59 protein-coding genes and 1 tRNA gene (1 of these 60 running past the window's edge) are annotated in these 55,896 nt (G+C 60.0%); 36 read left to right on the top strand and 24 right to left on the bottom strand.

Features of this window, described 5'->3' with window-relative positions:
- The 13 genes from ACI77D_RS21210 to ACI77D_RS21150 all read left to right on the top strand — a co-directional run.
- Window positions 1-490 carry the 3' portion of a LysR family transcriptional regulator gene (locus ACI77D_RS21210; protein WP_064452832.1) on the top strand. It extends 449 nt beyond the left edge of the window, so only the last 490 of its 939 coding nucleotides appear in the window; the start codon falls outside the window, past its left edge; the stop codon is at window positions 488-490.
- 412 nt (window positions 491-902) lie between these two features.
- Window positions 903-2,768 carry a 3-dehydroquinate synthase gene (locus tag ACI77D_RS21205; protein WP_407017417.1) on the top strand — a complete coding sequence of 622 codons (1,866 nt, stop codon included), beginning with the start codon at window positions 903-905 and terminating at the stop codon, window positions 2,766-2,768.
- A gap of 5 nt (window positions 2,769-2,773) precedes the next feature.
- The gene (locus tag ACI77D_RS21200) at window positions 2,774-3,643 is read left to right on the top strand and encodes a UbiA family prenyltransferase (RefSeq protein ID WP_064452834.1); all 870 of its coding nucleotides are present in this window, start codon (window positions 2,774-2,776) and stop codon (window positions 3,641-3,643) included.
- Window positions 3,640-4,323, top strand: coding sequence for an EboA domain-containing protein (locus ACI77D_RS21195; RefSeq protein ID WP_064452835.1), 684 nt, complete (start codon window positions 3,640-3,642; stop codon window positions 4,321-4,323). The genes ACI77D_RS21200 and ACI77D_RS21195 overlap by 4 nt, the downstream gene beginning before the upstream one ends.
- 32 nt (window positions 4,324-4,355) lie before the next feature.
- Window positions 4,356-5,240, top strand: a complete 885-nt coding sequence (locus ACI77D_RS21190; RefSeq protein ID WP_259762391.1) for a TatD family hydrolase — start codon at window positions 4,356-4,358, stop codon at window positions 5,238-5,240.
- Window positions 5,237-6,457: a metabolite traffic protein EboE gene (gene eboE, locus ACI77D_RS21185; RefSeq protein ID WP_407017416.1), complete on the top strand. Its 1,221-nt coding sequence runs from the start codon at window positions 5,237-5,239 to the stop codon at window positions 6,455-6,457. Before ACI77D_RS21190 ends, eboE begins: the two co-directional genes overlap by 4 nt.
- The gene (locus ACI77D_RS21180; RefSeq protein WP_407017415.1) at window positions 6,447-7,883 is read left to right on the top strand and encodes an alkaline phosphatase family protein; all 1,437 of its coding nucleotides are present in this window, start codon (window positions 6,447-6,449) and stop codon (window positions 7,881-7,883) included. The genes eboE and ACI77D_RS21180 overlap by 11 nt, the downstream gene beginning before the upstream one ends.
- Window positions 7,862-9,001, top strand: a complete 1,140-nt coding sequence (locus ACI77D_RS21175; protein ID WP_064452839.1) for a hypothetical protein — start codon at window positions 7,862-7,864, stop codon at window positions 8,999-9,001. Before ACI77D_RS21180 ends, ACI77D_RS21175 begins: the two co-directional genes overlap by 22 nt.
- A 10-nt stretch (window positions 9,002-9,011) precedes the next feature.
- Window positions 9,012-11,375 (top strand): hypothetical protein, encoded by a 2,364-nt coding sequence (locus ACI77D_RS21170; RefSeq protein WP_407017414.1) that lies wholly within the window; start codon window positions 9,012-9,014, stop codon window positions 11,373-11,375.
- A gap of 59 nt (window positions 11,376-11,434) precedes the next feature.
- Window positions 11,435-12,358 (top strand): hypothetical protein, encoded by a 924-nt coding sequence (locus ACI77D_RS21165; RefSeq protein ID WP_407017413.1) that lies wholly within the window; start codon window positions 11,435-11,437, stop codon window positions 12,356-12,358.
- A gap of 19 nt (window positions 12,359-12,377) precedes the next feature.
- The gene (locus ACI77D_RS21160; protein WP_128588033.1) at window positions 12,378-13,664 is read left to right on the top strand and encodes a hypothetical protein; all 1,287 of its coding nucleotides are present in this window, start codon (window positions 12,378-12,380) and stop codon (window positions 13,662-13,664) included.
- Window positions 13,665-13,667: 3 nt separating this feature from the next.
- Entirely contained in the window at window positions 13,668-15,476 is a 1,809-nt protein-coding gene (locus ACI77D_RS21155; protein ID WP_064452843.1) for a hypothetical protein, read from the top strand.
- 11 nt (window positions 15,477-15,487) lie between these two features.
- Entirely contained in the window at window positions 15,488-16,537 is a 1,050-nt protein-coding gene (locus tag ACI77D_RS21150; protein ID WP_064452844.1) for a hypothetical protein, read from the top strand.
- Between the two features lie 8 nt (window positions 16,538-16,545).
- On the opposite strand, the gene ACI77D_RS21145 is transcribed toward ACI77D_RS21150, so the two are convergent.
- Window positions 16,546-16,851: a putative quinol monooxygenase gene (locus ACI77D_RS21145; RefSeq protein ID WP_082895910.1), complete on the bottom strand. Its 306-nt coding sequence runs from the start codon at window positions 16,849-16,851 to the stop codon at window positions 16,546-16,548.
- A 990-nt stretch (window positions 16,852-17,841) separates the two neighbouring features.
- On the opposite strand from ACI77D_RS21145, the gene ACI77D_RS21140 reads away from it, so the two are divergent.
- Window positions 17,842-18,366, top strand: a complete 525-nt coding sequence (locus ACI77D_RS21140; RefSeq protein WP_407017412.1) for an N-acetyltransferase family protein — start codon at window positions 17,842-17,844, stop codon at window positions 18,364-18,366.
- A 190-nt stretch (window positions 18,367-18,556) separates the two neighbouring features.
- Entirely contained in the window at window positions 18,557-19,117 is a 561-nt protein-coding gene (locus tag ACI77D_RS21135) for a fasciclin domain-containing protein (protein WP_064452847.1), read from the top strand.
- A 158-nt stretch (window positions 19,118-19,275) separates the two neighbouring features.
- On the opposite strand, the gene ACI77D_RS21130 is transcribed toward ACI77D_RS21135, so the two are convergent.
- Window positions 19,276-19,734, bottom strand: a complete 459-nt coding sequence (locus ACI77D_RS21130; RefSeq protein WP_064452848.1) for an Hsp20 family protein — start codon at window positions 19,732-19,734, stop codon at window positions 19,276-19,278.
- A gap of 156 nt (window positions 19,735-19,890) precedes the next feature.
- On the opposite strand from ACI77D_RS21130, the gene ACI77D_RS21125 reads away from it, so the two are divergent.
- From ACI77D_RS21125 to ACI77D_RS21115, 3 genes are all read left to right on the top strand, one after another.
- Entirely contained in the window at window positions 19,891-20,280 is a 390-nt protein-coding gene (locus ACI77D_RS21125) for a hypothetical protein (RefSeq protein ID WP_407017411.1), read from the top strand.
- Between the two features lie 148 nt (window positions 20,281-20,428).
- Window positions 20,429-21,421: a hypothetical protein gene (locus ACI77D_RS21120; RefSeq protein ID WP_407017410.1), complete on the top strand. Its 993-nt coding sequence runs from the start codon at window positions 20,429-20,431 to the stop codon at window positions 21,419-21,421.
- Between the two features lie 110 nt (window positions 21,422-21,531).
- Complete coding sequence (locus ACI77D_RS21115) at window positions 21,532-21,798, top strand: hypothetical protein (RefSeq protein WP_407017409.1); 267 nt, start codon at window positions 21,532-21,534, stop codon at window positions 21,796-21,798.
- 52 nt (window positions 21,799-21,850) lie between these two features.
- On the opposite strand, the gene ACI77D_RS21110 is transcribed toward ACI77D_RS21115, so the two are convergent.
- Both ACI77D_RS21110 and ACI77D_RS21105 read right to left on the bottom strand, forming a co-directional pair.
- On the bottom strand, window positions 21,851-22,105 hold the full coding sequence (locus ACI77D_RS21110) for a hypothetical protein (RefSeq protein ID WP_407017408.1): 255 nt from the start codon (window positions 22,103-22,105) through the stop codon (window positions 21,851-21,853).
- A gap of 400 nt (window positions 22,106-22,505) precedes the next feature.
- A protein-coding gene (locus ACI77D_RS21105) for an IS3 family transposase (RefSeq protein ID WP_407017407.1) occupies window positions 22,506-23,668 on the bottom strand; the annotation gives its coding sequence in 2 pieces (ribosomal slippage) (window positions 22,506-23,413 and window positions 23,413-23,668; 1,164 coding nt in all).
- A gap of 353 nt (window positions 23,669-24,021) precedes the next feature.
- On the opposite strand from ACI77D_RS21105, the gene ACI77D_RS21100 reads away from it, so the two are divergent.
- On the top strand, window positions 24,022-25,017 hold the full coding sequence (locus ACI77D_RS21100; RefSeq protein WP_407017424.1) for a tyrosine-type recombinase/integrase: 996 nt from the start codon (window positions 24,022-24,024) through the stop codon (window positions 25,015-25,017).
- A gap of 94 nt (window positions 25,018-25,111) precedes the next feature.
- Here the strand turns inward: ACI77D_RS21100 and ACI77D_RS21095 are convergent.
- Window positions 25,112-25,202, bottom strand: a tRNA-Ser gene (locus tag ACI77D_RS21095).
- Between the two features lie 152 nt (window positions 25,203-25,354).
- Between ACI77D_RS21095 and ACI77D_RS21090 the strand changes: the two genes are divergently transcribed.
- Window positions 25,355-26,026: a Bax inhibitor-1/YccA family protein gene (locus ACI77D_RS21090; protein WP_064452861.1), complete on the top strand. Its 672-nt coding sequence runs from the start codon at window positions 25,355-25,357 to the stop codon at window positions 26,024-26,026.
- Window positions 26,027-26,089: 63 nt separating this feature from the next.
- Here the strand turns inward: ACI77D_RS21090 and murB are convergent, their stop codons facing one another.
- The 8 genes from murB to ACI77D_RS21050 all read right to left on the bottom strand — a co-directional run bounded on the left by murB (window position 26,090) and on the right by ACI77D_RS21050 (window position 32,945).
- On the bottom strand, window positions 26,090-27,109 hold the full coding sequence (murB, locus tag ACI77D_RS21085) for a UDP-N-acetylmuramate dehydrogenase (protein ID WP_407017406.1): 1,020 nt from the start codon (window positions 27,107-27,109) through the stop codon (window positions 26,090-26,092).
- Entirely contained in the window at window positions 27,106-27,570 is a 465-nt protein-coding gene (locus tag ACI77D_RS21080) for a low molecular weight protein-tyrosine-phosphatase (protein ID WP_407017405.1), read from the bottom strand. Before ACI77D_RS21080 ends, murB begins: the two co-directional genes overlap by 4 nt.
- A complete protein-coding gene (gene kdsB, locus ACI77D_RS21075) occupies window positions 27,570-28,334 on the bottom strand; it encodes a 3-deoxy-manno-octulosonate cytidylyltransferase (RefSeq protein ID WP_407017404.1) in 765 nt (254 codons plus the stop codon). The genes ACI77D_RS21080 and kdsB overlap by 1 nt, the downstream gene beginning before the upstream one ends.
- Window positions 28,331-28,516: a Trm112 family protein gene (locus ACI77D_RS21070; protein ID WP_003174668.1), complete on the bottom strand. Its 186-nt coding sequence runs from the start codon at window positions 28,514-28,516 to the stop codon at window positions 28,331-28,333. Before ACI77D_RS21070 ends, kdsB begins: the two co-directional genes overlap by 4 nt.
- A 23-nt stretch (window positions 28,517-28,539) precedes the next feature.
- Window positions 28,540-29,550 (bottom strand): tetraacyldisaccharide 4'-kinase, encoded by a 1,011-nt coding sequence (gene lpxK / locus ACI77D_RS21065; RefSeq protein ID WP_407017403.1) that lies wholly within the window; start codon window positions 29,548-29,550, stop codon window positions 28,540-28,542.
- Window positions 29,550-29,978: a biopolymer transporter ExbD gene (locus ACI77D_RS21060; protein WP_064452866.1), complete on the bottom strand. Its 429-nt coding sequence runs from the start codon at window positions 29,976-29,978 to the stop codon at window positions 29,550-29,552. The genes lpxK and ACI77D_RS21060 overlap by 1 nt, the downstream gene beginning before the upstream one ends.
- A complete protein-coding gene (locus tag ACI77D_RS21055; RefSeq protein ID WP_064452867.1) occupies window positions 29,975-30,610 on the bottom strand; it encodes a MotA/TolQ/ExbB proton channel family protein in 636 nt (211 codons plus the stop codon). The genes ACI77D_RS21060 and ACI77D_RS21055 overlap by 4 nt, the downstream gene beginning before the upstream one ends.
- Before the next feature lie 109 nt (window positions 30,611-30,719).
- A complete protein-coding gene (locus ACI77D_RS21050) occupies window positions 30,720-32,945 on the bottom strand; it encodes a DNA internalization-related competence protein ComEC/Rec2 (RefSeq protein WP_407017402.1) in 2,226 nt (741 codons plus the stop codon).
- Between the two features lie 135 nt (window positions 32,946-33,080).
- On the opposite strand from ACI77D_RS21050, the gene ACI77D_RS21045 reads away from it, so the two are divergent.
- Window positions 33,081-33,602 carry a DUF2062 domain-containing protein gene (locus tag ACI77D_RS21045; protein ID WP_053256801.1) on the top strand — a complete coding sequence of 174 codons (522 nt, stop codon included), beginning with the start codon at window positions 33,081-33,083 and terminating at the stop codon, window positions 33,600-33,602.
- Here the strand turns inward: ACI77D_RS21045 and ACI77D_RS21040 are convergent.
- Together ACI77D_RS21040 and ACI77D_RS21035 are read right to left on the bottom strand one after the other, a co-directional pair.
- A complete protein-coding gene (locus ACI77D_RS21040; protein ID WP_407017423.1) occupies window positions 33,599-34,957 on the bottom strand; it encodes a histidine kinase sensor domain-containing protein in 1,359 nt (452 codons plus the stop codon). The genes ACI77D_RS21045 and ACI77D_RS21040 overlap by 4 nt on opposite strands.
- Window positions 34,944-35,672, bottom strand: a complete 729-nt coding sequence (locus ACI77D_RS21035) for a response regulator transcription factor (protein ID WP_407017422.1) — start codon at window positions 35,670-35,672, stop codon at window positions 34,944-34,946. Before ACI77D_RS21035 ends, ACI77D_RS21040 begins: the two co-directional genes overlap by 14 nt.
- Window positions 35,673-35,877: 205 nt before the next feature.
- Here ACI77D_RS21035 and ACI77D_RS21030 point away from each other — a divergent pair, with 205 nt between their 5' ends.
- The 4 genes from ACI77D_RS21030 to ACI77D_RS21015 all read left to right on the top strand — a co-directional run bounded on the left by ACI77D_RS21030 (window position 35,878) and on the right by ACI77D_RS21015 (window position 40,585).
- Window positions 35,878-38,631 carry a response regulator gene (locus ACI77D_RS21030; protein ID WP_064454958.1) on the top strand — a complete coding sequence of 918 codons (2,754 nt, stop codon included), beginning with the start codon at window positions 35,878-35,880 and terminating at the stop codon, window positions 38,629-38,631.
- A 51-nt stretch (window positions 38,632-38,682) separates the two neighbouring features.
- Complete coding sequence (locus ACI77D_RS21025) at window positions 38,683-39,672, top strand: 2-hydroxyacid dehydrogenase (RefSeq protein WP_407017401.1); 990 nt, start codon at window positions 38,683-38,685, stop codon at window positions 39,670-39,672.
- Between the two features lie 71 nt (window positions 39,673-39,743).
- A complete protein-coding gene (locus ACI77D_RS21020; RefSeq protein WP_064452872.1) occupies window positions 39,744-40,184 on the top strand; it encodes a hypothetical protein in 441 nt (146 codons plus the stop codon).
- Window positions 40,181-40,585, top strand: coding sequence for an META domain-containing protein (locus tag ACI77D_RS21015; RefSeq protein WP_064452873.1), 405 nt, complete (start codon window positions 40,181-40,183; stop codon window positions 40,583-40,585). The genes ACI77D_RS21020 and ACI77D_RS21015 overlap by 4 nt, the downstream gene beginning before the upstream one ends.
- Before the next feature lie 140 nt (window positions 40,586-40,725).
- Here the strand turns inward: ACI77D_RS21015 and ACI77D_RS21010 are convergent, their stop codons facing one another.
- Entirely contained in the window at window positions 40,726-41,187 is a 462-nt protein-coding gene (locus tag ACI77D_RS21010) for a TlpA disulfide reductase family protein (RefSeq protein WP_053256807.1), read from the bottom strand.
- A gap of 115 nt (window positions 41,188-41,302) precedes the next feature.
- On the opposite strand from ACI77D_RS21010, the gene arsC reads away from it, so the two are divergent.
- The 3 genes from arsC to ACI77D_RS20995 are packed head-to-tail and all read left to right on the top strand — an operon-like array spanning window position 41,303 to window position 42,667.
- Window positions 41,303-41,656 (top strand): arsenate reductase (glutaredoxin), encoded by a 354-nt coding sequence (arsC, locus tag ACI77D_RS21005; RefSeq protein ID WP_064452874.1) that lies wholly within the window; start codon window positions 41,303-41,305, stop codon window positions 41,654-41,656.
- Window positions 41,653-42,267, top strand: coding sequence for an NAD(P)H:quinone oxidoreductase (wrbA, locus tag ACI77D_RS21000; RefSeq protein ID WP_064452875.1), 615 nt, complete (start codon window positions 41,653-41,655; stop codon window positions 42,265-42,267). The genes arsC and wrbA overlap by 4 nt, the downstream gene beginning before the upstream one ends.
- Window positions 42,251-42,667, top strand: coding sequence for a DUF2069 domain-containing protein (locus ACI77D_RS20995; RefSeq protein WP_407017400.1), 417 nt, complete (start codon window positions 42,251-42,253; stop codon window positions 42,665-42,667). Before wrbA ends, ACI77D_RS20995 begins: the two co-directional genes overlap by 17 nt.
- A gap of 89 nt (window positions 42,668-42,756) precedes the next feature.
- Here the strand turns inward: ACI77D_RS20995 and ACI77D_RS20990 are convergent, their stop codons facing one another.
- The gene (locus ACI77D_RS20990; RefSeq protein ID WP_064452877.1) at window positions 42,757-43,428 is read right to left on the bottom strand and encodes a DNA-3-methyladenine glycosylase I; all 672 of its coding nucleotides are present in this window, start codon (window positions 43,426-43,428) and stop codon (window positions 42,757-42,759) included.
- Between the two features lie 67 nt (window positions 43,429-43,495).
- Complete coding sequence (gene ttcA / locus ACI77D_RS20985; protein ID WP_407017399.1) at window positions 43,496-44,320, bottom strand: tRNA 2-thiocytidine(32) synthetase TtcA; 825 nt, start codon at window positions 44,318-44,320, stop codon at window positions 43,496-43,498.
- A 274-nt stretch (window positions 44,321-44,594) separates the two neighbouring features.
- On the opposite strand from ttcA, the gene ACI77D_RS20980 reads away from it, so the two are divergent.
- Together ACI77D_RS20980 and ACI77D_RS20975 are read left to right on the top strand one after the other, a co-directional pair.
- Window positions 44,595-45,197 carry a Yip1 family protein gene (locus tag ACI77D_RS20980; RefSeq protein ID WP_064452879.1) on the top strand — a complete coding sequence of 201 codons (603 nt, stop codon included), beginning with the start codon at window positions 44,595-44,597 and terminating at the stop codon, window positions 45,195-45,197.
- Window positions 45,198-45,325: 128 nt separating this feature from the next.
- Window positions 45,326-45,820, top strand: a complete 495-nt coding sequence (locus ACI77D_RS20975; RefSeq protein ID WP_221295067.1) for a SprT family zinc-dependent metalloprotease — start codon at window positions 45,326-45,328, stop codon at window positions 45,818-45,820.
- A 110-nt stretch (window positions 45,821-45,930) separates the two neighbouring features.
- On the opposite strand, the gene ACI77D_RS20970 is transcribed toward ACI77D_RS20975, so the two are convergent.
- Window positions 45,931-47,112 carry a CaiB/BaiF CoA transferase family protein gene (locus ACI77D_RS20970; protein ID WP_407017398.1) on the bottom strand — a complete coding sequence of 394 codons (1,182 nt, stop codon included), beginning with the start codon at window positions 47,110-47,112 and terminating at the stop codon, window positions 45,931-45,933.
- Window positions 47,113-47,270: 158 nt separating this feature from the next.
- On the opposite strand from ACI77D_RS20970, the gene tusD reads away from it, so the two are divergent.
- The 6 genes from tusD to ACI77D_RS20940 all read left to right on the top strand — a co-directional run bounded on the left by tusD (window position 47,271) and on the right by ACI77D_RS20940 (window position 50,707).
- On the top strand, window positions 47,271-47,663 hold the full coding sequence (gene tusD, locus ACI77D_RS20965) for a sulfurtransferase complex subunit TusD (protein WP_407017397.1): 393 nt from the start codon (window positions 47,271-47,273) through the stop codon (window positions 47,661-47,663).
- Window position 47,664: 1 nt separating this feature from the next.
- Complete coding sequence (gene tusC, locus ACI77D_RS20960) at window positions 47,665-48,015, top strand: sulfurtransferase complex subunit TusC (RefSeq protein WP_064452881.1); 351 nt, start codon at window positions 47,665-47,667, stop codon at window positions 48,013-48,015.
- Window positions 48,015-48,293, top strand: coding sequence for a sulfurtransferase complex subunit TusB (gene tusB / locus ACI77D_RS20955; protein WP_407017396.1), 279 nt, complete (start codon window positions 48,015-48,017; stop codon window positions 48,291-48,293). Before tusC ends, tusB begins: the two co-directional genes overlap by 1 nt.
- Window positions 48,290-48,625, top strand: a complete 336-nt coding sequence (locus tag ACI77D_RS20950) for a TusE/DsrC/DsvC family sulfur relay protein (protein ID WP_262665149.1) — start codon at window positions 48,290-48,292, stop codon at window positions 48,623-48,625. The genes tusB and ACI77D_RS20950 overlap by 4 nt, the downstream gene beginning before the upstream one ends.
- The gene (locus ACI77D_RS20945) at window positions 48,622-49,623 is read left to right on the top strand and encodes a glycosyl transferase family protein (protein WP_407017395.1); all 1,002 of its coding nucleotides are present in this window, start codon (window positions 48,622-48,624) and stop codon (window positions 49,621-49,623) included. The genes ACI77D_RS20950 and ACI77D_RS20945 overlap by 4 nt, the downstream gene beginning before the upstream one ends.
- 88 nt (window positions 49,624-49,711) lie before the next feature.
- Window positions 49,712-50,707 (top strand): glutathione S-transferase family protein, encoded by a 996-nt coding sequence (locus ACI77D_RS20940; protein ID WP_407017394.1) that lies wholly within the window; start codon window positions 49,712-49,714, stop codon window positions 50,705-50,707.
- 113 nt (window positions 50,708-50,820) lie between these two features.
- On the opposite strand, the gene cysG is transcribed toward ACI77D_RS20940, so the two are convergent.
- From cysG to lolA, 5 genes are read right to left on the bottom strand one after another with little or no spacing between them, the layout of a single operon-like run.
- On the bottom strand, window positions 50,821-52,215 hold the full coding sequence (gene cysG, locus ACI77D_RS20935; protein ID WP_064452886.1) for a siroheme synthase CysG: 1,395 nt from the start codon (window positions 52,213-52,215) through the stop codon (window positions 50,821-50,823).
- Window positions 52,216-53,496, bottom strand: a complete 1,281-nt coding sequence (gene serS / locus ACI77D_RS20930) for a serine--tRNA ligase (protein ID WP_064452887.1) — start codon at window positions 53,494-53,496, stop codon at window positions 52,216-52,218.
- A 16-nt stretch (window positions 53,497-53,512) separates the two neighbouring features.
- On the bottom strand, window positions 53,513-53,887 hold the full coding sequence (crcB, locus tag ACI77D_RS20925; protein WP_024076158.1) for a fluoride efflux transporter CrcB: 375 nt from the start codon (window positions 53,885-53,887) through the stop codon (window positions 53,513-53,515).
- Window positions 53,887-55,209 (bottom strand): replication-associated recombination protein A, encoded by a 1,323-nt coding sequence (locus ACI77D_RS20920; RefSeq protein ID WP_064452888.1) that lies wholly within the window; start codon window positions 55,207-55,209, stop codon window positions 53,887-53,889. Before ACI77D_RS20920 ends, crcB begins: the two co-directional genes overlap by 1 nt.
- A gap of 27 nt (window positions 55,210-55,236) precedes the next feature.
- Window positions 55,237-55,860, bottom strand: a complete 624-nt coding sequence (lolA, locus tag ACI77D_RS20915; RefSeq protein ID WP_064452889.1) for an outer membrane lipoprotein chaperone LolA — start codon at window positions 55,858-55,860, stop codon at window positions 55,237-55,239.
- Window positions 55,861-55,896: the final 36 nt, after the last annotated feature.

Genomic DNA, 55,896 nt, shown 5'->3' with positions numbered 1-55,896 from the left:
GCACGGCTTCCAGGTGCCGGAAACCCATGTGGCATGGAAGTTGTGCGACACCACGTCGGTGTTGGTCGCCACACAGGATTACCTGCAACACCACGGAGAACCGCGCGAGCCCGGCGATCTCACCGCGCACAACTGCCTCTATTACCCACGGGGCGCCGACCAACCCGCGTGGACGTTCGAACGCGGCGGCAAAAAGGTCGAACGCGTCACCGTGCCGATCTCCGGCAGCTTTTCCACTAACAACAGCGAAGCCTTGCGTGATTCGGCGCTCAACCACCTGGGCATCGCCCTGCTCCCGGATTTCAGCGCCCATGCCGCGCTCACCAGCGGCAAACTGGTACAGGTGCTCAAGGGGTGGACACTCAAAGGCGCATTTGCCGATGAGATTTACCTGATCCGCCCCTACTCGCCTCATGTACCCAAGTCGGTCAGTACGTTAGTGAGCTATCTAAAGGATAAGTTGTCCGGCGGCTTCAGGTTGACGGGGTAAGTCTTAACCTTATTCATACGGGTTAAGTGGAGTCATTCTCGACAACCTAAAATCAATACAATACTTATAGCCAGCGGCAATAACGCACATAACGAACACACAGGATTTGTCATCAACTTGATACGTATGCGAAGCGCCGCCAACGCGTTCTTGACGCCTCGCAAAAAGCCATACAACTAATTGTAAAATTTGCATAAATTGCGTTACGCCACCCTCGTTAAAGCCCCCGTTTAAAACTCCTTCATTCGCAAACTTGCAAAAAAACCACAACCGGCTAAGTTCATGAATACCGTGAAAGCCATCAGCCATTACGCATAAAACCAGCCCACCAGGCGAGGGATTTTATTGCTCTAAAAACAGCCCCGGACACTGACACGGAACTTAAGTCTTAACACTCAAAAGGGATGCTTTGATGAAGCGCAGCCGGTGGTATCGTGCGTTTTCGAAAAAGGGGCCAGCCGAACATTTTTGGCTGTCATTGTTGTGCTTTTCTGTACTGGTGATTGCCAGCTTTCTGTTGTTTGAACAACAAATCCAGGACTTCCTGATTCATCTGAACCTGTACCAGCCTTCCACGCCGGCCCAGGCCCTCAACCTTGCACTGCTGCTGATCGCCCTGCTCGCCCTCGACGTGGTGCTACCGGTGCCCTCCAGCATGGTTGCCTTGCTGGCAGTGGCCATGCTCGGCAGCCTCGGTGGTTACCTGGTGATTTTTATCGGCCTGTGCCTGGGCGCCGGGTTGGGGTATGCGTTGGGCGCCGGTTATTTTCGGCTGTTATCCGGCCGACTGGGCTTGCATCAACGTTCGCCTGGGCAGTTGGGGTATCGGCTGGGCACGCTGTCGTTGATCTGCCTGCGCGGCGTGCCGGTGTTGGCGGAAACCTCGGTGGTGGCCGCCGGGATGCAACGCTATCCGCTGCGGGCTTTTTTGCTGATTACCACATTGGCCAATGCCGGTCTCGCGCTGGCCTACACGGCCATCGGCACGTTCCTGATCGAGCAGAACGCGCTGTTGGTGACCATCCTCGCCAGTATGGTATTGCCGGTCGCATTTGTTGCCGGCTACAGCCTGCTCAAGCGCAAGCCCCGTGTGGAGCCGCCTCTGCGCGGGCGGTTCGAGGTCAGTTACGACTACCCGGTGATCTTCACCGACCACCTGTTCGACCCGCTCAACCCTTGCCTGCACCGCGCGCTTACCGCGCAGCACCACACCCCCGTGACGGTGATGGTGTTCGCCGATGAGCAACTGCTGCACAGCGCGCCCCAGTTGCGCGAACAGATCGACGCCTATTTCGCCGCCCATGCCGACCTGCATTTGCAAACCGCCCCCCTCGCAGTACCGGCCGGTGAACTGAGCAAAACCTCACAGGTATTGGAGCAACTTTACACCGACATGCTGCAACACGGCCTGGACCGGCATTGCTACGTGCTGGCCCTGGGCGGCGGTGCGGTGCTGGATGCGGTGGGCTACGCCTGCGCCACCTTCCACCGGGGCATTCGCCTGATCCGTATCCCCAGCACCGTGCTGGCCCAGAACGACGCCGGCATCGGCGTGAAAAACGGCATCAACGCTTTCGGCCAGAAGAACCTGCTGGGCGCCTTCTACCCCGCCACGGCGGTGATCAATGACTTCCAGTTGCTGACCAGCCTGACCCGCCGCGACCAGATCGCCGGGCTGGCCGAAGCGGTCAAAGTAGCGTTGATCAAGGACCCGGCATTCTTCGAGTGGATGGAACAGCACGCCGACGCCCTCGCTCACTTCGACCACGCGGCCAGCCGCTATGCGATTCGCCGTTGCGCCGAGCTGCACCTTGGGCACATCACCGGTGCCGGCGACCCGTTCGAACGCGGCAACGGCCGGCCCCTGGATTACGGGCACTGGGCCGCACACAAACTGGAAAACCTCAGCCACCACCGGCTGCGCCATGGCGAAGCCGTTGCGGTGGGCATGGCCTTGGACGGGCTGTATGCCAATGCACTCGGGCTGTTGAGCGACGCCGACATGCAACGGGTCATGAGCCTGTTGCGCAAGCTGGGCTTCAACTTGTGCCCACCGGAGCTGAGCTTGCAGGATGCGCAGGGCCGCTCACCGCTGTTGCTCGGCCTGGAGGAATTTCGCCAGCATTTGGGTGGGCAGCTGTCGATCCCCATGCTCAACCGCATCGGCCAGTCGGTAGACCTGCATGAAATCGACGGCGCGAAAATGCAAGCGGCGCTGCTACGGCTGTCGACCCGCAGCGATGCGGTAGTGCCCCTGGGCGAGGGTTACGCGCAATGAGCCCGATGAAAACCTGGATGACGCTTGGCCGGGTGTCCAACCTGCCCACGGTGTGGACCAACACCCTGGCCGCCGCCCTGCTCGCCAGCAGTGCCGGGGCAATGGCGCCACCGTCGTCACTGGTGTGGGTACTGCTGTTGATCACGCTGTCGTTGCTGTACCTGGCCGGCATGCTGCTCAACGACTGGCTGGACGCCGACTGGGACCAGCAACACCACAACCCGCGACCGATCACCCTGGGCCTGGCCAGCCGTCAGCACGTGGGCCTGGCCACGGCGCTGTTGCTGATACTCGCTGCGGCGGCGGTGCTGGGCCTGAGCCGGCTGATTGACGAACCGCACTGGCTGCTCGGCAGTGTGGTGCTGCTGGTGGGCTGCATCTTCGGCTACAACCTGCTGCACAAGAAATACGCCCACAGCGTCTGGCTGATGGGCGCCTGCCGCTCGGCGCTTTACCTCACGGCAGCCGCCAGCCTGGCCGTGCCGCCGGAGCCGATCTGGCTGTGCGCAATCCTGCTCGGGGTGTACATCAGCGGTTTGACCTACCTGGCCCGTCAGGAGCACCGCAACCAACTGATCAGCCGCCTGCCGTTGCTGTTGATGCTGAGCCCGCTGGCCTTGGCGATCTACTCCAATAACCTGTGGTTCTGGCCGGTGCTGCTGCTCTGGCTGGGGTGGTTGGGCTGGCACTACTGGAAGTACCTGGCCAACCCGCAACAGCGCAAGGTGCGCGCGTTTATCGGGGCGGGCCTGGCCGCCTTGCCACTGTTTGATGCGCTGGTGCTGGCCGTGGCCAATCAGCCGTTGGGCAGCCTGCTGTGTGTACTGGTGTTTTTCCTGCTCCCCCACTTTCAGCGTTGGATCAAGCCGACATGAACATGCGCCAGGATTGCCTCACCGAACACCGCCACGTGTTGACCCAACAACTGGCGGCTGCCCAACTGCAGTGGTGGCAGCAGGCTCAGGCACAGCTTGCGCAACAACCGGACGCCACCACCGCGGCGCTGTTGAGCGGCCAGTGCAAGCGTCAGCTACCGGGCCATGCCGTCGAGCTGGCGCGTGCGTTGGTGTTGGCCAATGCGCTGGAACATACCCCGGTGGACGAACAATTGCCGCTGCTGCGCCAGCTGTTCCTGTGGGGCGACGATCAGGAAAAAATCGCCCTGCTTGGCGCCCTCGACTGGCTCGACAGCGACGGGGTGTGCCTGGAGCTGGCCTTGCAAGCCGGGCGCACCAGTAACCCCCAGGTGTTCGCCGCCCTCGCCCTCGACACGGCCTACCCGTCACGTCATTACCCAGAGCGCGCCTTTCACCAGTTGGTGTTGAAGGCACTCGGCATGGGCCTCGACGTCGGGCGCCTGGTTGGCCTGACGCAACACCACAGCGTCAGCCTCAACCAACTGGCGCTCGACCTGCTCGATGAACAACTGGCGGCCGAACGCACTGTGTCCCCCGGCCTGCCCCGAGTGATCGCCTTTGACCTGCTCAGCCCGGCGCAACACCAGCGCCTGCGCGGCCTGCGCCTGCCGCCGGAATGGCACGCCTACTTGAACTGATGCACACCGCCTGCCCTTGACGAGGATTCACCATGCTCAAGTACTTCGATCCGCATATTCATATGGTCAGCCGCACCACCGACGACTACCAGAACATGGCCGCCGCCGGGATCACCGGGGTGATCGAACCGGCGTTCTGGCAAGGCCAGGCGCGCACCAGCGTCGGCAGTTTCGTCGACTACTTCGACACGCTGCTGGGCTGGGAACGCTTTCGCGCGAGCATGTTCGGCATCCATCACTTCTGCACCATCGGGCTTAACCCCAAAGAAGCGAATGACCTGTCGATCGCCAACGAAGTGCTGGAACTCCTGCCGCGCTATCTGGTGAAGGACGGCGTGGTGGCGGTGGGCGAAATCGGCTACGACGACATCACCCCCGAAGAGGATCGCTTTCTCGCGGCGCAGCTTGAGCTGGCGAAACAATTCAATCTGCCGGTGCTGGTGCATACGCCACACCGCGACAAGATCGGTGGCACCAAACGCACACTGGCGGTGATCCGCGACGTGGGGATCGCCGAGCACCTGGTGATTATTGACCACCTCAACGAACTGACCCTGCCGCTGGTGCTGGACAGCGAGTGCTGGCGCGGCCATTCCATTTACCCCAACACCAAGATGTCGGAGCAGCGCATGGTCGCCCTGCTCAAGGAATACGGCACCGAAAAAATGGTGGTCAACAGCGCCGCCGACTGGGGCATCAGCGACCCGCTCAAGGTGCCCAAGACCGGCCAGGCGATGTTGGCGGCGGGCTTTACTGAAGCCCAGGTAGAACAGGTGCTGTTCCACAATCCGGTGGACTTTTTTGCCCAGAGCGGCCAGCTGGACAAGAGCTTGGTCAGCACCCCGCTGCCCATCGACCAACGCAAGCAATGGCAGGAAAACTCGGCCCTGCGCGGCCAGGAACCGGTGGTTAAATGAGCCCCCGTAGCGGCTGGACGGCGCCCCAGGTCGGGTATTGCAGCAATGTGCACCCGACCCGTGACCTGGACGGGTTACGCATCTCCATCGAGCAGCACTTTCAGGGCGTGCGACACCTGCGCGGGCTGCACGAACAGGACAGCGGCTTGTGGATCTGCGCTCACGCTGCGGCGCAATTACAACAGGCATCGGCGTGCACGCAATTCCTCGAGTTGCTCGATCAAACCGGCTTGCGGCTGACGTCGCTGAATGGTTTTCCCTATGGCGAATTCCATCAGGGCGCAGTGAAAGCCGAGGTGTATTTACCCCACTGGGCCGACCCACAGCGGCTGGCCTACAGCCTGAACCTGGCGCGCATCCTCGCGCAGGCCTTGCCGGTCGACTGCCACCAAGGAGTGATTTCCACGGTGCCGCTGGGCTATGCCGCCACCTGGACCGCGCCATTGCAGGCGCGCGCCGACGAGCACCTCAACCAACTCACTGCCGCACTCGCCAACCTGCACCGGGAAACCGGCAAGCAGATCGTGTTCTGCCTGGAGATGGAGCCCGATTGCGTGCTGGAAAACACCGAGCAGGCCATCGCGTTCTTCCAGCGTCGGCAGCGCCTGGACCCGAACCATGCTTACCTGGCCCTGTGTTTTGATGTGTGCCACCAGGCGGTGATGTTCGAGGATTGTTATCAGTCGCTGGCCAGGCTACGTCAAGCCCAGGTGCCCGGGGGCAAGATCCAGCTGTCCAACGCGATGATCTGCCGCTTGCCAACTGAGGACGCGCATCGCCGCGAACACGTGCTCGAGACCCTGAGCACCTTCGCCGAAACCACCTACCTGCATCAGGTAAAAGCCCTCGACCCTCTCGGTCGCATTATCAGCTGGCCGGACCTGCCGGCCGCGCTCGCCGACTGCAGCGGTTTGCGTGAACTGCGCATTCATTTCCATATACCGCTGTTCAGCGAACACTTGCTGTTGCCCGAACTCAGCGGCAGCCAGGCCGCGTTGGCACAGACCTTCGATTACCTGGCCGCCCATGGTGACTTCCGCCCGGTGCTGGAAGTGGAAACCTACAGCTGGGGTGTGCTGCCCGCACAACTGCGGCCCACCACCGAGCGCGCGCAACTGGAAGGGATCGCCGCCGAATTGCGCTGGGTTGAGGACCAACTGCGCCAGCGCAACCTGCTGCTTTCCCTCAAGCACGAGGCGTACGCCCATGCGCTCTGAACAACCGCTGCTGCTGATCAATGTGGTCGGGCTGACGCCATCGCTGCTGGGTGAGGCAACGCCGCATATCAATGCCCTGCTCAAGACCGCGCAGATGGCCTACTTGCAACCGGTGTTCCCCGCCGTCACCTCGACGGTACAAGCCTCGATCCTCACCGGCGCGCCGCCGTCGCAACACGGCATCGTCGGCAATGGCTGGTACTTTCGCGACCAGGCCGAAGTGCGGTTCTGGCTGCAACCCAATGCGCTGATCGAGGGTGAAAAGGTCTGGCACACGCTCAAGCGCGAGCTCCCGGGCTTTCGCTGCAGCCAGTTGTTCTGGTGGTACAACATGTACGCCGACGTGGATGCCGCGATCACCCCGCGCCCGCACTACCCGGCGGATGGTCGCAAACAATTCGGTCTGTATTCGTCGCCACCCGGGCTGCACGAACAGATCGAACGGCAGATTGGCGAGTTTCCGTTTCCAGGGTTCTGGGGCCCGGCGGCAGGGATTGCATCGAGCTGCTGGATCGTCGATTGCGCGATGGCCGAGTTCCAGATCAACCGGCCCCACTTGCAGTTGATCTACCTGCCGCACCTCGATTACAGCTTGCAGCGCGTGGGGCCCGATCATCCCTCGATTGCTGGTGAAGTACGGGCCATCGACAGTGAAGTAGGTCGCCTGCTGACCTTTGCCCAAGCGCAAGGCGCGGCGGTGATGCTGCTGTCCGAATATGGCATCGAAGCCGTCGAGCAGTCAGTGTCGATCAACCGCGTGTTGCGCGCCGAAGGCCTGTTGCAGGTGCGCCAGTCCCTAAGCTGGGAATTGCTCGACCCCGGCGCCAGCGCGGCGTTTGCCGTGGCCGACCATCAGGTCGCGCATGTCTACGTGAAGCAGGCGCAGGACATCCCGCGGGTCAAAGCCTTGCTGCAACGCCAGCCCGGCATCGAGCAGGTGCTGGACAAGGCCGAACAACGCGCCTGGCAGCTGGACCACCCGCGCAGCGGCGAGCTGGTGGCCGTGGCCGCCGCCGGTTTCTGGTTCGATTATTACTACTGGCTGGATGATCGCAAAGCACCGGATTTCGCGCGCACCGTGGACATCCACCGCAAGCCCGGTTACGACCCGGTCGAGCTGTTTATCGACCCGGCGATTCGTTTCCCCACATTGAAAGTGGCGCGCCGCCTGCTGCAAAAGAAGCTCGGCTTTCGCTACTACATGGACCTCATCCCACTGGACACCACCCTGGTACGCGGCAGCCATGGTCGCTTACCCAGCAGCGTACAGACCGGCCCGCTGCTGATCACCAATTGCGCACTGGCGCTACCGCAACACCTTGCGGCGACGGCAGTGAAGCAACTGCTCCTGGAACACTTCCTGGGGCGCCCACACCTCGAACTGGCCACAGCCAAGGAGCTTCCATGCGGCGAGCCTTATCTATAACTGTCCTGAGTGCACTGGCCGGGTTGGCCCATGCCCAAGGCACCACCCCCTTCGACTGCACCCAGTTCCTGCAGTTTGGAGGCAACCTCGACAAGACCCGCGCGGCCTTCGTGCAAAGCCGCGACACGCTCGCCTGGAACTGGTTTGCCTGCCTCAACCAGAACGTCTCCGCGCAAAGCCCGGATCGGGTCTGGGAGACCATGAAGCCTTCGGATCAGGTCTACCTGAGCAATGGCGCTCAGCCCCTGCCGTATGCCGAGCGCGAGCGCGTACCGATCGAGGTGATTGCACAGGCACAAAAACTGGGCATGAACCTCAACCGTACCTTTCACAACCTCAATGCCACGCAGCAAGTGGATGGGTTGATCCTGCAGATGGGCGGCCAGGTGCCGGCGGCGCAAAAAGGCCAGCCGGTACGTTTCCAACTGTTGATGGGCCAGGACACCTTCAACTACATCGTGCAGCAGAACGTCTACAACGTGAATGGCCAGGCCGCGCTGACCAGCGACCTGTCGTTCCCCTCCACAGCCTGGGAGTTGAAGGCTGCCTGGCTGTGGATCGGCAACAACCCGACCTATCAGCAGCAACTGATCAAGGATGGTTACTACATTGCCCAGGCCTACTATCAGCAGGACGGTAAATACCTGGTCGGCTACGCCGCGCTCAGCGGTTTGCATGTGATCAACAAACTGAACCCCGACTGGGTGTGGACCACCTTCGAAAACCGCAACAACAGCAAGTACACGGTGACCAACGCGACGCCTGCAACGCCGATGACCAACAGCACCGGGCCCACAAAGGCGGCGCAGCCGGTGAACACGACGTTTCAGGCCAACTTCCCGGCCCTGGCGCAGTACGAGCTGATCGGCGTGCAGTCCAACACGCTGCCGACCTTGCTCGCCAACTCCCAGCTGGAGTCGGCGTTCCAGAGCGAGTCTTCGTGTTTCGCCTGCCACAGCACCGCCGCGTATTCAGCGAAAAAAGGCTACTTCAATTTCGCCCTCAAACAACAGGGCGGCATCGTGTACCCCACGGCCGAACTGCCGCCCGCAGACTTTGTCGGCTACCACAAACTGGACTTTGTCTGGTCGCTCAAACGCGCCCAGTGGCAACGCTAAGGAGCCTCACATGAGCGTATTGAATTTCCCGCGTATCTACCTGGGCGGCCATATGTTCTGGAACCCGCCGACCGCCAACAACAACGACATGTACCCGCTCTATGACGCGGTAAAAATGCAGATGAACTGGCCGTTTTTGAAGGCCTTCAACATCACCCCGGAAAACGCCATCAGCACCTTGCTACCGTGGACAATCGCGCCGCTGTCACCCGCCAGCGTACCGCCCTACGTCATGCAGGTGCCGGGCAATGCCGGGCAGTTGACCACACCGATGATTCCCGGCGAATGGAACCTGTTCGGCGACAACGCGTGCGGCACCGTCAGCTACAACCAGACCCAATCGGTGGTCACCGGCGGCGAGTTGCCCAACGGTGGCTATGTGAGCCAGGACCCGCTGATCAACCAGAGCTTCCAGTTGCTCGGCAACCCCTTTGGCGGCGCGCCCTCCTCCCCGGCGCGCTTCGTGGACGTGAGCCCTTGGCAGAACACCTTCACCGCGCTGTATTTCGACAAGCTGGTGCTGGGCAATGCGCAGTGCGGCCTGACGCTCAATCGCCAGTTCCGCATGCTCGACCGCTTCCTGAACTTCAACTGGGCCAACCTGGGCGGCCTGGCCTATGTCACCACCACTTGGCAAACCTGTTTTCCGAAGGAAAACCTGGAGTGGGTGATCGGCAACTCGGCCTTGTTGCAAAACCTGCAAACGCAAATGGCGCAACAAAATGCCAAGGGCCTGATGTTCCGCTTTTCCACCTACCTGACCTGCTACGACAAGAACGGCATCCTCAACAATTACCCGCCCATCGACACCCACAGCTCCAGTGCGGCCGCCCAGGCCAAGGTGCAGGCCATGTATCAGCAGGGGCTGGACAACGTCGGCGATATTTTCTTCAACCCCGCCTACAGCCGTACGGTGGGCACCCTGGGCCTGTGGTTCGACGACGAATTCCCCACCGCCCCCGCTGGCAGACGCCTGTTACCCGCCAGCCCCGTGCCCATCTACAAAACCACGCCGGCGCAGTCGACACCGGCGCAGTTGGGCGTGATCTCGGCCCAGGCCCATGGCGCTACCTTGTCGCTGGACCTGAGCAACGCCTTCCCGTTCTATCCGATCGACAGAAACGCAGCCATACCGGTAGCCGCCAAGTACCAGGCCGGCAACTACCAGATTGGCATTCGCCAGAATGGGCAATTCAGCTCGCTGGCCAGTTTCGGTTATGACGACTATCAACAGGCGGCGTTCGACAAGCGCTCCGGCATCCTCGACCTGACGCTGACGGCACAAGCACAGACGCAACTGCAAACCGGCACCCTGGAACTGCAACTGCAGGGTGCCACCGCCGTCACCGCCGCGACCCAGCAGATGTGGACTGCCGAAGTGGTGGAGAGCGCCAGCTTTATCGACGTGGGCGACACCCGGACGCTGCAGGTCATGGTGCAATACGACGGCCTGCCCGCACCGGCCGGCACCACGTTGTGGGTGGCGGAATACGGCAATGCCTACATGCTGTGCACCACCGATTACTACCTGGCATTCAGCAACCCGGCCAACTTCACGCTGTTCAACAATGACCCGCAAAACCCGGCCAATAACAGCGCGAACCTGCCGCAATTCAAGGGTGCATCGACGCTGCTCAGCCAGGTGACCGAGGGCACGGGCCGCCAGCTCATGGCCACACGGCTCGCGGTGGCAGCGGATCAAATGACGCCGGTGACCTATCAGCAATTTTTGCCGACACCCGCCGCTGTCGCCTTGAGCCCGACGCTTAAGTTCGCCAACCCGATCGCGATGCAGGGCACGTTGCAGGACCCGCTCAACAGTACGGTGCAATACAGCCTGACCAAGATTCAGACCGACGCCAATGGCATCGCCAACCTGACCGTCACGGGCTTGGCACCGGGGTTTCCGACCTTGCGTTTTTTCCTGCAGGAAGGTCAGCAAACACCCACCATTCCGTTCAGCTTCCCGCTCCCGACGGCCTTCACCGACTTCCTCGCACCGCTGCGCGTACTGCCGCTGGAGCCGCAGCTGCAGCAGGATTTCGTCAATGCGTGGAACCGCATTTATATGAACAAGGACGCGGGCACCGTGATCTGGGAGACCTTCATCTACCCCTTCATCCTGCAGCCGTTCTATTACCTGTACCCGATCATGAGCAAGTTCATGCCACTCAACTCCTTGACGCGCATCGAGGGCGCCGTCGACCAATTGATTGTGTTGATCAGTAAGGAATACCAGGAGGAAAGCACCCTGGCGATGCCCATCACACGGGACATGCCGCAAAGCCGTCGCGCGGTGCTGGAACTGTGGGCGCAGGCCCTGATGAAACGCAATTACCCGCCCATTCCACTCAGCATGAGCGACTACGACTAAGCCACACACAGGATCGCCGGGTGGCGTAACAATCACCCGGCACACCACAGGAGTGTCCTATGAACACCAGCCTCTTAAGCCGACTGTTGCTGCTGATACTGCTGCTCAGCCCTGGCGCGTTTGCCGCAGACGACAGCGGCGCCGTGTACTTCACCAACGGGGTGCACAACAGCGAGGGATGTAATCAACAGAACGGCAACTGCATTGCCGAACGCGCGCCCGGCGACCCGTCCGATCCGTTTTTTCCGGCGCAATGGATCAGCGACTGGACGATGTACCGGGTGATGAACAACTACGAGAAAAACCAGCCGCCCTACAGCAATCCACCTTCCACCCTCACGCCTGCGGATTACACCGTTTCCAAGGGCACCAGCTACTACGACACCGCCTACATCCCAGCGGACGGCGACGGCTTCGGCGCGATGATGGAGCACTACGAGAAGTACTGCCTCCCGATCTTCCCGATCAAGAACAACAACTACACCTGCTCGTTCGTGTCCCTGGGCAACAAGGCGTACTTCCTGACGTATCCGCAGGACCGCCCGAAAGACATGCCGGCCTGCTGCATGTTTTCACCGATGAATCATCCGCCACGCCAAAGCTTTATCGAACACCTGCCGTACAGCGCCGCGCGCAGCAAAAACCTCAACGGCAGCGTGCAGGCGTATGCGCTGGACCTGCAATCACCGGCGGGGCCGATCCTGTTCGGGTATGCCTTCAACAAACAACAGTCGGGGTCGCCGCCCTACCGTTTGCCCCAGTCATTCTTCTTTTCGGGGGACGCCAGCGTCGCGAATGCGCCCATCGTGAGCCAGAACTACACGAATTTCCGTATCGCCAGACCCGACCCGAAACAGACCTGGGACCAAGTGGCCGCGATGTGCCCGTCGAACCCGCCGCCTTGCCAGCTGTTCGAACCGCCGGCGTCCCAAAGCAACGGCCACAAGGCGCAGTGGAACCAGCTCATGCAGCGCAAACCCTGACCCACAAGGACGGATCGCCATGAAAACGTTATTCAGTGTGATGTTACTCGGGCTGGTCAGCCTGTCGGCCCAAGCCCGGGAGGCGCCTCAGGCGTCGACGCTGGCCACGCAGCTCAATTGCCAGCCGCCCAGCAGCGCACCCGCCGCCACTGCCCCGCAGGACCAGTTCGATCAATACAGCTGGCAGATGTTTATCGCCTTGAACTGGCCTGCCCAGGACGGGCAACGCGGCACGCCCAACTGCAACAAACAACCGGGCGATGCCGGCTACACGGTGTGGCAGACCTACAAAACCGTCAGCGAAATCTTCCTGCCGGGAGCCGCCAACCCAGGGCCCTGGAACAGCCCGCTGACCGCTCGCAGCCTGGGCATCATCAACATCGCTGCGCTGAAGAACAGCTCACTGGTCAACTCCATCGACCAGGCCGTCGGCGGCTGGTTGATCGACCAGGCGGGCAACCCGACCTACTACGACATCTCGGCCAACCAGGCTTCCTATAACTACATCGTGGGCAACAATTTCTACAACGCCAACGTGGTGTCCAAAGCCAGCAACATCAGCTTCCCCAACGGGGTCATCGAGATCAAATCGAGCTGGCGCATGCTTACGCCCAAGGACAACGCCAGCCATTACCTGACGCAGTTCGCGCGCGTGGCCACCTTCAATAACCAGGGCCAACGCACCGGGGTGACCGAGGCTTACCTCGGGCTGGTGGGCCTGCATATCATCACCAAGGTCAATGGCTACCCGCAGTGGATCTGGTCGACCTTCGAGCAAATCGAAAACGTGCCGCCCAAGGCCAAGGTCAATGGCCAATGGGTCGACCAGCCTGTCGCCGGCACCGCCTATTCCTACTACAACCCGCTCGCGCCTGCTGCGACGCTCAACCAGTCACCGTGCAACTGGCAAACCCAGGGCACGCAACTGGTCTGCGTGCCCAAACCCGGTACTACGTTCCAGACGCCGAACCCACTGAACCGCGTGACACCGATTGCCGATGCCACAGGCTGGGTGAACGCCAATTACCAGGCCAACCCCGGCCTGCAACGCAGCGTATTGAAGTACTACCAGCTCATCACCACCCAGCGCCCATTGATGCCGAACAACCCGAGTAACCCGCTGGGCCAACCGACACCGGCGCTGTCGGCCAACGTGACCATGGAAAGCTACATCCAGCCCAACAGCAGTTGCATGAACTGCCACTCCATGGCGACACCGGTGAAGAGCCCGTTCAAATCCGACTTTTCCTACCTGTTCAAATTCGCCAATCCGCCTGTCACCCCACACGCCACGGACAAGGAATAGACCATGAGCATCCTCAATGGACCACGACTGAATTTCTGGGGCGGCATCCGCACGGACGTGAGTTTGCCGAACAACTCACCGACCATTCCCTTCAACGGCAACCCGAACTGGCCGCTGTTCGACCTGACCACGTCGACCCTCGCGCCAGGTGCGCAGCCGTATACCGATGACCAGTTGAACAACATGATCAACGCGCCGGCCGGCAACTACTACACCGCTGGCGGCTGGAACCACTATGGCCAGCATGTGGTGGACATGCAGAACGCCTTGATCAGTTCCCAAGGTGCGCCGGGCAACATCAGCACCACCGGCGACCAGGTCGGCCAGCCCGTGTACCTGCTGGGCTCGGTGGACCCGGTCACCGGACAAGGCCCGGTGTCCGGCCCGATGATGGTAGACCTCGACCCCAGCGCCTCGACCACCACACAGATATTCGTCGGCGGCCTGCAAATCGGCAGCAGTGACAATATCCAGTTGCTGATCCGCTGCAATGCGGTGTGCAGCAGTTTCGACGTGACCGGCCGTGTGCTCGACCCGGCAAAGATGGACGCGCCGGGCTCGTTCCATGCCAGCGGCACGTTCCAGCTGACCTTCCCGCTGAGCAGCATCGTCAGTTGGAACCAAAACAGCAGCGGCCTCAAGGCGATCATCCAGGCCCCGGGGGCGACCGGCATTGTCCTGCGTTTCGTGATGTTCGAGATGTGCCCGCAGATGACCACCGCGCAACTGGACGCCGATTACGCGGCGGGCAAATACACACCCAACCCAAGCATCGGCCGCGTGATCGGTACCCTGGCCCCGGCGTTTGCCGGCGAGCCGTCGGGCTGCCAGCCAGGTCGGCAACTGGTCAACCAGGTCACGGGCAATGCCGCCTATGCGGCCCTGGGCAACAATGGCTTGCTGAGCCTCGATATGGTCAACGTCATCCCCAAGCAAACCTTCCGGGCCGTGCGGGACGACATCACCAGCCCTATCGGGCCGAATGCGAACTACGGGCCGGTGACGATTTCCGCTGGCGCGGCCGCGTTGATGACCCTCAACCCAACCACCAGCCCGTTGGTCAATTACTACGTGTACGGCGGCATCGTCGACGTGGCGCTCAATGCCAGCCAGCAGCAAGCCGTTAAGACCACCGCGTTGAACATCACCGCGCCCAACCCGGTGAACGGTCAAAAACTCAACGCGACCGAATCGACCTATCGGGTATACGCCGATCAGCGCAATGTGTATCTGGAGGATTACCCCAATGGCCTGACCATCACGTTACAGGTCAGCTACCTGGGCGGGCCGGTGCCCAACGCCACCAAGGTCAGCCTGGGGGCCAGCGCACCTGGGGTTTATGATCAAAAGCAATACACCGACTTCCTCAACTTTCCGACGTCACTGACCGTCAATGCCGGCCAACAGACGGTGAGTTTTCCGGTCACCCTCAAACCCGGCAGCGCCAGCCAGGCAGGCTTTGTCGCGCTGACCTGCACGGCCAATGGCGTGGACGACGGCGCCTTCTTCACCAACTTGCGCAAATATGCCCAGACCGACTTCGGCATTCCCAAGGGCAGCATCATCACCTGGCAGCAGATGTACCCCAACGTGCTGCGCTTTCACTATCTGGCCTTCCCCGCCATGTCGCGCTACATCCCGCTGAACCAACCCGACGCGATCATGGGCGCGAAGAACGCCATCCTCGCGCGCACTTCGGACGCCTACAAAGGCACCACACTGTTCATGCCGGTGGTGCGTTCGATGTCGCCGGCCCAACGGGCGCTGCTGCGCGCCTATCTCACCGGCAGCCCGTGGCAGCCGCCGCAATAGGAGCAACGCCCATGACCCTGCATATCCCGGCGCAGCCCATCGAAAACCTGCGCCCCAGTACACTGATCGCCGAGAGCCTGCTCAACCCACGCGGTGTGTGCGTGCAAGCCGATGGCAGCCTGCTACTGGCCGAGGCCGGCTCAGGCCTGGCGGACCAGCCGTTCAGCGGCCGCGTCAGTCGGCTACGACCCGACCCGTTGCAGCCCGGTGCCTATCTGCCCAGCGAGACCCTCGCACAAGGCTTTCGCGCCATGAACATGCAGGCGCGCATGCTGCGTGATGAAATCATGGGGTTGTCGGACATTGCCTGCGGCGGCGGCCGTTGCCTGGCCAGCCAGACCGATTATGTCGGCGGCTCCAAACTGCTCGACCTGCAATACAGCCCGCCCGAGCCGGTGTTTCACAGCCGTGGCAATTTGAATGCGCTGTGTTATCACCCGACCCGCAACAGTTGGCTGGCGGTCAAGCCCGATACCAACCAACTGGTGGAGTTTCGCGACGGCCAGGACGAACAGGTGCTGGTGCAACTGCCCGAACTGGACATGGGCCAGGAAGCCGTCCCCGTGACCCTGGTGTATGAACCGCAGACAGACGCGGTGCTGATCAGCCTGTTCTCCGGGGAGCTGCACGGCGACCCGGCGCGCAAGGGCATCGACTTTGCCGACTTCGCAGGCCAAGTGGTCCGAGTGCACCCGGCCAGCGGGCAGATTGAGGTGGTGATACGTGGCCTGCAATTGCCCACGGGCCTGGCGCTGTGCCCGCAGGGCAACCTGCTGGTGCTGGAGCTATGCAACCACCTGCAACAACCCTTGCCGCCGGACTGGAGCGGCGAGCCGCTGCATGGCGGTTTTACTCGATTCAGTGGGCGATTGTTGCGTTGCAACCTGCACACCGGGCCGGTCGAAGTATTGGCGCGCGGGCTGGATACGCCGTCCAACCTGTGCGTGGTGCAAGGCGCGGTGTTAGTGAGCGAAGGCATGGGGCTGGCCGGCCGGCGCATACCCACACCCGACAACACGGTGGTGCCATTGAGTGGCCGGTTACGCCGGGTGCAGCTCTGAACGCCGCCTTATGCAGGCAAGACCGCAGCGTCTAACATCAAAACGGTAGCGGGCCCGGCACGAAAAGAGGGATTGTGCCTGGCCGCTTCCACCATATGAGCGGCCAGATGATGGGCATCCAGTGCGTCCTGGGAAGCCCACGTTTCGATCAGGACAAAACTGTCTTGGTTGCCCGCAACCGGGTGCAAATCGTATTGCAGGCAGCCATGCTCGGCCCTGACCTTGGGCGCCAGCCCTTCGAATGCGGCCAACTGCTGCGAACCTTTACCGGGCTGGGTATGGATAATCACGACAAGCCGAACTTCATCTGACATGAAAACACCGTTGCATAGGCTGGATAGGGAACCCGCACAGTACGTGAGCAAAGAGCGGGCGGCAAAAGACGTAACAGGCACTTTTATTTCACAGGGTTTTCACAGTTGAGCGCCTAGGCTTAACCCAGCTCCTAAGTGAACACCTTTTAAGCCCGCGCCCCCATCGTGGGCTTTTCTTTGTCCGGTGAACGGTGGCTTTATGCGCTGCAATCACCTTCGCATCATGAGCCCACTGCACGTGTTTACCGGCGCTGTAGTCGTAGCCGTCAGGCCTGAGCAAATTTTGCTCGCTGGAACACGGTACACGGCGTATTCAAGCATCGCTTGCTGCCAGTCCGCACCCCGCTCGGAGCCTGGCCACTTCTCATGATGGAAGCCGCCACTGCTCCAACCCGGCCCGACCTGATCGTAAGCAACCGCTTACGCTGAGCGCCTTTCGTTACGATTTTGTTGTTTTTTTACGCCTTTCCCGTTCTTTCGCTCGTATCGGTGGTGAAAAAACCAAACGACCAAAAGCAGGCCTGCCAAGCCAAAAATGAACAGCAACAGCTCTATTGCGGGACCTTCGTGTGAAAACATTTTTCGTTCCTCATCCTGAAGTCGCGTGACCCGAAACAGGTCATGCACGAAACTATTCGTAACAATTCATACATTTTCAGGTTAACGGCCAAAACCACCTGTGGCAACCCTGAATTGCGTTGCAACCATTGATCTAGACGGGTTGTTTATCGTAACGATTGAGTTGCAAGGCCCGTCAAGGCGCGCCTGCGGTAACCGAACTGACAGAAAACTGTGCTGGACTACGCTGGTGCTTTGGGGTTGGACGAAGCCAACACCACGCGCTTCGCCCCTGCTTTCCTCCAGGCAATAAAAAACCGCGATATCGCGGTTTCCAACGCAGCTGCGTAGGGGCGTCATTACCTGTTTGTTTATCGCCGTGCTTACTGGATTGACTACAGGGCGTTCAGTGGCCGAACAAGGAGTTCATCAATGATTCGTCAAGCATTACCCAGCGACGCAAAGGCCATCGCCCAGGTGCACATCAGCAGTTGGCAGCAAGCGTATCGCGACCTGATACCTGCCGAATACTTGAACGCGTTGGACGCAACGCTGGCTCAGCGTGAATCATCCTGGATTCGCTCGATTGAATCGGCCGAGTCGAACGTATGGGTCGCGGAGCTGAACCAGCAGGTCGTTGGCTGGATATCAGTCGGCGCCAGCCGTGACGAAGATGCCGCCGAGGGGAACGCAGGTGAGGTCATGGCCATCTATGTGTTAGCCAGCCATTGGCAAACCGGGGTCGGGCTGGCCTTGTGGAAAGCAGGTTTGCAGTGGTTGGTTGAGCAGGGATATCAGCGCTTAACGCTTTGGGTGTTGACCGGTAATGAAAGGGCTATCCGATTTTATCGCAGGGCCGGATGCGTGGAGGAAACAGGCAGTGAGCGTAATCTTCAGCGCGGCGGTGCAGCACTGGTAGAGGTGAGGTATGGGTTGCCCTTCACCCGGTTGAGCTAGGCAAAAAGGGTGCGTTTTTTGTTATGCGCGCCCTGGTGTGGATGGCACATCATTGGCAGCAACCCACAGGCCTGAACAGGCCCGCGCAGTCCTTGAAAAATTATTTTATGAACCGGTGCATCCACTTTGATCGTTGGCTCGTAGATTCAATACCCTCACTCGGAGGGCATAAGAGCCAAGGAGATACATCATGCACGCTTTTTACAAAAAACTTGCTGCAGCCGCCTGCTTCTCGATTCTCTCCGTCACCGCAACGCTCAGCTTTGCCGCCGACACCGTGATGGTCGGAGGCGCAGCGATGTACCCCAGCAAAACCATCGTAGAAAACGCGGTCAACTCAAAGGACCACACAACACTCGTTGCGGCAGTCAAGGCCGCCGGACTGGTTGATACGCTCAACAGTAAAGGGCCTTTCACCGTATTCGCACCGACAAACGAAGCCTTTGCCAAGCTGCCGGCAGGTACCGTCGACACACTGGTCAAGCCTGAACACAAAGCCGACCTGACTAAAATCCTCACCTACCATGTTGTGCCTGGTACTCACACATCGGCACAGCTGATGGCCGACGCCAAAAAGAACGGAGGCACCGTTGTGCTGAAAACCGTTCAAGGCGAGTCGCTGAATATCAAACTGCACGACGGCAAACTGTGGGTAGTCGATGCCAAGGGCGGCAAAGCCGGTATCAGCATCGCAGACGTGATGCAGTCCAACGGCGTGATCCACGTTGTCGACTCGGTCTTGATGCCTTAAACGCTCTTCACACCCGGCAGGCGCAGCGCTTGCCGGATGTTGGGACGTGTATGTCAAGGAAACGGCTCCAGAGGTTCGCAGGCTCTGTACATAGGGCTAAGCCTTCACTCCAGGCCACAAAAAAAGGCGCTACTAAGAGCGCCTTTTTTACCGCCAACTTACTGCAAGCCAACCTGACGCAGCTCGGGCGTAGCTTCGCCACCGATAGCGATTTTTTTTGGTTTGGCTTCTTCAGGAATCACGCGCAGCAAGTCAATGCTCAACAGTCCGTTGTTCATCGAAGCACCGCGAACCTCAATGTGATCCGCCAGACGGAATGACAACCGGAATGCTCGTTGCGCGATGCCCTGGTGCAGATAAGTCACTTCTTTCCCGGTTTCACGCTTGTCGCCAACGACTGTCAAAACCCCCTTCTCGACCTGGATATCCAGATCCGCTTCAGTGAGCCCAGCTACTGCGATGACAATACGGTATTCGTCATCACCATGCTTTTCCACATTATGAGGCGGATAGGTATTCGGAGCCTCGCTGCGAAGCGCCGACTCAAACAGGTCATTGAAACGATCGAAGCCCACAGATTGACGGAACAGCGGGGCCAACGAAAGGGTAGTAGCCATCTCTAAATCTCCTGATTAAATCCAAGTGATCAAGTGCGCGACCCGCATTCGGCGTCGCGTGATAAAAATTTATGTGCGACGGAAAAAATTTCAAGAGGGCAGATAAAAAATTTTACGATGCCTAGGCAAAGCCGTGGTTAACGAGGTTCTCGGCAGGTGGCCCCACTGATCGCCTCTGAAGCTTTCCATTGGCAAACTGGCCCAGTTTGCATCCGCGTGCCTGAGGATCAGACGCGTGCGGTCGTGCCAGGGGCCACCCTAGACGATGATCTCGGACGGCCTGCCGTGCAGGTGGTGCAGGAGAAAGGCGCCTGGCTCTTTCCCGAGGAATACTGGAATGGGGACTCACTGAGCGCGAGAACCCCTGCCTGGGCCTCAGTAAGAATAAAGTGCTCGGATGACGCGGCGAACCTCGTAACGAGTGACGACTTCCTGAATGAACTCGAATCAGAGCTGGGCTTACCACAGAAAGGCGAAACAGAAGACGAATTTGTCGCTCGTGCAAAAGCGAGCATGTTCGAAATGCTTAAGGCTAAGCTCAAGTAACCGCCTCCAAGCCCGGCCCGCCGGGCTTTTTCATGCCTGCTAGATGCAAGCAACCCTGCACGAGGTTGCGTTGATGATTTTTTGATTGGATTTCGGTCAAAAACAGCTAGCCTAGGTTTTTGCTATTTATTATTCGTCAAGGAACGTTATGAGCACAGACGATCGCTTCAAACAATCTGTCATCACCGTATTGGCCAAGCGAGCAGGAAATCGATGTGCCAATCCAGGATGTGGTGCCCTCACGAGTGGTCCGACGAGCGAACCCACCGGATCTGTCAATTTGGGAGAAGCGGCACATATATATGGAGCTAATCCTGGCTCAGCAAGGTATGACGAAAAAATGGCGTCATCTGAGCGAAGCGCCATCACAAATGCGATTTGGCTCTGTGGGAACTGCCATAAAAAAATTGACGACGACCCAAGCAGATATCCGTCAGGCCTACTATTTGAATGGCAGCGTGAACATGACAAGCGGATTTCTGACGAGGTTGGGAGAGCAGCAGCGGAGGTCAGGCACAGGTACGAAAAGCGTCACCTTGAAGAATTTGGTAAGTTGAGCTATTTGGCTGAACGCCTAATTATCGATAAAGACCCGTATTGGGAATACTTGCTAACCGCCGAAGTTTTACGATATGAAATAGCGCCTTCATTACAGCGATGGGAGGCATTAAAGAGTGGACTATACACAAAACCCACCAAGCGCGTACATAAAGACGAATCACTCTTATGGCTAAGCGACAAGTCTGAAGAAATCCAACTAATCGTAGCAGCGTTTAGCAAGCTAACCAATTTCGAACTAACGAAAACATGGGGAGAACCTGGAATTGCAGGAAGCGACGTAGATATCGTCAGAATATGCAGGCTATACGGAGAGCTTTGCGCCAACACTTTACTTTGGGAAGAGTCCGTTCGCTTTACAAGTGTCGATGAAGACTTCTCGGCCATTCGAGACCTATACATTGGCGTAGCCGGTTCGGTCATTGAGCATACGGCCAAAATACCTAAATTCTTATCAGACATGATAGCCTCTCGTCCCACCTCAGGAACATATGAGCTCATTCTTATTATTGAATTGCCTGAAGGATGGGCCGATAAAGTTGCAGCAGAATTCAAAAGGGTCGAGAGATCTTTTCGTCACTAAACAATATCAGCCGAAATCCAGCATTTTAACCACAAGGCTTCCAATATTACGTCTAGACAAACAAGTGTTTGCACCGCTGAAAACTTTAGACTCGCACAATTGGAGAGCATATGGCAGACACCTCCCTCACCTTCAAATGCCTCGGCCACACCAAGCGGGATGACGGTTTGATCGGCCACTACCAGCTGGAAGTAACCGACACCCGCGATGGCACGACCGTAGAGATCTCAGTCCCGACGAGGCATCTCATTTCAACTCGTAGTATGGAGAGCATTCTCCTCCATCGGAAAATGTTCTACTCCGTCACGCAGCGTAAGCACGCCAAGATACTCAGTGAGATGTTCGATCAGCAGCAGCTGGAAGCAACCCGAGACTAGCCAGGCCCGCCGGGCTTTTTTTCGCCTAACTCAGGCTGTCTATCCAAGGGAATCAGTCGCCGCCAGAAGCAAGTCTCAATAGGTTGGAAAACTGAAAAATCGCAACGTTGATTTCATCTTGAGTATCGCCATCCCAGTCTTCGACAGATACCAGCTCCGTTTTGAGCGACGCTATTCGTTTTTGGATATCTGCAATTTCCTCATGCCCGCATTGTTTTGCCACCGCCATCCATTTTGCGTCTGGGATTCGTTCCTGTAGGGAGAGCCCTTCTCTTGCCTCTGCTATCAGTGCAGATAAATTGCTCATGGGGTATTTCTCCTCAAAAGTCAGGCCGATTCAGAGGGGCAGTATAACGGCCCCCACTCCGCCGCCAGATGTAAAAAGCCCAGCGCGGGGCTGGGCTACCAAATCTGCCGTCGAATTTCTCGAAGCACTGCTACTTCAAGATCTCGTACCAAATCTGCGCGTTAACCAGCATTCTGACCGCGTTATCTTTATCGATCGCATACTGTGGGGCTGTCTCCCAGGGTAGCGAACTACCTTTAAAGACCAGCAGCGGCTCATCCGTGCCGCGCTCAAGCAAAAGTCGAGCACTAATAGATGTGAACTCAGGCTTGGCATTCAACGTATCGCGCATATTCGGGCGCTGCATTGGCGGAAGCTGACTCCAGGCAACAAACTCTTTGATCGGCTCCAGCTGTAGTGGTCAACTAATCCCGGACACGACGTTAAGTTTTTCCTCGGCCCGCGCTGGCGCCAACCCATCGTTGAATTGGTGAGGCCGAATCCAGTTGTAGCGATGCATCAAAAAATGGCTGATATCGCGCTGTGCTTCCTGCGCAGTTCGATAGCCCACGGTCGGTATCCATTCTGTTTTCAAGCTGCGAAATACGCGCTCCATCGGTGCGTTATCCCAGCAGTTTCCTCGTCGACTCATGCTCTGGCGCATGCGGTATCGCCACAACCGCTGGCGAAAGAGTCGGCTTGCATATTGCGATCCCTGGTCCGAGTGGAATAGCAGATCCGAAGGCCTGCCACGCTGCTCGTAAGCCATATCCAGCGCTTTGATCACCAGCTCAGCGTCTGGCTTTTCCGACAGCACCCAGCCCACGATCCGACGCGTACAAAGATCCAGGACGACAGCCAAGTAATGCCACTTTCCTTGCGCCCAAATGTAGGTGATATCGCCGCACCAGACTTGATTGGGCGCTGGCACGTCGAACTCGCGGTTCAATGTGTTCGGGATATCCAGTCTTTCTATTGTTGCCCGCTTGTAGGCATGGGAGCCGGGTTGTTTGCTGACTAAATCAAGCTCGCGCATCAAGCTACGCACTTTGAATCGACCGAGTTGCTCACCGTCTTCACGCATCAGCGACAGGATGCTGCGACTGCCCGCAGAGCTGCGACTTTGCGAGAACAGCTCACTGACGCGACTACGCAATCGAAGCCGTTCAACATCGGGCGTGCGGCGCCGCAGGCGCTGGGCGTAGTAACACGAGCGAGTGACGTCAAACACCTTGCACAGCCAATCAACCGGTTCATGGGCGTTCAACTGGTCAATCAGCGCGAACGCTCGTGATCTTCCGACATCAAGAGCGCGGTAGCCTTTTTTAGTATTGATTTCTCTCGCTCAAGCCGAGCAATCCGGGCTTCCAGCTCCTGAATTTTTTGCTGTTCCGGAGTCAGTGCCTTGCTCTGCGGGGTGACGCCTTTATGTTCTTTCTGAATCTGGTCAACCCAGCGGCGCAATGCCGATTCACCAATGCCGAGTGAACGGCTGGCTTCGATGTAGCTGTAGTTTTGTTTGAGCACAAGGTCGGCAGCCTCGCGCTTGAATTCAGGAGTAAAGGAGCGGCGTTGTTTGGTCATCTGACACCTCGATCTGGCGAGCATTCTCGCCTAAATGGGTGTCCGGTTTCATTAGACCACTACATGCAGAATTAACCTTAAGAAGCGTTTAGAGCCTAAACCGAGCGCTCAGATTCATCGCTATCGAGATATTTCTCGCCACTACGATCTTCAATAATTTTCTTCATCGCCATTTGTGCGTCTGGATCACCGCACTCAGCCATGCATTCAAGGCAATACCCGCCGCAATCCATGAGTTCAGCGCAGGTATTTAAGGGCCGCCGCCGGCGCGACCGGCTTGGACGCCTGACTTTTCCAGAGTGAACTGATATGCGCCCCCCCGTAATACGGAAAACAGGGACTTGCCGCCGGGCATGGTGCGGCGCAAGAACGGCAAAGTATGGGTCGGGTACTACTACCGCGACTCCACCGGAAAGGAAATCCCCTCGGGCGGCGACTTGAGCAAGGCCCGTTTGAAATGGGCTGAGCTGGAGGCGAAGGAAAAACCAGCCGACCTGACCACGATGAAAGGGATCTTCGACAGGTACGAACGCGACGTTATCCCAAAAAAGGGAGAGCGGACCCAGAAGGACAACCTGGCCGAACTTAAACAGCTTCGGCCCACATTCGACGGGGCTCCCATCGACTCGATAGCCCCGGCCAACATTGCAGGCTATCGCGATGCACGCTCAGCAAAAGTCAGGGCGACTAGGGAAATCGCCCTGCTTTCTCACGTTTTCAACATGGCGCGGGAATGGGGGCTTACCGAGCGGGAGAACCCTTGCCAAGGCATCAGGAAGAACAAAGAAACGCCACGCGACTTCTACGCAAACGCGGTGGTGTGGGATGCGGTCTATGGAATGGCAGAGCCTGAACTCAAGGAGGCGATGGATCTTGGCTATTTGACCGGGCAGCGGCCCGCTGACGTGATAATCATGCGCAGCGACGATACCGAGGGTGACTACTTCCTGGTGACGCAGGGCAAGACTGGGCTGAAGCTCAGAATCTTAATGCGCACTGACGCCGGGGAAAACAGCCTGGGTCGACTTATAAGGGAGATTTCAGAAAGGAATGCACATCACTCTTCCAAGTACCTATTGATCAACAAGCATGGAAAGAGAATGACGAAGGGCATGTTGCGCTTGCGCTGGGACAGGGCAAGGGAGAAGGCGCAGCAGAAAGCAATCGACCAGGGTGACCCATTGCTGGCTGCGAAGATTGGCGGGTTTCAATTCCGTGATATCCGGCCTAAAGCGGCGTCGGAAATCGTCGACATTGGCGATGCGAGCTTGCTGCTCGGCCATAGTAAACAGGAGATCACAAAGCGGGTTTACCGGAAGATTGGCGCGACTGCCAAGCCCCCCAAATAGGCAAAGTTTCGGAACTCCTGCTGTTTGCCCAACTTCGCCGACCAAACCCCAGAAACGCAAAAGCCCCGCTTTCGCGAGGCTTTCGTGTAAATCTTGGCGGGAAACCAGGGATTCGAACCCTGGAGACGCTATTAACGTCCGCCGGTTTTCAAGACCGGTGCATTCAACCACTCTGCCAATTTCCCTTTTGCATCACAGGATTATAGTAGCCCATCCCGTGTCAGCGGGCGCCATAATACCCGAATGAAACACACTGTCAAACTCTTGCCATGGCTTGTTACAGAGCGTCTGTTATGATTCTTGCGACTGAATGTTTCAAAACTGAAGGAGTGTCGCCATGCGCGAACAGAATTACGCAGTGAATGGTAACGCGCAGGCTGAGCAGCTTGAAGTCAGCCGCGTGTTGCGCAACACCTACGGCTTGCTCGCCCTTACCCTCGCATTCAGCGGCTTAATGGCGTACGTAGCGCAGCAAATGCACGTTGGCTACCCGAATATCTTTGTCGTGTTGATCGGCTTCTACGGCCTGTTCTTCCTGACCAACAAGCTGCGCGATTCGGCCTGGGGCCTGGTGTCGGCATTTGCCTTGACCGGTTTCATGGGCTTTATCCTCGGCCCGATCCTTAACCGTTACCTCGGCATGGCCGGCGGTGCGGAAGTGGTCAGCTCGGCGTTTGCCATGACAGCCCTGGTGTTTGGTGGCCTGTCGGCCTACGTGCTGATCAGCCGCAAGGACATGAGCTTCCTGGGTGGCTTCATTACTGCAGGCTTCTTCGTGTTGCTGGCAGCAGTGGTCGCCGGGATGTTCTTCCAGATCAGCGGTCTGCAGTTGGCGATCAGCGCCGGTTTCGTGCTGTTCTCCTCCGTGTGCATCCTGTTCCAGACCAGCGCCATCATCCACGGCGGTGAGCGTAACTACATCATGGCGACCGTCAGCCTGTATGTGTCGATCTACAACCTGTTCATCAGCCTGTTGCAGATCTTCGGCATCATGAGCCGTGATGACTGATTGCTAGCGGCATAAAAAAAGGCCCCGCATCGAAAGATGCGGGGCCTTTTTGTTTTTAACGCTTCAGTACCGGTTAGGTTCCATTTCCAGGTCAACCTTGAAGCGTTCAGCAATGTCCTGCTGGATACGCAGCGCCAGGCTGGCAATGTCGTGCCCTGTGGCGGCACCATAGTTGACCAACACCAGCGCCTGCATCTTATGCACGCCCGCATCGCCGTCACGAAAGCCTTTCCAGCCAGCCTTGTCGATCAGCCAGCCGGCAGCGAGCTTCATCTGCCCATCGGCCTGCGGGTACGCCACCAGGTCCGGATACAGCGCCTGCAACTCTGTGGCCAGCGTTTGGGATACCAACGGGTTCTTGAAGAAGCTGCCCGCATTGCCCAGCTCTGCCGGGTCCGGCAGTTTTTCGCGGCGGATGCTGCAGATGGCGCGACTCACGTCACTGGGCGTTGCCTCGGTGATGCCCAGCCCTGCCAGGCGCTGCTGCACCGGGCCGTAGTCGAGTTTCAAGTGGCTGGCACGGCTCAAGGCAAAGCGCACACGCAGGATCAGCCAGCGCCCTGTCTCGTGCTTGAACAGGCTGTCGCGGTAGGCATAGTTGCACTCTTGCAGGCTGAAATCCCGCAACTCGCCGGTTTGGCGATCCAAAGCGGTCAGGCCGGCAAAAACGTCTTTGATCTCCACTCCGTAGGCGCCGATGTTCTGCATCGGCGCGGCACCGACGGTGCCCGGGATCAGGCTGAGGTTTTCCAGGCCGCAGAAACCGTGTTCCAGGGTCCACAGAACAAACGGATGCCAGGTTTCGCCCGCTTCGGCCTCGACCACCACGTGCACACCATCATCTTGCAGCACGCGAATGCCCTGGCTTGCCATGCGCAGCACCAACGCCGGGATATCCTGGGTCAACAACAAGTTGCTGCCACCACCAATCACCAACAGCGGCAACGCCTGTGCGGCAGCATAGGCCAACGCGTCACGCACATCGGCGTCGCTGTGGGCCTCGGCGAACAACTGGGCGCGCACGTCAATGCCGAAACTGTTGAATGGCTTGAGCGATACCTGCGCAAGCACTTGCAAGGTCATAACCGCCCCTTCAATTCGATCACCAATAAATCACAGGCTCGCTCGATCAGGTCCAGAACCCGCTCAAAGCCTTGTTCGCCTTCGTAGTAAGGGTCTGGCACTTCGTCCACCTCGGCGTCATACCGGCGCAGGAACAAATCCAGCTCCGCCTTGCCTTGCCCCGGGTGCAACGCCTTGAGATTGCGCAGGTTGCTGTGGTCCATGGCCAGGATCAGGTCATAACGCGCAAAGTCAGCGCGGGAAACCTGCTGCGCACGCTGAGCGGACAAGTCGTAGCCCCGCTCCAGTGCCGCGCGCTGGCTACGCTTGTCCGGCGGGTTGCCGACATGCCATTCACCCGTTCCGGCCGACGCCACCTCAACCTGGTCTGCCAACCCTGCCTCGCGCAATTTGTGGCGCAGGACGCCCTCAGCGGTGGGCGAACGGCAGATATTGCCCAGGCAGACGAACAAGACCTCCATCAGGCCCCCAGCAGGCGACGAACGCGCTCAAGGTCTTCCGGGGTGTCGACACCGGCAGGTGGCGCTTCGAGGGCGTCTCCCACATGAATGCGCACGCTATGCCACAGGGCACGCAGCTGTTCCAGGGACTCGGTATTTTCCAGCCAGCACGGGCCCCAGCTGACGAAGTCATGCAGGAAACCGGCGCGATAGGCATAGATGCCGATATGGCGGCGATACGGCACGCCTTCCGGCAATACGTCAGGGTTGCTGGCGAAGGCGTCTCGCGCCCAAGGCAGTATCGAGCGGCTGAACGTCAGCGCAAGGCCGTTGATGTCGCTGACCACCTTCACCACGTTCGGGTTGAACAGGGTGTCGATGTCTTCGATGGGCTCGGCCAGGGTCGCCATGCGCGCCTCGCCATGGGCAGCCAGGTTCGCGGCGACCTGATCGATCACGCTCGGCGGGATCAAGGGCTCGTCACCTTGCACATTGACCACGATCGCATCGGCGGCCAGACCGAGTTGCGTGGCGACTTCGGCCAGACGGTCAGTGCCGGAGTTATGGTCTTCGCGGGTTAATACCGCTTCGGCGCCGAAACCTTTGCAGGCCTCAATGATGCGCGGGTCATCGGTGGCGACCACTACCCGTTCGGCGCTGCTTTTACAGGCCTGTTCCCATACCAGCTGGATCATCGGCTTGTTGCCGATCAATTGCAGGGGTTTGCCCGGCAGGCGCGTCGATGCGTAGCGTGAAGGAATGACGACGGTAAAGGCTGTGGTCATTTATCCAGGCGCTCATCGGTGGTCAGGGTGCGGGCTTCGCTTTCGAGCATTACCGGGATGCCATCACGGATCGGGTAAGCCAGGCCAGCACCCTTGCTGATCAGCTCGGTTTTGTCGGCGCTGAGCTTGAGCGGGCCTTTGCAGATCGGGCAAGCGAGGATGTCGAGCAGTTTGGTGTCCATGAGTATTTCCTGGAAGAAGCGATTTAAGGCAAGAGTCGGGCGGGCAGCAGGCGCATCAATTGCGTGTCGAACCAGGCCACAAACGCAGGTGACGGCACCGCATCCACCGCAAGGTACCACCAGTCGGGCTGGGCGAAGGCGCGGCACTTCACCGCGTCTTTTTCGGTCATGACCAGCGGTAACGACGGCGTAAAATTCAGGACCTCTGCGCTGTAGGGCGCATGGTCGGCAAACGCATGGGGTATCGGCTGCCAGTGTAGCGTTTCGAGGGTATTGAAGAAACGTTGCGGGTTACCAATACCGGCAACCGCATGAACCTGCTGGCCAACCGAAAAATGATCGACCGGGCGGCGCTCGCCGGTGTTCAAGTTGATCAACGCCGTCGGTAACAGACGAAAGGCAAAACCATCCTGACGGTCGGAGCCTGCACCGTTGTACAGCAGCGCATCGACGCTGTGCAGACGCTCCACTGGTTCACGCAACGGCCCGGCAGGCAGGCAACGGCGGTTACCCAGGCCACGGACGGCGTCGATCAGCACCAACTCCAGGTCGCGAGCCAGGCGGTAGTGCTGCAGGCCGTCGTCGGAGAGAATCAGGTCAAGGTGCTCGCTGGCCAGCAGCGCTTTCACCGCGCGACTTCGGTCAGGATCGATCATCAGCGGTACACCGCAGCGCTGCACGATCAGCAGCGGCTCATCGCCGGCCACCGCTGCGCTATGGCTGGCCTCGACCCGCCAGGGCAACTGTGGCGGCTTTGCACCGTAACCGCGACTGACCACGCCGACACGCAAGCCACTGCGCTGACAGTGCTCGATCAGCCACAGGATCAACGGCGTCTTGCCCGTGCCACCTACGGTGATATTACCCACCACCACCACGGGCACCGGTGACTGATAGATCTCACCCTCGCCTGCCAGGAAGCGCGCGCGCTTGCGCTGCACCACGCGGCGATACAACGACTCCAGCGGCCGCAGCAGCGTGAGTGCCGGATGTCCTTCGTACCAGGCCTTGAGCAAACGATCGGAAATGGCCATCAGGGTTGGGTCGCCGCCTCGACGGTGGTCATGCGCAGATGGCTGAAACCCAGCTTGCCGGCTGCGTCCATGGCGGTGATAACGGCTTGGTGCTGGGTTTTACCGTCCGCACTGATCGAGAGCGGCATTTTAGTGTCGCCCCCGGACTCTTTCTGCAGGGCGTCCATCAGGCTGGCGAGGTCGTTTTTCTCGAGCAATTGGTTATTCACCGAAAACACGCCGTCGGCACTGATGGCGATGTCCAGTTGCTTGGTTTCCTGGTCTTCGGCCGGGGAGCCGCTCACGGCTTCCGGCAAGTCGACACGCAGCTGGGTTTCCCGGGTGAACGTGGTGGTGACAACAAAAAACAGCAGCAGGATAAAAACGACGTCGATCAGCGACGCCAGGTTGATATCAACATTCTCCCGTTGCTTGCGGCGAAATTTCACGCTCGGCCCTCGACGAAATCGACATCACGATCGCCCTGCACCACTTCGACCAGCTTAATGGCTTCCTGCTCCATACCGACCACCAGCTCATCGATGCGACGTTGCAGGAAACGGTGGAAAAATACCGAAGGGATACCGACCATCAGGCCCGCGGCCGTGGTAATCAATGCCTTGGAGATACCGCCCGCCAGCACGGCGGCGTTAGTGGTCATGCCCGACCCCATGAACGAGCTGAAAATATCGATCATGCCCAGCACCGTACCCAACAGGCCGAGCAACGGTGCCATGGCCGCAATGGTGCCAAGCGCGTTGATATAGCGCTCCATTTCATGGATGACCCGGGCAGCGGCCTCCTCGATGCACTCTTTCATGATCTCTCGACCATGCTTGGAGTTGGCGAGGCCGGCAGCAAGGATTTCACCTAAAGGCGAGTTGGCCCGTAATTCCTTGAGCTTTTCTTTATCCAGCTGCTTGTTCTTGATCCAGCCCCAGACTTGCCCCAGCAGATGCTCAGGCGTTATTCGGCTGGCGCGCAGGGTCCACAGGCGTTCGGCAACGATGCCAAGTGCGGCGATGGAGCTCATGATAATCGGCAACATCATCCAGCCGCCGGATTTGACCAATTCCCACACAGTGAATGTCCCCTCGAAAAAGTGCGCCACTTTACCATATAGGTTCACCAGCGTGGTTCGCCAGCCAAAGGCCCGCCTTTCGCGGCCCGCGGTATTTGGTAAGCCTGGATTACGGTAATGCCTCGCGCCAGAATCGGCGTTGACTACGAGCAACATCCGGTGGTTGGAAGGTACCCAGTTGCAGACGTACGGCTCCTTGTTCCGCGCTGTCGTAGACTCGGCTGCCCAACGCTTGATAACGCTCCATTACCTGTGGGTGGGGATGACCAAATGCGTTGCCACGCCCGCGTGAAATCAGCACTGACCTGGGCGCAAGCCGTTGCAGAAACCGCCAGGATGAGGAGCTGCGACTGCCATGGTGCGGCGCTTGCAGCCAATCCGTCTGCACCGCCAATGGCGAAGTGAGGAAGGCCTTTTCAGCCGCTTGATCGATATCCCCCGTCAGCAACAGGCCTTCGCCCTGGGCGTGTACACGCAATACGCAGGATTTCGGATTGCTGCTCGTGGCGCCAGGCCATTGCCACAGTTCAAACGACACGCCATCCCACTCCCATTGCTCACCACTGATGCAAGGCTGCGTATCGAGAAATGCCGGCAGCCCTGCGGACTCTCCGCCGACGACCCGCCCGACCGCAAGCGCACGGGCGACAGCGGTTGCACCGCCGGCATGGTCTGCGTGGGCGTGGCTGATCACCATCAGGTCCAGCGCCCCTACCCCGAGCTTTTGCAGCGAAGGCAAGACCACCCGCGCACCGAGATCCGCCGCCCCCGAGCGCGGCCCTGCGTCGTAGAGCATTGCGTGATTGCGCGTGCGCAGGATCACCGCTTGCCCCTGGCCGACATCCAGTTGCAGCACCTCCACCTGCCCATGTGGCACCAGCGCCCGGGGCGGAAAGATTGCCAGCATCAGCAACGGCCAGCCCAGCAGCCGAAACGGTACGCCTTTGGGCAAGAGCAATAACACCGCGCCCACAGCGCTTAATAACCAATACCCCACAGGCACCTCGGCAGGCACCCAGGCCGAGCGCAGCCCCGCTAAAAGCGTCAAACCCCTGAAAAGGCCATCAAGCGCTCCACCGGCCAACCACAATAAGCCCTCTCCCACTAACGGCAGCGCCAGAAGCAAGGTCCCCAGCAGTGCCAATGGCAACACCACCAGGCTGATCCACGGCACGGCAAAGAGATTGGCAACCGGCGCATTGAGGCTGATGGGCAAACCCAGCACCAGCAATACCGGAAACAAACCGATGGCTATCAACCATTGGGGGCGAGTCCAGGCCTGCCAGATGCGCCACGGGCCCAAGCGCCCGCTGAACGCAAGAACCAGCACCGCCACGGCTGCAAACGACAACCAGAACCCCGGCTGCAAACTGGCCAACGGCTCGAGCACCAGCACGCCATCGAGGGCGAGCAATAACGGCCACCAGACGCCTAAATGCCGAAAACGCAGACGCCACAGCAATACCAGCCCGACCATCACGCAGGCCCGCTGCACCGGTACACCGAACCCCGCCAGCAGGCCATAACCGAGCGCGGCGGCAAACCCCAGGCCGCACGCCCACGGCAGCCACGGCAAGGCTCGGGGCCAGCAACCGTAGCGTGCCAGACCGGCCACCAGGCCGTAGATCAAACCCGCCAGCAAGCCGATGTGCTGACCGGAAATCACCAGCAGATGCACGGTTCCGGTGTCTTGCAACACCCGCCAATCCTCGGTCGCCAGCCCCGAGCCATCGCCCAGTACCAACGCCGCCAAGCCCGCCTCGCGACCTTGAGCATCGACTGTTTTCAAGCGCTGCCGGACGCTGTCGCGCCAGGCATTGCGAGCCGGCGCCAGGCGCTGGCCATCTTTCACCGAGCCGGTGGCACCAATACGCTGGGCCAGCAACCAGGCCTCATAGTCAAAGCCATGAAAATTAAGCAGCCCCGAAGGCCGCTTCAACGTGAGCGCCAGCCGCCAGCGCTCGCCGCTGTTTACCGGCGGGCCACCCTGCCAGGACACTCGGATGCGCTTGGGCAACCGAGCGTTACGCGACCGGCCGTCGGCCAATTCGAAGCGTACGCCGGTGCTCGTTTGCTGTGGCAACCCAATCACACGGCCCTCTACCCAGCGCGTCTGCCCGTCCAGCGCAGGCTTGAGGCGATCATTCAACGCCCATTGCGCGCTGATGCAGGCCCAACTCAAGCCCAGCAGGAAGAACGCCAACGGGTAGGTGCGAAACGGCAACAGCATCAACGCAAGCACCAACATGGCCAGCAGCCATGCAGTCGGCGGCAGTGCCGGTAGAAATCGCAGCGCAAGTAATCCAAGCCCGAGTGCGAACATGCCTGTTCTCATGAATCATCCTTTTCAAGTGATCCACTCAGTCTTAGTCGGGCGCCCAGCATGGCCTATGATGTTTTGTCACAAAGTCTGAATTTTCTGTTTATAGAATGCGGGCATACTTGCCCCTCGCACTGACCTGGACCCCTTATGCCCCGGCGCTTATTCAAACGGTACATGCCCGACCCCACGAGTATCCGGGAACACAAGTCCTTACGATTTCTCGGCACGTTGCTGCATGACCCCAACCTCTGGCACCTGAACCGGCACTCCGTCGCGCGCGCCATGGCGGTGGGCCTGTTCGCGGCGTTTATCCCGATTCCGCTGCAGATGTTATTGGCGGCGATCCTGGCGATCGCCGTGCGCGGCAATATGCCGATTGCTGTCAGCCTGGTGTGGCTGACCAACCCGATCACCATGCCGGTGGTGTTCTTCTGTACGTACCTGACCGGCGCGTGGCTGATGAACACGCCGCCACGCAGCTTGCCCGATGACTTGACCTGGGAATGGATCAGCAGTCAGCTGAGCACCCTGTGGCAACCGTTCCTGTTGGGTTCCGTGGTGTGCGGCCTGGTGCTGGCCGCGCTGGCGTACTGCCTGACGATGGGGTACTGGCGTTGGTGGGTCGCGCACCAGTGGAAGAAGCGCAAGCAGCGTCGCGCTGAAAGCTAACCTGCCCGCAGTCGCAGATGCACGCGCAAGCCTTGCTCGGTATTTTCCGCCCACAAACACCCGCCCTGGCGCCGTAAGGCGTTGCGGGCGATGCTCAAGCCAAGGCCGAAACCGCCATCACCGGGCCGTGAGCCCTCCAATCGGGTAAACGGCGCAAAAATACGTTCCAAGTCCTGCTCAGCAATGCCGCCGCCCTGATCTTCCAGCCAGATATGCCATTCATCATCTTCGCGACACCCGTCCAGCGTCACCACCCCGTGGGCGGGAGAATGCCTGATGGCATTGCGCAGGATGTTTTCCAGGGCCTGGGCCAGCGCATTCAGGTTGCCACGCACCCAGCAATCCGCTGGCAACAGGCAGGGCAAACGCGACGCCGGCCAGTGACTTTCATAACAGGCGTTTTCCCGCAGCATGTCCCACAAGGCCTGAAGCTGGATATCTTCGTTGGGCAGCGGCGCTGTTTCGCTATCCAGCCACGCCAGTTGCAGACTGTCTTCTACCAGGCATTGCATGGCGTCGATTTCCCGGCTCAATCGCTCACGCAACTGCGCCAGATCCTGCTCACTGTCACAGGCCACCCGCAAACGACTTAAAGGGGTGCGCAGTTCATGGGACATGTCCCGCAGCAGTTGTTGCTGCAACAGCACGGTGCCCTGCAAACGCTCGGACATGTGGTCAAAGGCACGGCCCAATTCACCCAATTCATCCTGGCGGCTAGTGGCCTCGCTGGACAGACGCGTATTCAATTGATCGGCACGCCACGCATTGGCCTGCTCGCGTAATTGGTTGAGGGGCATGATCAGCAGCCGATAGAGGCCCACGCACAGCAGCAAGGTAAACAGGCCGGGAATCACGCCATTGGTCACCACGCGCCAGAATAATTGGTAACGCCCCGGCATAAAGCGCTGGGGTAACTCAATCACCAGCGAGCCAACCCCAGCGTCCACAGGGAATGGGATTTTCACCCACGGCAGGCCTTTGACATGCCGACTGACCGGCCACTCCAGCCCGCGCAGAAAGGTCAGGCGCTGGCTCTCTTTGTCACTCAAGGGTGTACTGCTCAGCGACTGCAAGTCGTGGCCGATCACCCCCATCCACGTGGATTCGCGCTTGGCCATCAGCTGCAACCAGGCGTCCACGCCTGCGCTGCCCTGTGTACTCCATGCCAGTTCCGCCCCCGCCGCATACCCCCGCAGAATTTCGCGCGACTCCTCGGCCACATAGGCACTGCGCTGTTCCATGTACCGGCCCCAGGACCAACTGAGCCAAATCATCAGCAGACAGAAGGCGATCAGCAGGCACGCGAGCTTCCAGAATAACGAGTGCCTGCCGGGCAGTTGCTCAAAGCCCTTCATCATGAACGCTCAGCACATAGCCCTTGCCCCACACCGTGCGCACTTCGCGCTCGTTGTAGCCGATTGCCTTGAGCTTGCGGCGAATCTGGCTGATATGCATGTCCAGGCTACGGTCGTGGGGCGCATAACCGCGCTGCAACACATGCTGATAAAGGAACGCTTTGCTGAGCACTTCATCGGCATTGCGGTGCAGGGTTTCCAGCAGGCGAAATTCACTGCGGGTCAGCCCTGCCCAGAGTGTCTGGTAGCAGACGTCATTCCGTTCATCGTCAAAGCGCAGGGGGAAAATATCGTCGCGCGCCGGTAAAAGCGTGGGCGACGGGCGACGGTCCAGGGCCACGCGACGCAGGAGGGCCTCAATGCGTACCCGCAATTCGATCATGCTGAACGGCTTGGGCAGGTAGTCGTCCGCACCGAGACGAAAGCCGCTGACGCGATCCGCTTCGGCGCCCAGCGCCGACATGAGGATCACGGGGGTTGTATGGCTCTGGCGCAGATGCGTGAGGATCGACAAGCCGTCCATGCCGGGCAGCAGGATATCCATCAACACCACGTCGAACACCTGGTCACGCGCCATTTGCAGGCCCCGTTCGCCGTTACGGCACAAGGTGACCTGGAAACCGCAGCGGCCCAGGTGTTCATGGACATAGGCGCCCAGCACAGGGTCATCTTCGATTGTCAGGATACTGGGTAGGCCAACCACTGCGGGATTCATTAGCGTCTGCAAGTCATTCTCAATCACTGATTATTCAAGATTAAACTGTCGCAGGCAATCGCCAGCCAGTGCCCAACGGCCCGAAGATTGCGCTCTGTCATTAATTTGCGAGATTCCGAACCGCGCAAATGGCTACACTGCGCAAGTCGCGTGGGCCGGATGCCCGCGTGGATAATTGAAAACAATGTGGCAACAGGAGAGTGGCGTGCTTACAAAAATGGGAATAAAAGGCCGCGTACTGTTGCTGACCTTATTACCGACCAGCCTGATGGCCCTGTTGTTGGGGGGCTATTTCACCTGGATGCAGCTGTCGGAATTGCAGTCCCAATTACTGCAACGCGGCGAAATGATCGCTGAGCAATTGGCACCGCTGGTGGCCCCGGCGTTGAGCGCCAAGAACACCGACCTGCTGGAGCGCATCGCCACCCAGTCCCTGGAGCAACCGGACGTACGCGCGGTGTCGTTCCTTGCGCCGGACCGTTCGCCCCTGGCCCACGCCGGCCCGACCATGCTTAACCAGCCGCCCGTCGGCAACAGTTCCCACCTGCTGCAGCGCACCGGCAATGACGCCACGCGCTACCTGCAGCCGGTATTCGGCCGCCATCGCAACCTCGCCGGCGAGTTGATCCCCGACGAAGCCGACCGCCTGCTCGGCTGGGTCGAAGTGGAGTTGTCGCACAATGGCATGTTGCTGCGCGGCTATCGCAGCCTGTTTGCCAGCCTGCTGCTGATCGCCATCGGCCTGATTTGCACCGCCGCCCTGGCCCTGCGGATCAGCCGCACGATCAACTCACCGATCGGCCAGATCAAGCAAGCCGTGGCCCAACTCAAGGACGGCAACCTGGAAACCCGCTTGCCGCCCTTGGGCAGCCAGGAATTGGACCAGTTGGCCTCGGGCATCAACCGCATGGCCGAAACCCTGCAAAATGCCCAGGAAGAACTGCAACACAGCATCGACCAGGCCACCGAAGACGTGCGCCAGAACCTGGAAACCATCGAGATCCAGAACATCGAGCTGGACCTGGCACGCAAGGAGGCCCTGGAAGCCAGCCGTATCAAGTCGGAGTTCCTGGCCAATATGAGCCATGAAATCCGCACGCCACTCAACGGCATCCTCGGCTTTACCCACCTGCTGCAGAAAAGCGAGCTGTCGCCGCGTCAGTTGGATTACCTGGGCACCATCGAGAAATCTGCCGACAATTTGTTGGGCATCATCAACGAAATCCTCGACTTCTCGAAAATTGAAGCGGGCAAGCTGGTGCTCGACAGCGTGCCGTTCAACCTGCGCGACTTGCTGCAAGACACGTTGACCATCCTCGCCCCCGCCGCCCATGCCAAACAGCTGGAACTGGTCAGCCTGGTGTACCGCGATACCCCGCTGGCGCTGGTGGGCGACCCGCTGCGCCTCAAGCAGATCCTCACCAACCTGATCAGTAATGCGATCAAGTTCACCCGCGAGGGCACCATCGTCGCCAGGGCGATGGTCGAGGACGAACAGGAAGACAGCGTCCAACTGCGCATCAGCGTGCAAGACACTGGCATCGGCCTGTCCAACCAGGATGTACGCGCGCTGTTCCAAGCCTTCAGCCAGGCCGACAACTCGCTGTCGCGTCAACCGGGCGGCACCGGCCTGGGCCTGGTGATCTCCAAGCGACTGATCGAGCAGATGGGTGGTGAAATCGGTGTCGACAGCACGCCGGGCGAAGGCTCGGAGTTCTGGATCAGCCTCAACCTGCCCAAGACCCGCGACGACGCCGAAGACCTGCCCTCCCCGCCGTTGCTCGGCCGCCGTGTGGCGGTGCTGGAAAACCACGAGTTGGCGCGCCAGGCCCTGCAACATCAACTGGAAGACTGCGGCCTGGAAGTCACGCCGTTCAATACCCTGGAAAGCCTGACCAACGGCATCACCAGCGCCCATCAGACCGAACAGGCGATTGACCTGGCCGTGCTCGGCGTCACCGCCAATGACATTCCGCCAGAACGCCTCAACCAGCATCTATGGGACCTTGAACACCTCGGTTGCAAGGTGCTGGTGCTGTGCCCGACCACCGAACAGATGCTGTTCAACCAGTCGGTGCCCAACCCCAACAGCCAGTTGCAGGCCAAGCCGGCCTGTACACGCAAGCTGCGCCGCGCCCTTGCCGACCTGATCAGCCCGCGCCCGTTGCGCAATGAGCCCGGCGAGCCATTGTCCAGCCGCGCACCCCGTGTGCTTTGCGTGGACGACAACCCGGCAAACCTGCTGCTGGTGCAAACCCTGCTCGAAGACATGGGGGCCAAGGTCCAGGCCGTGGAAAGTGGTTACGCCGCCATCGACGCCGTGAAGCAGGAAACCTTCGACCTGGTGCTGATGGACGTGCAAATGCCCGGCATGGATGGCCGCCAAAGCACCGAGGCAATCCGCCAATGGGAAAGCGAGCGCCACGGCACACCTTTGCCGGTGGTCGCCCTCACCGCCCACGCGATGGCTAACGAAAAACGCGCCCTGCTGCAAAGCGGCATGGACGACTACCTGACCAAACCCATCAGCGAACGGCAACTGGCCCAAGTGGTGTTGAAATGGACCGGACTGGCGCTGCGCAATCAAGGGCCGGAACGTACGACTGACAGCTTTGGCCCAGGCGTACAACTGCTGGTACTGGATCATGACGAAGGCCTACGCTTGGCGGCCAACAAAGCTGACCTCGCGGCCGATATGCTCGCCATGTTGCTGGCCTCCCTGGAAGCTGATCGCCTGGCCATTACCGCTGCCCGCGAAGCCAAAGACAACAATGCCCTGATCGAGCGCGTCCACCGCTTGCATGGCGCCACCCGCTACTGCGGCGTGCCGCAATTGCGCGCCGCCTGCCAACGCGCGGAAACCCTGCTCAAGCAAGACGACGCCAAAGCCATTACCGCGCTGGACGAACTGGACATGGCCATTGCACGGCTGGCCAGCGAGGCACGCGTCAGCGCTTGAGACTTCTCTGTGGGGTTATGTATTTTTTCAGCGAGTGCAGGGAGCTTTTTAATGCGCGTGATACTTTTCAGCAGCCAGACCTACGACCGCGACAGTTTTCTCGGCGAGCCACTGCCAACAGGCCTTGAACTGCAATTTCAACCTGCCCGGCTCAACCTCGACACCATGGCCCTGGCCGAACACCACGAAGTGGTCTGCGCCTTTATCAACGACGACCTCAGCGCCCCGGTGCTGGAGCAGTTGGCCGCAGGCGGTACGCGCCTGATTGCCCTGCGCTCCGCCGGTTACAACCATGTCGACTTGCCCGCCGCCAAGCGCCTGGGCCTGAGCATCGTGCGCGTCCCTGCCTACTCGCCTCACGCGGTGGCCGAGCACGCCGTAGCCCTGATCCTCGCGCTGAACCGCCGCCTGCATCGCGCCTACAACCGCACCCGCGACGGTGATTTCAGCTTGCATGGGCTCACCGGCTTCGACCTGGTAGGCAAGACCGTCGGCGTGGTTGGCACCGGGCAGATCGGCGCCACGTTCGCCAGGATCATGGCCGGGTTCGGCTGCCAATTACTCGCCTACGACCCCTTCCCCAACCCGCAGGTACAGGCCCTCGGCGCCCATTACGTAAGCCTGCCTGAATTGCTGGCCCAAGCGCAGATCATCAGCCTGCACTGCCCGCTGACCGCCGACAGCAAACACCTGATCAACGTCCGCTCCTTGGCGCAGATGCAACCTGGCGCGATGCTGATCAATACCGGTCGCGGTGGTTTGGTAGACACGCCGGCGCTGATCGAAGCACTCAAGAACGGCCAACTCGGCTACCTGGGGCTGGACGTGTACGAAGAAGAGGCCCAACTGTTTTTTGAGGACCGCTCCGACCTGCCACTGCAAGACGATGTGCTCGCGCGCCTGCTGACCTTTCCCAACGTGATCATCACCGCACACCAGGCATTTCTTACCCGTGAGGCCCTGGCGGCAATCGCCGGCACCACGTTGGCCAACATTGCCGCCTGGGCCAATGGCCAGCCGCAGAACCTCGTCGAAGGTTGATCAGCGGTCACATACCAGGCTCATGATAGGCCGGCACCCGTGATAGGATGCCGCGCCTATTTGGAGGATCCATGGCCGAACACGATTTCCGCTTCAGCTTGCTGAGCCCGCAACACACCCTGATCGAATGCCGCGCCCTGGTGCCGGGCCGGTACCAAGTCACTGGCAACGGTGGTTCGATCAAGCATGGCGACATTCTGATTGTCACCCTGCGCGGCAGTAAAACCCTGTCGATGCGCCTGAACGTCGAAGGTGACGCGCGCTATTCCATCCGCCCGGCGGGCCAATGGGTCGCCATGGCCCAGGGGCCGAAATTCGGCGAGCTGGAGATTCACACCTGGAAGGTCAATTGCGACAGCTGCGACAGCGTGCTGGAGTTTGAATTCGCGGTGGAAACCAAGCTGACCAAAGAGCCGCTGCAACCGGCCGCCAACGCGCGCATCAAGGAGTTGGGCTGGGCCAGCGAAGGCGACAAGCACCGCTGCCCGAAATGCCAGCAGGCCGCGCAATGAAAGGCGCGCTTGTGCTCGCCGCCATCGGGGTTGGCCTGACGGGCTGCGCCGGGGATGCAGTGAAGCTTGAGCAGGATCACAGCTACGTAGTGGAATGGATTGGTGAGCGCCCGCTGATGGACTACGCGAACCTGACCGTCACCCTCGGTGCCGATGGCCGCGCCTATGGCAATGGCGGCTGCAACCACTGGTTTGCGCCGTACACCGTCGAGGGCGACAAGCTCAGCTTCGGCAAGATCGGCAGCACCCGCAAACTGTGCGCCGAGGCCTTGATGGAGCAGGAACACCGCTTCTTCCAGGCCCTGCAAGGCGTTGAGCGCTGGGACATCTCGCCGATCGAGCAGACGCGCTTCTGGCCTGTCGAAGGCAAGCCCATTCGCCTGTGGCTTGAAGAAGGCTGATAGCCCCCATCCAGATACGGGTGAGGTCTAAATGTGGGAGGGGGCTTGCTCCCGATAGCAGTGGGTCAGTCAACTAATAAGTCGCTGACAGACTGCCATCGGGAGCAAGCCCCCTCCCACATTGGTTTTCTGTTGTTGCTTTAGCCGCGTAAGGCTTTAAGTTTGGCCAGCACCCCTTGCGCCGTCTGCTCACCCATCAACTGCTCACGCACCTTGCCCTTGTCATCAATGATGTAGGTCACTGGCAACGCCTCACTGCGCGGAATATCAAAAATCTCCTCCGGGTTCTGCGCCAGGACGGTGAACTTGATCCCCAGCTTCTCGCTGGCGGCCTTGAGTTCTTCACCCTGTACGTTGTCGAAATTGACCCCGAACACGCCCACGTTCTGCCCTTTCAATTGCTCGGCCAAGGCATTGAGTTCCGGGATTTCCGTGCGACACGGGCCACACCATTCGGCCCAGTAATTGACCACCACCCACTGCTTGTCCAGGCGTTCGGCCGCCACTTTCTTGCCGTATTGGTCAACGCCGTAATCGTTACCGCAGCCGCTGAGCAGCAGGGTTGTGATGATCGCCAATGCACCGATCAGTCGCCTAGTCATGGGGTAATCCTTCGCAAAAATGAACGTTGGCTGCGACCTATCGCCTCTTACGGTTTAAGGACGGGCCGCAGCGCAGGTAGAATACCCGCCACCTTACGCAAGATGCGACCCGCACATGACCGATCTGACGCTTTATCACAACCCGCGCTGCTCGAAATCCCGCGGAGCGCTCGAACTGCTGGAAGCTCGCGGCCTGAATCCGAGCGTGGTTCGCTACCTTGAAACCCCGCTGAACGCTGCGCAATTAAAGGCCTTGCTCGGTAAGCTGGGGATCAGCGCGCGCCAATTGCTGCGCACCGGCGAAGAGGAATACAAAACCCTCAACCTGGCCGACGCCAGCCTCAGCGAAACCCAGTTGATCGCAGCCATCGCCGAGCACCCGAAGCTGATGGAACGCCCGATTCTGGAAACCCGCGATAAAGCCGTCATTGGCCGTCCGCCGGAAAACGTGCTGGAGATCCTGCCGTGACTGCGCCGTATGTGCTGGTGTTGTATTACAGCCGCAATGGCTCGGTGAGCGAAATGGCCCGTCAGATTGCCCGGGGCATCGAGCAAGGTGGCCTGGAAGCGCGATTACGCACCGTGCCGGCGATCTCCGCCGAATGCGAAGCCGTGGCGCCGAGTATCCCGGACGAAGGCGCGCTGTATGCAAGCCTCGATGATTTGAAAAACTGCTCGGCCCTGGCCCTCGGCAGCCCGACGCGCTTCGGCAACATGGCCGCACCGCTCAAATACTTCCTTGATGGCACCAGCAACCTGTGGCTCACCGGCGCGCTCGTCGGCAAGCCTGCGGGTGTGTTCACTTCCACCGCCAGCCTGCACGGTGGCCAGGAAACCACGCTGATGTCGATGCTGTTGCCGCTGTTGCACCACGGCATGCTGATCACCGGCCTGCCTTACAGCGAACAGGCGCTGCTCGATACCCAGGGCGGCGGCACGCCATATGGCGCCAGCCATCACGCCGGGCCCGACGGCAAGCGCATGCTCGATCAACACGAAACCACCCTGTGCCGCGCCCTGGGCTTGCGCCTGGCCAACACCGCGATGCTGCTGGAGAACGGCCGTGGCCAGAAAGCCTAAGGTCCTCCCGCCCCAGGCCTGGCTGGAACCACGGGTCAAGGTCGCACGGGCGCTGAGCCTGCTGGCGTTTTTTGGCCTGGTGGGTTTGCTGTGCGGGTATTACCTGTTCGTCGCCGACCTGCACGGCGCACGCCCATGGGTAATCCTGATGATCGAGTTGGTGCCATTGGTGTTATTGGCGCCGGGGATGCTGCTCGGCAGCGCGCGCGGGCATTCGTGGATGTGCTTTGTGGTGAACCTGTATTTCATCAAGGGCGCGCTGGCGGCGTATGACCCGAATCGGCAGTGGTTCGGGGTGCTGGAGATGCTGGCGAGCCTGGCGGTGTTTTGTACGGCGCTGTTGTATGTGCGCTGGCGGCATCAACTGAATCGGCGGTTGGCGCTAGCCCAGGGTGCCTGACAGTCAGTCATCGCAGGCAAGCCAGCTCCCACATTTGGAATGCATTTTCCTGTGGGAGCTGGCTTGCCTGCGATAGCCGCACGTCGGTCTCAATGATTAACGGTGTAAGCCAGCATCATCGACAACTGGCACATCGGCCGACCACTCTCGGCATGCCATTGGTTGAACGCGCCCTGCACCGTCGCCAGATCACGCAGGCTGGTCGGCGCCTTGTCGACGATCTTCTGCGCGTTCAAGGCCGCCACCACGTCATCGCTTGGCACAAATGTGTCCTTGCCTACCATGCGCAGGAAGCGCGGCGCCGACAGCCCGCCCAATTGATGGCCGTGCTTGCTCAGGTACTTCCATAAACCGACGATATCGGTCACCGGCCAGTCGGCGATAAACGCGCCGAAACTGCCCTTTTCCTGCTCGATATCCAGAATCATCTGCGCATTGCGCGGCACACTTTTGAGCTTGCCCAGGTGACGGATGATGCGGGTGTCCTGCATCAAGCGCTCCAGGTGCTCAGCGCCCATCAGCACGACTTTTTCCGGGTCGAAACCGAAGAACACTTGCTCGAACGCCGGCCATTTACCGTCCACCACACTGTGCTTGAGCCCGGCGCGAAACACCCGCAACGCGAGGGTCGACAGGTAACGGTCATCACTGATCTTGCGCAATTGCGCCGGGGTCTTGGGTACAGGCAGATGGGCTTCCAACTCGGCCGCCGAACCGAAGCGGTTCAGACAATATTCGTGCAGCCACTTGTAATCGCGCATGCCCTCTCCTGGCAATTGAATTGAAAACGGCGCCCGCAAGCGCCGTCTTTCAGAGCGTTGAAACGTGTCAGAGGTTCACAACATTGACGAAGCGCGAAGCGGCGGTCTCATCAATTTTCAGGCTGGTGAAGTCGAACAGGTTGCGGTCGGCCAATTGCGACGGCTGCACATTCTGCAGGCTGCGGAAGATGCTTTCGGTGCGCCCGGGAGTCTTGCGCTCCCAGTCCACGAGCATTTCCTTGACCACCTGGCGCTGCAGGTTTTCCTGGGAGCCACACAGGTTGCACGGGATGATCGGGAATTGCTTGAAGTCGGAGTAAGCCTGGATGTCCTTCTCGTTGCAATACGCCAGCGGGCGGATCACCACGTTGCGCCCATCATCGGCGAGCAGCTTGGGCGGCATGGCCTTGAGGGAGCCGTTGAAGAACATATTGAGGAAGAATGTCTCGACGATGTCATCGCGGTGATGACCGAGGGCCATCTTGGTCGCGCCGATTTCATCGGCAAAGGTGTAGAGCGTGCCACGGCGCAGGCGCGAGCACAGCGAACAGGTGGTTTTGCCTTCCGGGATCAGTTCCTTGACCACCGAATAGGTGTCTTTCTCGACGATGTGGTACTCGACGCCCAGCGCTTTCAAGTAGGCCGGCAATACGTGTTCGGGGAAGCCCGGTTGTTTCTGGTCCATGTTGACGGCGACGATCTCGAACTTGATCGGTGCGACCTTCTGCAGGTGCAGCAGCACGTCAAGCAGGGTGTAGCTGTCTTTGCCGCCGGAGAGGCAGACCATGACCTTGTCGCCCTCCTCGATCATGTTGAAATCGGCGACCGCTTCACCGGCCAGGCGACGCAGGCGTTTTTGCAGTTTGTTCTGGTTGACCGTAAGAGTGCCCATGGCGCTTGGATCCGCGAGAGGTGTGTGACGAAAAGCGCGGTATTTTAGCGGTAAGGACGCCCAAGATCCATTTCTGATCGAGGGGGTTTGACAGACCTCGCCGCGATTAGGGCTAGTGTTTACAGCGCAATTTACTCTAAAGCCCTACAGTTTTTCCGGTCATGACTTCCTATACTGCGACTTGAGGTCGCACAACTATCCAGGACCTTTGAGGCCATTTGGCCCGTGGGCGCTCCGATGGGGGGCGATGGTAACAACGACAGGAGTGACTGGCATGATCCATCACGTCGTGGGGCTGTTTACCCATCCCGACCAGGAATGGCGGGAAATTCGTGGCGATAAGGAAGAAAGTATCGGCCACATGTACCTCACTCATACCTTGATTCTCGCGGCGATCCCCGCCGTTTCCGCCTTTATCGGCACCACCCGCGTCGGCTGGGTGATTGGCAGCCGGTCCCCGGTCATGCTGACTCAGGAAAGCGCGCTGTGGATGACCATCATGTCGTATGCGGCCATGCTCGGCGGCGTGGCGGTGATGGGCGCGTTCATTCACTGGATGGCCCGTACCTACGACGCCAGCCCCAGCATGGCGCGGTGTGTAGCGTTTGCCACGTACACTGCGACACCGCTGTTTATCGGAGGGCTGGCGGCGCTTTACCCGCACATGTGGCTGGGAATGGTCGTGGGTACGGCGGCGATTTGCTACACGGTGTACCTGCTGTATGTCGGGCTGCCGACCTTTATGAGCATCGACCCGGACGAGGGCTTCCTGTTTTCCAGCTCGGTGCTGGCCGTGGGCCTGGTGGTGCTGGTGGCGATCATGGCGTTTACCGTGATCGTCTGGGGCTTGGGCGTGGGCCCGATCTATACCAATTAGGCTGATAAAAACCTGGGCAAGGCCACCGCAAGGTGGCTTTGTGCGTTATGCATGACCATTCGGCGCCTGACAGATTCGGAAACACCTGCTTTTGCGGCATACTGGACGTCTCTGGAGATATGTACAGCATGCCCGAGCAACTCAATACCCGCGTCGAAGATTGTTTCCTGCAAGCCGAATCCTTTTTCAAACGAAGCTTCAAACGCCCCCAGGTCAGCCTCAAGCTGCGGGGCCAGAAAGCCGGTGTCGCGCATTTGCACGAGAACCTGCTGCGCTTCAACCCACAGTTGTACCGCGAAAACAGCCAGCACTTCCTTAAACAGACCGTGGCCCATGAAGTGGCGCACCTGATTGCCCATCAATTGTTTGGCGAGCGCATCCAGCCCCATGGCGAGGAATGGCAATTGATCATGCGCGGGGTTTACGAGCTGCCGCCGGATCGCTGCCACACCTATGCAATCAAGCGTCGAGAAGTGACCCGCTATATCTACCGCTGCCCGTGTGCCGACAGCGACTTCCCGTTCTCGGCCCAGCGGCATGGGTTGGTGAATCAGGGGAGGCGTTATTTATGCCGGCGGTGCCGGCATACCTTGGTGTACACCGGGGAAACGCGGGTGGAGTGACTGGGGGTGTCAGTGATGGCCCCGTCGCAGGCAAGCCAGCGCCCACACTTTGACCGCGCCGCCTATCAAATGTGGGAGCTGGCTTGCCTGCGATAGCATCCGTGCAGGCACTACCCAACCACCTTGGCCCGCCGCAAGGCGTCTATCCTCTGAGCACTGAAGCCTAACTCGGCGAGCACTTCATCACTGTGCGCCCCCACAGCCGCCCCAATATGCCGAGGCTGCGGCAACCCCTCGGAAAACTTCAACGGACAGGCGATTTGCGCCTGGGTCGAGCCATCACCGCATGGCACCTGGCTGACCAATTGCCGCGCCTTCAACTGCGGATGCTCCAAGGCCTCGCTCAACGTCAGTACCGGCTCCACACACGCATCCACCCCGGCAAACAGCTCGCACAGCTCGTCAAAGCTGCGTTTCTCAAACTCGACCTGCAATGCCCGCTTCAGTGCTTTTTGCTGTTCCGGCTGGGGAGACAGGCCTTGTGCCGCCAACTCGGGGCGCCCCAATGCCGCGCACAATGCCTGCATAAACGCGGGCTCCAGGCTGCCGACCGACATCCAGCGCCCATCGCGGGACCGGTAATAATCGTAGAAACTGCCGCCGTTCAGCACATGCGTCTCCCAACCCGGCTCCACGCCACAGGCCAGATACCCAGCGCCGGCCATCGCGTTCAAGCTGAACGAGCAATCGGTCATGCTCACATCCAGGTATTGGCCGACACCGCTCTGTTGCCGGGCAATCACCGCTGCGAGCAAACCGACCACCGCATGCAGCGAACCACCGCCCACATCCGCCAATTGCACACCCAGCGGCAGCGGCCCGCTGTCTTGGCGACCGGTGTAACTGGCGACGCCGGCCAGCGCCAGGTAGTTGATATCGTGCCCGGCACGGTCTTTGTAAGGGCCGGTCTGGCCATAGCCGGTGATGGACACATAAATCAGCTTGGGGTTGATCGCCTTCAACGCCTCATAACCCAGGCCCAGACGCTCCATCACCCCAGGCCGGAATTGCTCAAGGACGATGTCGTAGTCTTTGACCAGTTCGCGCACGATCTCCAGCGCCTCGACCTGCTTGAGATCCAGCGCCAGACTGCGCTTATTGCGATTGAGGTAGGCATGGCTCGCCGAGGTGCCGTGGTCATGGGGTGGCAAGACCCGCAACAGGTCCATGCGCGTGGGCGATTCGATGCGCAATACCTCAGCGCCCATGTCCGCCAGCATCAAGGACGCGAACGGGCCCGGCAGCAAGGTGGAAAAATCCAGCACTTTGAGCGATGCCAAGGGACCTGACATGGAGACTCCATTTGGGGTTTCGAATGCCCACAGCGTAGGCAGCCTTGAGCCTGGCGGCAATCGTCAGAACAATCACCGCGAGTGACCGTTTTGATCACGGCGGGCTTTTTCGCGGCGGCGGCTTTATGATTGGCTTACGTTTGCCTGCAGAGTGTTCCATGAAGTTTGCGATTGCTTTGTTTTCCGCCGCCCATGCGCCCTCCTCGCGCCGCGCCTTGCTGTTCGCACAGGCAGCGCTTGCCGGCGGGCACGAAATTGTGCGGCTGTTTTTTTATCAGGACGGGGTGTACAGCGCCTCCACTAACATCGTTGCGCCCCAGGATGAGCAAGATATCGCCCGGCAATGGCTCGAGTTCGTCAGCGCGCACCAGCTCGACGGCGTGGTGTGCATCGCCGCTGCCTTGCGCCGTGGCGTGTTGAATAAGGAAGAAGCCACGCGCTATCAACGCAGCGCAGTGAACCTCGACGCGCCATGGGCGCTGTCGGGCCTTGGGCAGCTGCATGACGCCGCCCAGGCCGCTGACCGCCTGATCTGCTTTGGAGGGCCATGACATGTCCAAATCCTTATTGGTGATCAGCCGCCAGGCACCCTGGTCGGGGCCGAGCGCGCGCGAAGCCCTGGATATCGTGCTGGCCGGCGGTGCATTTGATCTGCCGATCGGCCTGCTGTTTATGGATGACGGGGTGTTTCAGCTGGCGCCACACCAGGACGCCAAGGCCGTGCAGCAAAAAGACCTCGGCGCCAACTTGCAGGCGTTGGGCCTGTTCGGTATCGATGACGTGTTCGCCTGCAGCCACAGCCTGGCCGAGCGCGGGCTCGCGCCCCCCGCCAGTGCTCAAGCGCTGGGCAGCGAACAGATTTCCCAACTGATTGACCGTTACGACCAGGTGATTACCCTCTGATGTCGACTTTACATGTGGTGTCCCACTCCCCGTTTACCGATAGCCGCCTCGCCAGTTGCCTGCGCGTTTGCGGCCCCGAGGACGCGATCCTGCTGTGCGGCGATGGCGCCTACGGGCTGCACAATCCGGCCCTGCAGACCAAGGGTGTGAGGGTCTTTGTGCTGGCCGAAGACATGCAGGCGCGCAACCTGCCCCTGCCAGACTGGGCCGACAGCGTGGACTATCCAGGTTTCGTGCAGTTGTCGATCGACTACGACAAGGTCAACACCTGGCTATGAACACCCTGACCGTAGGTTCGCGCACCCTCGAACTGGACAAGGACGGCTATCTCGTCGACCTGAATCAATGGTCCACCGACGTGGCCAACGCCCTTGCCGCCGCCGAACCCCTGGAGTTGACCGCGGACCATTGGGAAATCCTCGAACTGCTGCGTGGCTTCTACGCCGAATTCCAGTTGTCCCCCGCCACGCGCCCGCTGATCAAGTACACCGCCTTGAAGCTGGGCCCGGAAAAGGGCAACAGCCTGCATCTCAACAAACTGTTCAACGGCACTCCCGCCAAACTTGCCGCCAAGCTGGCGGGCCTGCCCAGGCCGACGAATTGCTTATGACCGACTTTGCCCCGCTGACCCTTGAAACCCCTGCCGAACACCCGTTTGCGCAGTTCGTGCGCATCCTGGGCAAAGGCAAGCGCGGCGCGCGCAACCTCACCCGCGAAGAAGCCCGCGAGGCCATGGGCATGCTGCTCGACGACAAAGTCGAAGACACCCAGCTCGGCGCCTTCCTGATGTTGCTGCGGCACAAGGAAGAAAGCCCGGAAGAACTCGCCGGATTCACCGAAGCGGTACGCGAACGCCTGAATGCGCCAGCGTTGAACGTGGATATCGATTGGCCCACCTACGCCGGAAAAAAACGCCACCTGCCGTGGTATTTGCTGGCGGCCAAATGCCTGGCGCAGAACGGCGTGCGCATCCTGATGCACGGCGGCGGCGCTCACACCGCTGGCCGGTTGTACACCGAGCAATTGCTGGAAGGCCTGCACATCCCGTTGTGCCGTAATTGGCAGCAGGTTGAAAGCGCGTTCGAACACGGCAACCTGGCGTTTATCCCGCTGGGTGACTGGGCGCCGCAACTGCAACGCATGATTGATCTGCGTAACACCCTGGGCCTGCGCTCGCCGATCCATTCCCTGGCGCGCCTGCTCAACCCGCTGAATGCACGCTGCGGCCTGCAAAGTATTTTCCACCCCGGTTACCAGGGCGTGCACCGTGACGCCAGCGGCCTGCTCGGCGACAACGTGATTGTGGTCAAGGGTGACGGCGGCGAGGTCGAGATCAACCCCGACACCCTGAGCCACCTGTACGGCACCACCGGCGGCGAAAGCTGGGACGAAGAGTGGCCCGCCCTCTCCGCTCAGCGCCACGTCAAACCCGCGACCCTGGAACCCGAGCAGTTGAAAGCGCTGTGGCGCGGCGATGTCGAGGACAGCTATCCGCAACTGGCCCTGATCGCCACCATGGCCCTGGCCTTGCGCGGCCTCGGCCACCCACGGGTGCAAGCCTTCGAACTGGCCCAGCAATACTGGGACGCGCGGGACAAATCGATTTAATCGATCATTTGCCCGCAGTCTTTGCGCTTTTAGTTCGAACTCATCCCTTTAGACTGGGCTCCAACGCTTATTAGCCAAGGAGCCAGTCATGGGTTTGCTGATCGAAGGACATTGGAAAGACCAGTGGTACGAAAGTAGTGCAGACGGCGCTTTCCAGCGCGAGCAGGCGCAACGGCGTAACTGGGTGACAGCCGACGGCGAGCCTGGCCCCAGTGGCGAGGGCGGCTTCCAGGCGCAGGCCGGTCGCTATCATCTGTATGTTTCCCTCGCCTGCCCGTGGGCCCACCGCACCTTGATCCTGCGCAAGCTCAAGGGCCTGGAAAGCTTGATCGACGTTTCCGTCGTCAGTTGGCTGATGCTGGAAAACGGCTGGACCTTCGACAAGGCCCATGGCTCCAGCGGCGACAAACTCGACGACTTCCAATTCATGCACCAGCGCTACACCGCTGACACCGCCAACTACACCGGCCGCGTCACCGTACCGGTGCTGTGGGACAAAAAGCTCAAGCGCATCGTGAGCAATGAATCCGCGGAGATCATCCGCATGTTTAACAGCGCCTTCAACGAACTGACCGGCAACACGCTGGACTTCTACCCCGAGGCGCTACGCCCGAGCATCGACGCGCTGAACGAACGCATCTACCCCGCCGTGAACAATGGCGTATACCGCGCAGGCTTCGCCACCTCGCAAAAGGCCTATGAAAGCGCGTTTGATGATGTGTTTGCCGAGCTGGATCACCTGGAGCGGCACTTGGACGCGCACCGTTACCTGGCCGGTGAATACCTGACCGAAGCCGATGTGCGGCTGTTCACCACGCTGATTCGTTTTGATGCGGTGTATTACAGCCACTTCAAATGCAACCTGCGGCGGATTGCCGATTATCCGAACTTGTCGAATTGGCTGAGGGAGATTTATCAGTGGCCAGGCGTGGCCGAGACGGTGGATTTTTCGCACATCAAGGGGCATTACTATGCGAGCCACCGGACGATCAATCCGACGGGGATTGTGCCGAAGGGGCCGTTACAAACCTTTGATGCCGGGCATGACAGGAAGCGGCTAAGTGGCAAAGGCGTCCAGGGCTGATCCGAATCATTGGCTGTGTTTGGAGGCCTCATCGGGGGCAAGCCCCCTCCCACATTTGGATCTGTGCACACAGGCCAATGTGGGAGCGGGCTTGCCCGCGATGCTTTTAAGGCTCAGACCTGGGACTGCGCGCCCTCAAACCACTTCAGCTTCTCGCGCAACACCACCACTTCACCGACGATGACCAAGGTCGGCGCATGCACTTCATGCTCCGCCACCATGCGCGGCAAGTCCGCCAGGGTGCCGGTAAACACGCGCTGATTGGACGTGGTGCCCTGCTGGATCAACGCCGCCGGTGTATCCGCTGCGCGACCGTGCTTGATCAGTTGTTCGCAGATGATCGGCAAGCCAATCAAACCCATGTAGAACACCAAGGTCTGCGACGGCCCCACCAGATCCCGCCAAGGCAGGTCTGACGTCCCGTTCTTCAAATGCCCGGTGATAAAACGTACCGACTGGGCATAGTCTCGGTGCGTCAGCGGAATCCCGGCATAGGCCGCGCAACCACTGGCGGCAGTGATTCCCGGCACTACCTGGAACGGAATGCCATGGGCCGCCAATTCCTCGATCTCTTCGCCACCACGGCCAAAGATGAACGGATCGCCACCTTTTAGACGCAGCACACGCTTGCCTTGCTTGGCCAGATCCACCAATTGCTGGTTGATCTGGTCTTGCGGCACGGCATGGTCGGCGCGACGCTTGCCGACGTAAATACGCTCGGCATCCCGGCGGCACAGCTCAAGAATCGCCGGAGCAACCAAACGGTCATACAGCACCACGTCGGCTTGCTGCATCAAGCGCAGCGCGCGGAAGGTCAGCAGGTCCGGATCACCCGGGCCTGCGCCCACCAAATAGACTTCACCTGGCGCGTACGGTGGCGCGCCGTTAACCTTCTCGATCAACAAGCGCTCAGCTTCAGCGCCCTGCCCGGCCAACTGACGGTCGGCGATCGGGCCTTGGAAAACCTCTTCCCAAAACGCACGACGCTGCTGAACGTCCGGGTACAAGCCTTTGACCTGGGCACGAAAACGCGCCGCCAACCCGGCCAACTGGCCGTAAGTGGAAGGAATCCAGGTTTCCAGCTTGGCCCGGATCAAGCGCGCCAGCACCGGCGCATCGCCGCCGCTGGACACGGCAATCACCAGGGGCGAACGGTCGACAATTGCCGGGAAGATCACGCTGCACAAGGCTGGCGCGTCCACCACATTGACCGGCACGCAGCGACGCTTGGCATCACTGGACACTTGCGCGTTCAGCGGCTCGTCGTCGGTCGCGGCGATAATCAGGGTGCAACCCTCAAGGTCGGGCTCCTGATAACCGCGTAAAATCAGTTCCCCGCCACTGCCCAGTACCAGTTCACGCAACTGGTCTTCGATCTGGGGAGCAACCACCCGCAGCAACGCACCGGCGTCGGCCAGCAGCCGGGATTTGCGCAACGCAATCTCCCCGCCACCGACGACCAACACACGACTGCCGCGCAGGTTATGAAACAGCGGCAGAAATTCCATTTAGCCGATGACCTCAACGCCCGCCATGTAAGGCTTGAGCACCTCAGGCACACGGATCGAACCGTCAGCCTGCTGGTAGTTTTCCAGCACGGCTACCAGTGTGCGGCCTACCGCCAGGCCCGAACCGTTGAGGGTGTGCACCAGTTCCGGCTTGCCGGTTTCCGGGTTACGGAAACGTGCCTGCATGCGACGGGCCTGGAAATCACCGCAGTTGGAGCACGACGAAATTTCGCGGTATTTGTCCTGGCTCGGCACCCACACTTCGAGATCGTAGGTCTTCACGGCGCTGAAGCCCATGTCGCCGGTGCACAGCGCCAACACGCGGTAAGGCAGCTCAAGCAGTTGCAGGACGCGCTCGGCGTTGGCGGTCAGGCCTTCCAGGGCTTCCATGGAGGTCGATGGCTCAACCACTTGCACCATCTCGACCTTGTCGAACTGGTGCTGGCGGATCATGCCGCGGGTGTCGCGCCCCGACGCGCCGGCTTCACTGCGGAAGCATGGGCTGTGAGCAACAAACTTGATCGGCAGCTGCTTGGCGTCGAGGATCTCGCCGGCCACGATGTTGGTCAGCGACACTTCGGCCGTCGGGATCAGGTACAGATCGGCTTCGCCATCACGGCTGATCTTGAACAGGTCTTCTTCGAATTTTGGCAACTGGCTGGTGCCCATCAGGGCCGGAGCCTGCACCAGGTACGGGGTGTAGGCTTCTTCGTAGCCGTGTTCGCCGGTGTGCAGGTTGATCATGAACTGCGCCAGGGCACGGTGCATGCGTGCAATCGGACCGCGCAGCAAGGCAAAGCGCGCGCCGGACATCTTGGCGGCGGTTTCGAAATCCAGGCCACCGGTCAATTCGCCCAGGGCGACGTGATCCTTGATCTCGAAATCAAACGTTTTTGGCGTGCCCCAGCGGCGCACTTCGACGTTGCCGTCTTCGTCTTCGCCAACCGGTACCGACTCGTGCGGCAGGTTGGGAATGCCCAGCAGGATCGAGTCCAGCTCGCTCTGAATGCCTTCCAGCTCGACTTTGCCGTCGGACAGCTCGGTGCCCATGCGCTCGACGTCCGCCATCAACGGCGCGATGTCTTCGCCGCGCTGCTTGGCCTGACCGATGGATTTGGAACGCGCATTACGCTCAGCCTGCAGTGCTTCGGTGCGGGTCTGGACGGTCTTGCGCTGTTCTTCCAGCGCTTCGATGCGCGCAACATCCAAGGCAAAGCCACGGGATGCCAGGCGGTCCGCTACGTCCTGAAGGTTGCTACGTAACAGTTTGGAATCGAGCATGTCGGTCTCTCGTTTATCAAAGTTTGGTCAAGGACAGGCCAGCCCAGGTGGCGAGCAGCCCGCCGAACACGCTGATGCCCAGGTAACCGAAGGCTACCAGGGCCTGCCCGCTTTCCAGCAGGCGCAGCGTATCCAGTGAAAAGGATGAAAAGGTCGTCAGACCGCCTACAAAGCCGACAATCAAGCCGGCCCGAATTTCAATCGGCACTTCCGGGCGCAACAGGAACCACCCGTACAACAGCCCGATGATCAAGCAGCCCACCAGGTTGACCGCCAGGGTCGCCGCATAAAAATGCTTCGGCCAGTTGGCGTTGACCCAAGTACCGGTGGCGAAACGCAATAATGTACCAGCGATGCCGGCTACGGACACGGCAAGAATCGTCTTGAGCACTACTTTCTCCGCTGTTTGGGGCTGAGGCGATCGAGTTGGGCGAGGTGATTGAGCTTTTCACCGATCTTCAGCTCCAGGCCACGAGGCACCGGCTGGTAGAACGGCTGCGGCTCAAGCTCATCGGGGAAGTAATCTTCGCCGGCGGCATAGGCGTCCGGCTCATCATGGGCATAACGGTATTCGTCGCCGTAGCCCAGCTGTTTCATCAGTTTGGTCGGGGCGTTGCGCAGGTGCAGCGGTACTTCGAGCGAGCCGTGTTCGGCGGCAGCGCGCAGGGCTGATTTGAAGCCCATGTACACCGCGTTGCTTTTTGGCGCGCAGGCCAGATACGTAATGGCCTGTGCAACGGCCAACTCGCCTTCCGGGCTGCCAAGGCGCTCCTGCACCTCCCAGGCCGCCAGGCACAGGCTCAGCGCGCGCGGGTCGGCGTTGCCAATGTCTTCGCTGGCCATGCGCACCACGCGGCGCGCCAGGTACAGCGGATCGCAGCCACCGTCGATCATCCGCGCAAACCAGTACAGCGCGCCGTCGGGGTTGGAACCGCGCACAGACTTGTGCAGCGCCGAGATCTGATCGTAAAAGGCTTCGCCGCCCTTGTCGAAGCGGCGGCGAGTATCGCCGAGCAAACTTTGCAGAAGATCGACGCCGATCTCGCTGCCGTCCTCGGCCAGGTCGGAGGCATTCTCCAACAGGTTCAGAAAACGGCGGCCGTCGCCATCGGCGGCGCTCAGCAGAATCTTGAAGCCTTCGTCACTGAGACTGAGCTGGCGCTTGCCCAAGCCCTTGTCTTCGGCCAAGGCGCGGTGCAACAGCTTTTGCATCGCCGCTTCGTCCAGGCTCTTGAGCACATAGACGCGCGCCCGTGAGAGCAAGGCGTTATTGAGTTCAAACGAAGGGTTTTCGGTGGTCGCGCCAATAAAGATCAGCGTGCCGTCTTCGACATACGGCAAAAACGCATCCTGCTGGGACTTGTTGAAGCGGTGCACTTCATCAACGAACAGGATGGTGCGCTTGCCATATTGCCCGGCCTGCTGCTTGGCGACTTCCACCGCCTGGCGGATCTCCTTGACCCCGGCCAGCACCGCAGAAACCGTTTCGAAGTGTGCATCCGAGACTTTCGCCAGCAGCCGCGCCAAGGTGGTTTTACCCACGCCCGGCGGCCCCCAGAAAATCATCGAGTGCAGCGCTCCCTGCTCCAGGGCTTCGCGCAATGGCTTGCCGCGAGCGAGCAGGTGTTCTTGCCCGACGTACTCATCCAGGTTGGTCGAACGCAAGCGTGCGGCCAGGGGCTGAGCAATCGGGTCACTTCGAAACAGGTCCATGGGCAGCGTTTGAAACCTCTGGGCAGGTTATTCCTGGATCACATCGGCACCCTTGGGGATGTCGAACTTGAACTTGGATGCCGGCACCGGCTGGTTGGCCTTGACCCCGGAGAACAGGATATCGGTGCGCTGGCCGACACTGTCGATCAGGCGCATGTTGTTGATCACGCCGTTGCCGAACGACAGGTTCAGGCTGTCAAACAGCGTGTCCTTGGATTTCGGCTTGAGGGTGAACTCGATAACGTTGCTGGTTTGCTTGGAGGTGATCTCGAAGCTGTCGTTGATTTTCGACACGTCGCCCGAGAGCAGCAACGCCGGGGTCTGGTTCAGGCGCGGGTCCAGCTTCTTGATGGTCGCCTGCTCCAGGTCCGGGTCCCACAGCGTGACTTTCTGGCCGTCGGAAACGATGGTCTGCTCGGACTTCCCTTCGGTATGCCAATAGAACAGCCCTGGGCGCTGCACGGCCATTTCACCTTCGGTTTGCTGCAGCTGGGTGCCACCGGCATCCAGGGTCAACTGAGAGAAGCGCGCGGTGAGGGTTTGGGATTTGTCCAACAGGTTCTTCAGGCTGGCCACGGAGGCCGGATCGGCGTGGGCCGAAACAGCAGTCAGGGCCAGTGCCGGCAACAACAGCATGCGGATAAGACGCATGGGAGTCCTCATTGAGTCGTTAGGGCGAGCCGCGTG

This window comes from Pseudomonas sp. O39 (assembly GCF_045447295.1).
Classification (GTDB): Bacteria; Pseudomonadota; Gammaproteobacteria; order Pseudomonadales; family Pseudomonadaceae; genus Aquipseudomonas; species Aquipseudomonas antarctica_A.
Note: the sequence above shows the minus strand (reverse complement) of the source record. Positions and strands in the feature narration are given on the sequence as shown.

Coding starts and splice junctions, on each gene's coding strand:
- ACI77D_RS21100 (WP_407017424.1), top strand. CDS start 24,022: ATGGTGCGGCGCAAGAACGGCAAAGTATGGGTCGGGTACTACTACCGC.
- ACI77D_RS20945 (WP_407017395.1), top strand. CDS start 48,622: ATGACCGACTTTGCCCCGCTGACCCTTGAAACCCCTGCCGAACACCCG.
- ACI77D_RS21180 (WP_407017415.1), top strand. CDS start 6,447: ATGCGCTCTGAACAACCGCTGCTGCTGATCAATGTGGTCGGGCTGACG.
- ACI77D_RS21050 (WP_407017402.1), bottom strand. CDS start 32,945: ATGAGAACAGGCATGTTCGCACTCGGGCTTGGATTACTTGCGCTGCGA.
- ACI77D_RS21080 (WP_407017405.1), bottom strand. CDS start 27,570: ATGGAGGTCTTGTTCGTCTGCCTGGGCAATATCTGCCGTTCGCCCACC.
- lolA (WP_064452889.1), bottom strand. CDS start 55,860: ATGCGTCTTATCCGCATGCTGTTGTTGCCGGCACTGGCCCTGACTGCT.
- ttcA (WP_407017399.1), bottom strand. CDS start 44,320: ATGGGCACTCTTACGGTCAACCAGAACAAACTGCAAAAACGCCTGCGT.
- ACI77D_RS20950 (WP_262665149.1), top strand. CDS start 48,290: ATGAACACCCTGACCGTAGGTTCGCGCACCCTCGAACTGGACAAGGAC.
- ACI77D_RS21110 (WP_407017408.1), bottom strand. CDS start 22,105: ATGAGCAATTTATCTGCACTGATAGCAGAGGCAAGAGAAGGGCTCTCC.
- ACI77D_RS21115 (WP_407017409.1), top strand. CDS start 21,532: ATGGCAGACACCTCCCTCACCTTCAAATGCCTCGGCCACACCAAGCGG.
- ACI77D_RS21020 (WP_064452872.1), top strand. CDS start 39,744: ATGGCCGAACACGATTTCCGCTTCAGCTTGCTGAGCCCGCAACACACC.
- ACI77D_RS21190 (WP_259762391.1), top strand. CDS start 4,356: ATGCTCAAGTACTTCGATCCGCATATTCATATGGTCAGCCGCACCACC.
- ACI77D_RS21165 (WP_407017413.1), top strand. CDS start 11,435: ATGAACACCAGCCTCTTAAGCCGACTGTTGCTGCTGATACTGCTGCTC.
- ACI77D_RS20940 (WP_407017394.1), top strand. CDS start 49,712: ATGGGTTTGCTGATCGAAGGACATTGGAAAGACCAGTGGTACGAAAGT.
- ACI77D_RS21090 (WP_064452861.1), top strand. CDS start 25,355: ATGCGCGAACAGAATTACGCAGTGAATGGTAACGCGCAGGCTGAGCAG.
- ACI77D_RS20975 (WP_221295067.1), top strand. CDS start 45,326: ATGCCCGAGCAACTCAATACCCGCGTCGAAGATTGTTTCCTGCAAGCC.
- ACI77D_RS21070 (WP_003174668.1), bottom strand. CDS start 28,516: ATGGACACCAAACTGCTCGACATCCTCGCTTGCCCGATCTGCAAAGGC.
- kdsB (WP_407017404.1), bottom strand. CDS start 28,334: ATGACCACAGCCTTTACCGTCGTCATTCCTTCACGCTACGCATCGACG.
- ACI77D_RS21015 (WP_064452873.1), top strand. CDS start 40,181: ATGAAAGGCGCGCTTGTGCTCGCCGCCATCGGGGTTGGCCTGACGGGC.
- arsC (WP_064452874.1), top strand. CDS start 41,303: ATGACCGATCTGACGCTTTATCACAACCCGCGCTGCTCGAAATCCCGC.
- ACI77D_RS21205 (WP_407017417.1), top strand. CDS start 903: ATGAAGCGCAGCCGGTGGTATCGTGCGTTTTCGAAAAAGGGGCCAGCC.
- ACI77D_RS21135 (WP_064452847.1), top strand. CDS start 18,557: ATGCACGCTTTTTACAAAAAACTTGCTGCAGCCGCCTGCTTCTCGATT.
- lpxK (WP_407017403.1), bottom strand. CDS start 29,550: ATGGCCATTTCCGATCGTTTGCTCAAGGCCTGGTACGAAGGACATCCG.
- ACI77D_RS21145 (WP_082895910.1), bottom strand. CDS start 16,851: ATGTCAGATGAAGTTCGGCTTGTCGTGATTATCCATACCCAGCCCGGT.
- ACI77D_RS21025 (WP_407017401.1), top strand. CDS start 38,683: ATGCGCGTGATACTTTTCAGCAGCCAGACCTACGACCGCGACAGTTTT.
- eboE (WP_407017416.1), top strand. CDS start 5,237: ATGAGCCCCCGTAGCGGCTGGACGGCGCCCCAGGTCGGGTATTGCAGC.
- ACI77D_RS20970 (WP_407017398.1), bottom strand. CDS start 47,112: ATGTCAGGTCCCTTGGCATCGCTCAAAGTGCTGGATTTTTCCACCTTG.
- ACI77D_RS21150 (WP_064452844.1), top strand. CDS start 15,488: ATGACCCTGCATATCCCGGCGCAGCCCATCGAAAACCTGCGCCCCAGT.
- tusC (WP_064452881.1), top strand. CDS start 47,665: ATGTCCAAATCCTTATTGGTGATCAGCCGCCAGGCACCCTGGTCGGGG.
- ACI77D_RS21010 (WP_053256807.1), bottom strand. CDS start 41,187: ATGACTAGGCGACTGATCGGTGCATTGGCGATCATCACAACCCTGCTG.
- ACI77D_RS21175 (WP_064452839.1), top strand. CDS start 7,862: ATGCGGCGAGCCTTATCTATAACTGTCCTGAGTGCACTGGCCGGGTTG.
- tusD (WP_407017397.1), top strand. CDS start 47,271: ATGAAGTTTGCGATTGCTTTGTTTTCCGCCGCCCATGCGCCCTCCTCG.
- ACI77D_RS20980 (WP_064452879.1), top strand. CDS start 44,595: ATGATCCATCACGTCGTGGGGCTGTTTACCCATCCCGACCAGGAATGG.
- ACI77D_RS21035 (WP_407017422.1), bottom strand. CDS start 35,672: ATGAATCCCGCAGTGGTTGGCCTACCCAGTATCCTGACAATCGAAGAT.
- ACI77D_RS20920 (WP_064452888.1), bottom strand. CDS start 55,209: ATGGACCTGTTTCGAAGTGACCCGATTGCTCAGCCCCTGGCCGCACGC.
- ACI77D_RS21120 (WP_407017410.1), top strand. CDS start 20,429: ATGAGCACAGACGATCGCTTCAAACAATCTGTCATCACCGTATTGGCC.
- ACI77D_RS21195 (WP_064452835.1), top strand. CDS start 3,640: ATGAACATGCGCCAGGATTGCCTCACCGAACACCGCCACGTGTTGACC.
- tusB (WP_407017396.1), top strand. CDS start 48,015: ATGTCGACTTTACATGTGGTGTCCCACTCCCCGTTTACCGATAGCCGC.
- ACI77D_RS21130 (WP_064452848.1), bottom strand. CDS start 19,734: ATGGCTACTACCCTTTCGTTGGCCCCGCTGTTCCGTCAATCTGTGGGC.
- ACI77D_RS21155 (WP_064452843.1), top strand. CDS start 13,668: ATGAGCATCCTCAATGGACCACGACTGAATTTCTGGGGCGGCATCCGC.
- murB (WP_407017406.1), bottom strand. CDS start 27,109: ATGACCTTGCAAGTGCTTGCGCAGGTATCGCTCAAGCCATTCAACAGT.
- ACI77D_RS21170 (WP_407017414.1), top strand. CDS start 9,012: ATGAGCGTATTGAATTTCCCGCGTATCTACCTGGGCGGCCATATGTTC.
- ACI77D_RS21040 (WP_407017423.1), bottom strand. CDS start 34,957: ATGAAGGGCTTTGAGCAACTGCCCGGCAGGCACTCGTTATTCTGGAAG.
- ACI77D_RS20990 (WP_064452877.1), bottom strand. CDS start 43,428: ATGCGCGATTACAAGTGGCTGCACGAATATTGTCTGAACCGCTTCGGT.
- cysG (WP_064452886.1), bottom strand. CDS start 52,215: ATGGAATTTCTGCCGCTGTTTCATAACCTGCGCGGCAGTCGTGTGTTG.
- ACI77D_RS21140 (WP_407017412.1), top strand. CDS start 17,842: ATGATTCGTCAAGCATTACCCAGCGACGCAAAGGCCATCGCCCAGGTG.
- ACI77D_RS21160 (WP_128588033.1), top strand. CDS start 12,378: ATGAAAACGTTATTCAGTGTGATGTTACTCGGGCTGGTCAGCCTGTCG.
- ACI77D_RS21045 (WP_053256801.1), top strand. CDS start 33,081: ATGCCCCGGCGCTTATTCAAACGGTACATGCCCGACCCCACGAGTATC.
- serS (WP_064452887.1), bottom strand. CDS start 53,496: ATGCTCGATTCCAAACTGTTACGTAGCAACCTTCAGGACGTAGCGGAC.
- ACI77D_RS21200 (WP_064452834.1), top strand. CDS start 2,774: ATGAAAACCTGGATGACGCTTGGCCGGGTGTCCAACCTGCCCACGGTG.